The sequence below is a fragment of the Streptomyces sp. NPDC001407 genome, assembly GCF_042895325.1.
GTDB lineage: Bacteria > Actinomycetota > Actinomycetes > Streptomycetales > Streptomycetaceae > Streptomyces.
Genome location: NZ_JBIAWF010000010.1, coordinates 56825 through 112066 on the forward strand (window position 1 = coordinate 56825; position 55242 = coordinate 112066).

The following is a 55242-nucleotide window of genomic DNA, read 5'->3' on the forward strand; positions in this document are numbered from 1 at the left end:
GCGACTGTCCCGGCGAAGAGATGGGGTCGTTGCGGGACCCAGGCCACCTGGTCCCGCCAGCTTCCAGGGGAGAGCGATGACAGGTCCGTGCCACCCACGAGCACCCGCCCGGCAGCCGGGCGCGCGAATCCGAGCAGGACGTTCAGCAGCGTGGACTTCCCGGAGCCGCTGGGGCCCACGAGCGCGACCGTCTCCCCCGGCCGCACCTCGAACGACGTCTCGGCCAGGGAGGGTTCGGCCCGCCCCTCGTGCCGCACCACCAGCCGGTCGACCGTCAGGGTCGCGGTCCGGGCGTCGGGGGCGGGCCGGGTGCCGGCCGGGGCGGGCTCGGTCTCCAGCACCGCGAAGACCCGGTCGGCGGCCGCCAGGCCCTCCGCCGCCGCGTGGTACTGCGCGCCCACCTGCCGCAGCGGCAGATACGCCTCGGGCGCCAGGACCAGCACCATCAGGCCGGTCTCCAGATCGAGTTCGCCGTGCACGAGCCGCATGCCGATGCCCACCGCGACCAGGGCCACCGAGAGCGTGGCCAGCAGCTCCAGCGCGAAGGAGGAGAGGAAGGCGATGCGCAGCGTCCGCAGGGTGGCGCGCCGGTAGTCGGAGGTGATCGCGCGAATCGACTCGGCCTGCGCCTTGGCGCGGCCGAAGACCTTGAGGGTGGGCAGCCCGGCGACGACGTCGAGGAAGTGGCCGGAGAGCCGGGACAGCAGCCGCCACTGCTTGTCCATCCGGGACTGCGTCGCCCAGCCGATGAGGATCATGAAGAGGGGGATGAGCGGCAGCGTGAGGACGATGACCAGCGCGGAGAGCCAGTCCGCCGTGACGATACGCGCGAGCACGGCCACCGGCACGACGACCGCGAGGCCGAGCTGGGGCAGATAGCGGGCGAAGTAGTCGTCCAGCGCGTCGATCCCCCGCGTCGCGAGGGTCGCCAGCTCACCGGTCCGCCCCGCGGCCGGCCCCTCCGGCCCGAGCGCGGTGGCCCGTGTCAGCAGCCGCAGCCGCAGTTCGGACTTCACGGCCGCGCTCGCCCGGTGCGCGGTCAGCTCGGTGAGCCAGGTGACCGCCGCCCGGCCCAGGGCCACGGCGGCCAGCAGCGCCAGCCGGGTGGCCAGGTCACCGGTGGACCGGCCGTGCCGGAAGGCCTCGGTCACCACCTCGGCGATCAGCATCGCCTGGGCGATGACCAGGCCGGCCCCCGCCAGCCCGAGCACGACGGAGGCCATCAGGAAGCGGCGGGTCGCGGAGGCGTACTTGAGCAGTCGGGGGTCGACGGGCTTCATGCGCGTTCCGTCCTAGTGGCCGGCGGGTGCCGGGATGTGCTGGGTGCCGATCCGCTTGCGGAAGACCCAGTAGGTCCACGCCTGGTAGCCGATGATCAGGGGCGTCATGGGGACCGCGACCCACGTCATGATCTTCAGCGTGTACGGGCTGGAGGCGGCCTCGGCCGCGGTGAGGCTCCACGCCGGGTTGACCGAGGACGGCATGACATCGGGGAAGAGAGCGAGGAAGACCAGGGCGAAGACCGCCGCGACCGTCACCCCCGAGAAGGCGAACGACCAGCCCTCGCGCCCCGCGTGGTTCATCACCAGCGCCATGCCCAGGGCGACCACGGCGACGATCAAGGCGGCCAGGCTGCGCCCGTTGCCCGATTCGGCCTGGGTCCAGCCGAGGAAGGCCACGGCGAGCACGCCCGCGGTCATGCCGAACACCGTCGCGTAGGACCTGGCCCGGTGGCGGATCGCGCCCGCCGTCTTCAGGGCCGCGAAGACCGCGCCGTGGAAGGTGAAGAGCACGAGCGTGAGGACGCCGCCCAGGAGGGCGTACGGGCCGAAGAGGTCGAGGAGCGTGCCGTTGAAGTTCTTGTCCGAGCCGATCGGCACCCCGCGGACGATGTTGGCGAAGGTGAGCCCCCACAGGAAGGCGGGCAGCAGCGAGCACCAGAAGATCGCGTGCTCCCAGTTGCGCTGCCACCGCTCACCGGTCCGCTTGTGGCGGTACTCGAAGGCGACGCCGCGCACGATCAGGCAGACCAGGATGGCGAGGAAGGGCAGGTAGAAGCCGCTGAAGAGGGTGGCGTACCAGTCGGGGAAGGCGGCGAAGGTCGCGCCGGCCGCGGTGATCAGCCAGACCTCGTTGCCGTCCCAGACGGGCCCGATCGTGTTGATCAGCACCCGGCGCTCGGTGCGGTCCTTGGCCAGGATCTTGGTGAGGACGCCGATGCCGAAGTCGAAGCCCTCGAGGAAGAAGTAGCCGGTCCACAGGACGGCGATCAGCAGGAACCAGAAGTCGTGGAGGTGCATGGTTCGTTGTCCTTCGTTCCGCCGCCGCGTCAGTACGCGAAGGTCATCGGCTTGTCGGCGTCCTCGGACCGCTCCGCCCCGGATCCCCCGGACGGCAGGCGCAGCCTCGGGTCCTCCGTGGGCGGCTTCTCGTCCGTGTCGGGGCCCGCCTTGGCGTACTTCACGAGCAGCTTGACCTCGACCACCGCCAGCACGCCGTACAGCAGGGTGAAGACGCCCATGGAGGTGAGCACTTCGGCCTGGCTGACGCCGGGGGAGACGGCGTTGCCGGTCTTCATCAGCCCGTAGACGGCCCACGGCTGGCGGCCCATCTCGGTGAAGATCCAGCCGAAGGAGTTGGCGATGAGCGGGAAGCCCATGGTGAGCAGGCCGATGCGCCAGGACCAGGCGGTGAAGAAGGGGCTCATCTCACGGGTGCGCGTGAGCATCAGCCGCGGCACCTCGTTGTCGCCCGTGCGGAACTCCGGGTCGAGCCAGAATTTCTTCCGGGTGGTCCACAGGCCGATGAGCGCGGCGACGAAGGAGGTCATCCCGAAGCCGATCATCAGCCGGAAGCCCCAGAAGGTCATGAAGATGCTGGGGATGTAGTCGTCCGGCTTTCCGCCGTACCGCGCGGCCTCCTGCGCGGCGACGTCGTTGATGCCGGGGACCGCCTCGGAGAAGTTGCTGTGGGCGAGGAAGGAGAGGATGCCCGGGACCTCTATCTCCACGCTGTTGTGGCCCTTGCTGACATCGCCGACCGCGAAGACCGAGAAGGGCGCGGGCGCCTGGGTCTCCCACAGCGCCTCGGCGGCGGCCATCTTCATCGGCTGCTGCTCGAACATCACCTTGCCGAGGCTGTCACCGCTCAGGGCGGTGCCCAGGCCGGCGATGACCGCGACCACCAGGCCGACGCGCAGCGAGGCCCGCATGGCGCCGACCTGCGACCGCTGCTTCTCGCCGAGCTCCTCGCCCCGCAGCTGCTTGCGCTTGGCGCGCCACAGGTGGAAGGAGGCGATGCCGACGACGAACGCGCCACCGGTGAGGAACGCGGCGGTGAGCGTGTGGAAGACGACGACCAGGGTGGTGTTCTGGGTGAGTACGGCCCAGATGTCGGTGAGCCGCGCCTTCCCCGTCGCCTTGTCGATGGCATAGCCGATCGGGTGCTGCATCCAGGAGTTGGCCGCCAGGATGAAGTACGAGGAGAGCACCGTGCCGACGGCGACGATCCAGATGCACGCGCAGTGGATCTTCTTGGGCAGCTTGTCCCAGCCGAAGATCCACAGGCCGATGAAGGTGGACTCGAAGAAGAAGGCCAGCAGGGCCTCCATCGCGAGCGGCGCGCCGAAGACGTCACCGACGAAGCGCGAGTAGTCGGACCAGTTCATGCCGAACTGGAACTCCTGCACGATGCCAGTGACGACACCCATCGCGATGTTGATCAGGAAGAGCTTTCCCCAGAACTTCGTCGCGTGGAAGTACTTGTCCTTGCCGGTACGGACCCAGGCCGTCTCCAGCCCGGCGGTGATCGCCGCGAGACTGATCGTGAGCGGGACGAAGAGAAAGTGGTAGACGGTGGTGATGCCGAATTGCCAGCGCGCCAGCGTCTCCGGCGCCAAAGCGAGGTTCACGCGGTCTCTCCTTGCCTCTTGCGTCACCGACGCCTCACGCATCGGCGATATGCCCCTTTCGCCCCAACGAAAACGGGAGGTAAAGGGCATGCTTGTGAACGCGTTCACATTCACAAGCAATTATGACGCACAGGTTTTCGCGCTCGACAAGGGGGTCCCCTCAGCCGGGGACCCGATGCCCTTCGGCCAAATCCGGAACGCCGGCTTCGCCCCGCGGAACGGCCGGCGGCGGCCCGGGCGGTGAGCCCGCAACGACGGCGGGCCGGGGCGCGCGGTCCTCCCGCACACCCCGGCCCGCCCGAAGGCACCGCCTTCTACAGCTCCTTGCGGAACGCCCCCGCCACTTCGAGGAAGAGGTCGTTCGCCGCCGTCTCGCCGATCGTCGCGCGGATGCCCTCGCCCGGGAACGGCCGTACGACCACGCCCGCACGCTCGCACGCCGCCGCGAACTCCGCCGTGCGCTCCCCCAGCCGCAGCCACACGAAGTTGGCCTGCGTCTCCGGCACCGTCCAGCCCTGCCCGGTCAGCGCATCGACGACCCGGGCGCGCTCCTCCACCAGTGCCTGCACCCGCTCCCGCAGCGCGTCCTCGCTCCGCAGCGAGGCGATCGCCGCCTCCTGCGCGATGTGGCTCACGCCGAACGGGACGGCGGTCTTGCGCAGCGCCGCCGCGACGGGCTCGTGCGCGACGGCAAAGCCGATCCGCAGCCCGGCCAGCCCGTACGCCTTGGAGAAGGTGCGCAGCACGCAGACGTTCGGACGGTCCCGGTAAAGGTCGAGGCCGTCGGGGACGTCCGCGTCGCGGACGAACTCGATGTACGCCTCGTCGAGCACGACCAGCACATCGGCGGGCACCCGGTCCAGGAAGGACTCCAGCTCGGCCCGGCGCACCACGGTGCCGGTGGGGTTGTTGGGGTTGCAGACGAAGATCAGCCGGGTCCGGTCGGTGATCGCGGCCAGCATCGCGTCGAGGTCGTGGACCTCGTCGCCCGTCAGCGGGACCTGCACCGGCGTGGCGCCGGACACCTGGGTGATGATCGGGTACGCCTCGAACGACCGCCAGGCGTAGATCACCTCGTCGCCCGGCCCCGAGGTGGCCTGCACCAGCTGCTGCGCGACGCCCACCGAGCCGGTGCCGGTCGCCAGGTGCGTCACCGGCACCGAGAAACGGTCCGCGAGCTCGGCCGTCAGCGCCGTGCAGGCCATGTCGGGGTAGCGGTTGATGGTGCCCGCGGCCTCGACCGCCGTCTCCAGCACGCCGGGCAGCGGCGGATAGGGGTTCTCGTTGGAGGACAGCTTGTACGCGACGGGGCCACCCGCGGCGGCGGGCCGGCCCGGCTTGTAGGTGGGCACGCCGTCCAGGGCGGGGCGCAGCCTCGGGGTCTTCTCGGTCACCGCGGGTCCTCCTCGACATCCCGTGCGCTCGCACCCGCACGGGCAGGCCGCACACGAATAGCGGACATGAATACTGCACACCTTAAGAGGATTCACCGGGGCGGCGTCCAGAGCAGGGGGAGCGCTCCTGAAAGTCCTGCACGCCGGTGGCGGGCGCCGTGGCGCGCATCACCCATGCAGGTGAGTTGAGACCTCTTCGAGACCTCGGGTGATAACCGGAGGCGGATATGCCAGAGGCCAATGGTTCACCGTCGACCCGGACAACTCTCTGTGTTTCCATGGTCATTGGGCGGAATTGTGCTTGCAGAAACGTGCCTGTCAACAGGCAAATGGAGCCCCCTGCTCATGGACATTCCGAGCCCTACTATCGGCTCGCCATGACAGCAGCAGGGAAGCACCAGGTGAGCCGGGCCGAACCAGCCCGCAGGGGCAGCCGGCACGGACGGGCGGGCATCCGGGACGTGGCCGCCGCCGCCGGCGTCTCGATCACGACCGTCTCCGACGCGCTCAACGGCAAGGGCCGGCTACCGGACGCGACCCGCCGCCATGTCCGCGAGGTCGCCGACCGGCTGGGCTATCGCCCGTCCGCCGCGGCCCGCACCCTCCGCACGGGCAAGTCCGGGCTCATCGGCCTGACCGTGACCACGTACGGGGATGAACCTTTCACCTTCACTGAGTTCGCGTACTTCGCCGAGATGGCCAGGGCCGCCACCTCCGCCGCGCTGGCCCGCGGCTACGCCCTGGTCATCCTCCCCGCCACCTCACGCCACGACGTGTGGTCCAACGTCGCGCTCGACGGCACCGTCGTCGTCGACCCCTCCGACCACGACCCGGTCGTCTCCGAACTGGTCCGCCAGGGCATCCCGGTGGTCTCCGACGGCCGCCCCGCGGGCAGCCTCCCGGTCACCGCGTGGGTCGACAACGATCACGAGGCCGCCGTCGTCGGCATCCTCGACCACCTCGCCGCGGCCGGCGCCCGCCGGATCGGCCTGCTGACGGGCACCACCACCGACACGTACACCCGGCTCTCCACCCACGCCTACCTGCACTGGTGCGAGCGCGCGGGCCAGGACCCGGTCTACGAGAAGTACCCCGCCCACGACCCCTGCGCGGGCGCCGTCGCGGCCGACCGGCTGCTCGCCCGGCCCGACCGGCCGGACGCCGTCTACGGCCTCTTCGACCCCAACGGCACGGACCTGCTCGCCGCCGCCCGCCGCTACGGCCTGCGCGTCCCGGACGACCTCCTGCTCGTCTGCTGCAGCGAGTCCACCGTCTACGCCGCCACCGAGCCGCCCGTCACCACCCTGTCGCTCAAGCCCCGGCGCATCGGGACAGCGGTCGTCCAGCTCCTCATCGACGCCATCGAAGGGCTCGACAGCGGGCACCCGGTCGAGCAGGTGATACCGACCGAACTCATCGTCCGGACGTCCTCCCAGCGCCGCCGCCCGCGCACCACGGTCAGCCCGCCGCGCGGTCCCGCCCCGGACTGAGGGCCACCGCATGGGCCCCTCGGGGTCAACGCGCCGTCTCCTGGCCGCCACACCTTTGCCAAAACCGTGCGGAGGGGCGCAGGAGCGCGGAGACCCGGGGGCGAATGACTCAATTGGGGAGAAATGACCGCCGCGCGCACCCTCCCGCCCCGATTGACGGCCCCTGGTGCGTCACAAGGCGCGACGGTCATTCCTATGATGGGCGCACGACACCACGGACCGCCGTCGACCAGGCAAGGTCCACAAGGTGCACGGCGGCGCGATGGTGGAGGGGTCGATGACTCAGGGGGCCGGTCAGGGACCCGCGGCACGGACCACGGCGGCGATGCCGCCCTTCCCCGGGTATGCCGCGCCCCCTCCGCATGCCCCCATGCCTCCGTACGATCACGCGGCCCCGCCCGCGCAGCCGCCGGTGGACGCGCCGGAGGGCTACACCCCCACCGAGCGCGACCTGCCCGTGATCGGCCAGGCCGTCCCCGACGACGTGCCGACCGTCGCGCTGACGCCCCTCGCCGAGCACCACGCGGCCCCGCGGCCCGGCCTCGGCCCGCTCTACGTCGTGGGCGACGTCCACGGCTATCTCGACCAGCTGCACGCCGCGCTGGAGGCCCAGGGCCTCATCGACGCGAACGGCAGCTGGTGCGCGGGCAACGCCCGCCTGTGGTTCCTCGGCGACTTCACCGACCGCGGCCCGGACGGCGTCGGCGTGATCGACCTCGTGATGCGGCTGTCCGCCGAGGCCGCGGCCGCCGGCGGCTACTGCAAGGCCCTCATGGGCAACCACGAGCTGCTGATCATCGGCGCCAAGCGGTTCTCCGACACGCCGGTCAACTCCGGTGCGGGAACAGCCTCCTTCCAGGCGGCCTGGCTGCTCAACGGCGGCCAGCGCACCGACATGGAGCGCCTGGAGGACCACCACCTCCAGTGGATGTCGCGGCTCGACGCCATGGCGGAGGAGGACGGGCACCTGCTGGTGCACTCCGACACCACCGCCTATCTGGATTACGGCGACTCCATCGAGGCCGTCAACGACGCCGTCACCGAGGCGCTCCAGCGCAACGACCCCGACGAGTGCTGGGACCTCTTCCGGAAGTTCACCAAGCGGTTCGCCTTCCGCGACGAGGCCGGCCCGCTGGCCGTACGGGAGCTGCTGGACACCTACGGCGGCCGCCGGCTGGTGCACGGCCACAGCCCGATCCCGTATCTCCTGGGCGAGGTCGGCGCGGAGGACGCGGACGGCGAGGAGGGCGGCACGCCCGCCGTCGACGGTCCGCATCTCTATGCGGACGGGCTCGCACTGGCGATGGACGGAGGGGTCACGATGGCCGGAAAACTGCTGGTGGTGCAACTTCCGCTGGGTGGATGAGGGTTCAGGGGGTAGGTCCACGGGCAGGTAGGGAGTTCCACCGGCGCGGGGCAATTCCCGAAACACACTGTCACCGTGCGCCGGTACCGCTCTACCATCGGCTTATCCGTAGCAGGCTCTCCTCCGTTTCCGCCCACTGCCCGGTGTAAGCCGGCAAGAAGGCCCTACGGAGCATCGGGGGATGCACATGAACAGCGCTCCGCACCTGCTGGCCGAGGACCGCCCGGAATTCGAGCGGGTTCTCGACCAGGCGCTGCGTACCGCCGACCATGACCCGGAACTGGCCGCCGCGATAGGACAGCGGCTCAATGCAGAACAGTTGCGCACCATGGCGCTCAATGCCATGACCGCCATCTCGGCGTGCGCGACCACCGAATACCAGAACTACGTAAGGGCGCGCGACGCTCTGCGTGCGCTCTCCGCGAGCATGCACCCCCAAAACGTGAGCGCCGGGGGCGTGCACGGTGATGAAAGCGCCCCCGACGGATTCGGCGTCGCGGACAGCGAGGTCGTGGAATCCTCCGGCGCGGGCGCCGGAGCGGTCGTCGCCGTGCTGGCTCCCGTGCTCGCCGGGATCGCCGCCCTGATCTTCCTCCTCGTCGGCTACGTCCTGCGGACGGTCGGCTCCAACCCGTCTGTCGGCGAGCCAATGATCACCATCGGCTGGTGGTTCGCCGGGCTCACCGCCGCCGGTGCGTTCGTCGCCATGATCGGCATGGTGGTGACCGCCCTGCGCAACGGCGTCGGCGAGGGGACGGACGCCCGGGGAGCCGGGCTGAGCGAGGAGGCCGACCGGGCCGGGGAGGCATGGCGGCAGGCGCTGCTCCACCGCGGCATACTGCCCTTCCTCCGGGAAGCCCTGGCCAACGCCCCGCTCAACACGCCGTCTTCGTACGTCCCGAGGCAGCACGAGAACCACAGCCGCACCCCGACCCTTGGGTACTCGCGCCCCGGCTTCACCAGCCCCGACAGCGAGTCCTCCCCGCACGTCCGCCCGCGCTACACCAGCCCCGACTTCACCAGCCCGGACTACGGCGGCCCGGACAACCGTCCGGGCTGACCGCCGGCCCGCGGCACGGCACACGCGAGAGGCCCCGACACCGGCCGGGGCCTCTCGGACCGTGCGGCTGAACTCCTAGTCGGCGATCGGCAGATAGACGCGGTTGCCCGCCGCCGCGAACTCCTTGGACTTCTCCGCCATCCCCGCCTCGGGATCGACGGCGAGCTCCCCGCCGTGCTCACGGCGGATGTCCTGCGAGATCTTCATCGAGCAGAACTTGGGCCCGCACATCGAGCAGAAGTGCGCCGTCTTCGCGGGCTCCGCCGGCAGCGTCTCGTCGTGGAAGGCACGTGCCGTGTCCGGGTCGAGCGCCAGGTTGAACTGGTCCTCCCAGCGGAACTCGAAGCGGGCGTCGGACAGCGCGTCGTCCCACTCCTGCGCGCCCGGGTGCCCCTTGGCGAGGTCCGCCGCGTGCGCCGCGATCTTGTACGTGATCACACCGGTCTTGACGTCGTCGCGGTCCGGCAGGCCCAGGTGCTCCTTGGGCGTGACGTAGCAGAGCATCGCCGTGCCCCACCAGGCGATCATCGCCGCGCCGATGCCCGAGGTGATGTGGTCGTACGCGGGCGCGACGTCGGTCGTCAGCGGGCCGAGCGTGTAGAACGGCGCCTCCTCGCAGATCTCCTGCTGGAGGTCGATGTTCTCCTTGATCTTGTGCATCGGGACATGCCCCGGGCCCTCGATCATCGTCTGTACGTTGTGCCGCTTGGCGATCGTGTTGAGCTCGCCCAGCGTCCTCAACTCGGCGAACTGCGCCTCGTCGTTGGCGTCCGCGATCGAACCGGGGCGCAGGCCGTCGCCGAGGGAGTACGTCACGTCGTACGAGGCGAGGATCTCGCAGAGCTCCTCGAAGTTCTCGTAGAGGAACGACTCCTTGTGGTGCGCCAGGCACCAGGCGGCCATGATCGAGCCGCCGCGCGAGACGATGCCGGTCTTGCGGCGCGCCGTCAGCGGGACGTAGCGCAGCAGCACGCCCGCGTGGACGGTCATGTAGTCCACGCCCTGCTCGGCCTGCTCGATGACCGTGTCCTTGTAGATCTCCCAGGTGAGCTCTTCGGCCTTGCCGTCGACCTTCTCCAGGGCCTGGTAGAGCGGCACGGTGCCGATCGGCACGGGGGAGTTGCGCAGCACCCACTCGCGGGTGGTGTGGATGTTGCGGCCGGTCGAGAGGTCCATGACCGTGTCGGCGCCCCAGCGGGTCGCCCAGGTCATCTTCTCGACCTCCTCCTCGATCGAGGAGGTGACGGCGGAATTGCCGATGTTGGCGTTCACCTTGACCAGGAACTTCTTGCCGATGATCATCGGCTCGATCTCCGGGTGGTTCACATTGGCGGGGAGCACGGCCCGGCCGGCCGCGATCTCCTCGCGGACGGTCTCCGGGGAGACGTTCTCCCGGAGGGCCACGTACTCCATCTCCTCGGTGATCTCACCGCGCCGGGCGTACGCGAGCTGGGTCACCGCGGCGCCGGACCGGCCCCGGCGGGGCTGGCGCGGGCGGCCGGGGAAGACCGCGTCGAGGTTCTTCAGCCCCCCGCGCGGAGAGGTGTGCTTGAGGCCGTCGTCCTCGGGGCGCATCGGGCGCCCCGCGTACTCCTCGGTGTCACCGCGGCCGATGATCCAGCTCTCCCGCAGCGGCTGGAGGCCACGGCGGACGTCCGTCTCGACGGCCGGGTCGGTGTACGGGCCGGAGGTGTCGTACAGCCGTACGTCCTGCCCGTTGGTGAGATGCACCCGCCGCACCGGAACCCTGAGGTCCGGCCGCGAGCCGGTCACGTAGTCCTTGTGCCAGCCGATCGGACCGGTTTCGGACGTGCGTGCATCCTGCGAGGTCATGAGACCAGAACTCCCTACGCCGGCATTACCCGGTAACAGGTTCGGCGGTCGACGCAGCGATTCCCGTACGTGCCAGCCGTACGGAGGTCAGCGCCCTCTCAGCCCGGTGCTCCGAGCTCCCGCGATTGCAAAGGTGCCACCACGCTAGCGCTTCCCCCGTACGGAGGACCAGAGGGGGTTGCGATGATGCGTGACGTGACCCCCACGGAACCGCAGTCCCCCACCGACCTCCCCCGCCCCCTGCCTCACGGCCATCACTCCCATGCCTCCTCACATGGTCATTCCCACGGCCACTCGCACAGCCACGGCCCGCCCACGCCCGTCTCCGCGCACCTGCGCAAGGTGATCGCGGCCGTGCTCATCCCCTTCGCCGTCGCGGTGCTCGCGGGGCTGATCGTGATGTGGCCGGGCGGGGCGCCGCCCCACAAGCACTCCGGGCTCGGTCTCGACCAGCAGACGCGGTCGGGGCGAGTGGTGAAGATCGAGGAGATCGACTGCTCCAAGGCGGGCGCCACACCGCAGCAGCAGTCCCCGCAGCCGGGCGGCGGACCGCCCGCGGCGCAGGGGCCGTGCGAGAAGTCGGAGATCGAGGTGACCTCGGGCCCGGACAAGGGCCGCACTTTCACCGAGCTCGTGCAGCCGAGCGCCTCGCGGCACTACACGGTGGGCCAGGGAGTCGTCCTGGCGTACGCGCCGAAGGCGCCCAAGAACCTCCAGTACGCGGTCACCGACGTGGACCGGACGCTGCCCATGGCGCTGCTCGCCGGGCTGTTCGCGCTGGCCGTCGTGGTGGTCGGCCGGCTGCGCGGGGTCTTCGCGCTGGTCGCCCTGGTGGTCAGCTTCGGGGTGCTGACGCTGTTCATCCTCCCCGCGATCCTGCACGGTTCGGACCCGTTGCTGGTGGCTGTGGTCGGCGGCAGCGCGATCATGCTGATCGCGCTCTACATGTGTCATGGCCTCAACGCGCGGACGTCCGTGGCGGTCGTCGGCACGCTCACCTCCCTGATGCTCATCGGGCTGCTCGGCGCGCTGTTCACGCAGTGGGCGCACCTGACGGGTGACACCGACGACCAGACCGGCCTGGTGCACGGCCTCTACCCCGAGATCGAGATCCGCGGCCTGCTGCTCGCCGGGATCATCATCGGCTCCCTGGGCGTGCTCGACGACGTCACGGTGACGCAGACGTCGGCGGTGTGGGAGCTGAAGGAGGCGGATCCGAGCGCGAGTTGGCGCAAGCTCTACGGCTCGGGGATGCGCATCGGGCGCGACCACATCGCGTCGGTGGTCAACACCCTGGTGATGGCGTACGCGGGCGCGTCGCTGCCGCTGATGCTGCTGTTCTCGATCGCGGACAGCGGGATCGGGCGGGTCGCGACGAGCGAGATCGTCGCGGAGGAGATCGTGCGCACGCTGGTCGGCAGCATCGGGTTGGTGGCCTCGGTGCCGGTGACGACCGCGCTGGCGGCGCTCGTTGTCAGTGCCGACCGGCACAATACGAAGACGCGGGCGAAGAGCGGTCCGAGGGCGCGGGGGGCGTCCCGGGGCGGGAGGCGCCGCCGGGCGAAGTGATCGCGGGAGGGGGAGCCGGTGATCGGTGAGCAGGGCAGGGTGACGGGGACGGTCGGCCCGGGGCTGGTCGGCGAGGTGATCGTGCGGGTCAGGGGCGGTGCGGAGGCGTTCCTGGCGTACGCGGTGGAGGCGGGCGAGCGCCTGGAGCGGGGCACGGTGGTGGTGATCGTGGAGTATCAGCCGCCGCGCACGGTCTATGTGGCGGCCGCGTACGGCTGATCCGCCGGGGGTGCGCGGGGTTCGCGGGGTGCCAGGCGTCAAGAAAACGCCAAGACTCCCGGGCCTCTTCACCACCGGCCTGCGCGGGCGCACACTTTCGATCACAGGCTCCGCACCCAGGAGCCGTCAAAGGGGGGATGAGCGATGCTCATCGGCATCGTGGCGGGGGCCGTCGTCGTCGGCATGGCCGTCGTGATCGGGCTGTTCAAGCTGATGTGGCGGGTGGCGGAGCCCAATGAGGCGCTGGTCATCTCCGGTTCCAAGCACCGCACCGAGGGTCTGGAAGAAGGCATGGGCTTCCGGATCGTCACCGGGCGGGGCACGCTCGTTCTGCCCGGCGTGCAGGTGGTGCGGAAGCTGTCGCTGGATCTCAACGAGGCCGAGCTGAACGTGGATTGCGTCACCCAGCAGGGCATCCCGCTCAAGGTGCACGGCGTGGTGATATTCAAGGTGGGCGACGACTTCGTGTCGATCGCGAACGCCGCCCGCCGCTTCCTCGACCAGCAGAAGCACATGGGCGACCGGGTGCACAACGTCTTCGCGGGTCACCTGCGCTCGATCGTCGGCGGGTTGACGGTCGAGGACATGATCCGCGACCGCGAGCGGCTGACCGGCGAGACCCGGGCAGCCTCGGGCACCGAGATGGAGAAGCTGGGTCTGATCATCGACTCCTTGCAGATCCACGAGATCCAGGACCCCACGGGCTACATCAAGAACCTCTCCGCGCCGCACGCGGCCGCCGTGCACCGGGACGCCCGGATAGCCCAGGCCGAGGCCGACCGGCTGGCCACGGAGGCGGAGCAGCAGGCCGCCGCCCGGATGTCGGAGGCGACCCGCGACAGCGAGATCCTGCGGGCCGGCTATCAGGCCGAGCGGGACAGCGCAGCGGCCAAGGCCCGGCAGGCGGGCCCGCTGGCGGAGGCGGCGGCGCAGCAGGAGGTCGTGGTCCAGGAGACGCGGGTCGCCGAGCTCGCGGCGCAGCGCAAGGAGCAGCAGCTCCAGGCGGACGTCCGCAAGCCGGCGGACGCCGCGGCGTACGAGAAGCGGACGCTGGCCGAGGCGGAGCGTGACGCCCGGATCTCCGCGGCGCAGGCGAAGGCCCGGGAGACGGAGCTGGCGGCGGCCGCCGAGGCGACGCGGGTGAAGACGGCGGCGGGCGCGGAGGCGGAGGCCACCAAGGCGCGCGGTGCCGCGGCCGCCGCGGCGACCCGGGCGACCGGTGAGGCCGAGGCCGCGGCCGCGCAGGCCAGGGGTCTGGCGGCGGCCGAGGCGGCGAGGGCGCAGGGTCTGGCCGAGGCGGAGGCGATCAAGGCCAGGGCGGCTGCCCTGGCGGAGAACCAGGAGGCGGTGGTCGCCCAGCAACTGGCCGAGAACTGGCCGGAGATCGTGCGGGCCGGGGCGGAGGCCTTCGGAAACGTCGATCATATGGTGCTGTTGAACGGTGCGGACGGCATGTCCGACCTCTTCGCGAAGGCCCTGACGATGGGCGGCACGGGCCTGGGCCTGGCACGGCAGCTGCTCGCGAGCATGGGCACGGCACAGGGCCCGGGGGCGACCGGCCTCGGCGGCCCGGCGGCCGACGGCGCCGGCAACGACATGGGCAACGGCAACGGCACTACGGGCAGCCCGGCGGGCCGGGGTCCCGCGTCCGCGCCGCAGGGCGCGGCGCCCCGCGCGGAGCGGGTGCCGCTCCAGAAGGACGACGGAGCCGTTCCGGGCCGCTAACCAGCGTTCTGCCCCTCGGGGTTGCCGGCGAGGATGTTGTCGAGAGCGGCGGCGAGGTCGTACTCGAAGTCCGCGACCGAGCGCTCCTCGCCGAGGGGCGCGATGCGGTCGGTCCGGTCGAGGAACGCCACCAGGGGCGCCGCCCCGGCGCGGAACAGGGCCCCTTCGCAGCCCACTTGCAGTCTGATGAAGACGTCCGAGAGGTGCTCGGTGGAGGCGGGGGCGATGTGCACATCGCCCTCGCCGGACGGCTGGCTGAGCCCGTCGAGCAGCAGCTCCCGGGCGAATGCCCAGGTCACCGGGGCGTCCCCGGGCAGGTGAAAGGTGAATTTCACCGCATAAGGGTCACTACTGTCGTAGACCAGCCCGACCGGAATCCGGAAGGACAGCTCCTCGGAGACGAGGAAGGTCATGATTACTTCTGCCTGAACCGTTTCACGCATCGCCCAATGCCCCGATTCGTCGTTTTGGCCGGGATTGGCTCCTTATGGCCATAGACTCCGTCGTCCGACGGCATCCATGGATCACAGGGAGTGATATTTCAGATACCGATAGAGATCGAGAGTGAGCTTACGAGCTCTATGACTCTGGAGCGTAGCGACTCGACTACGGGGCGGAGTCGTTCCGGGCGTTTAACGGCGGAGAAATCGCCACATTCGTCAACACCGACCGTGGGCGACAGTCGGAAGGCGGTGCCGAGGGACGGTGCGGGTGACGTACTCCTGTCTCCCGCACACCGATGGGAGCCGTTACCAGTCGCTCTTGGACGACGAGGACGACGTGAACTTCCTGACGACGAAGATCAGGCCGCCGACGAGCGCCACCAGCAGCAGCGCCTTGAAGAGCAGCGCGATGACGAAACCGAGCGCGGTCATGATCAGGCCGCCGAACACCATCAGGACGAGGACCGGCACGGCGATCCACTTCACCCACCACGGGAGTCCTGCGAAAATCCCCTTCTCACCCATCGTCCGTCCCTGCTTTCCGCTTCGTGGAGCTCTGCGTGAAGCTCTTCATGGAGCTCTTCGTGGAGCCGGAGCGGAACTGCTCCGGCCTCGCTCTCGATGCTAGGACGGCCCGGTGGGCCGGCGGGGGCCCCGCAGCCCCCGTCCGTCCCTGAGCGACCCCCTACGGGATCCGGGGGGCGACCCTCAGCTCTCAGGCGGAGAGAAGACCACCAGGACCCTCAGATCCTCGCTGATGTGGTGGAAGCGGTGCGGCACGCCGGCGGGCACGTAGACCACGCTCCCCCGCGCCACGTCGGTCGTCTCGTTCCCCACCGTGATCGCCCCGCGCCCGCTCATGACCATGTAGACCTCGTCCTGCGCGTGCGGGGTCTGCGGGTCGGTGTCCCCCGCGTCCAGCGCGTAGAGGCCGACGGACATGTTCCGCTCGCGCAGGAACTGCAGATAGGCCCCCTCGTTGGCGGCCCGCTCCGCCTCGAGCTCGTCCAGCCGGAACGCCTTCATCTCTCGACCACCTCGTTACCGTCCCTCGCCGTCACTTCGCCGCGGGTCGCAGCGCGGGACCTCGGCAGCCGATCCCGTCTGCAACGATCTCACCATGAAGAATTTCGTAGTCAAGACGATCGCCAACGCGGCGGCCCTGGCGGTCGCGATCTGGCTGCTCAAGGGCATCACGCTGTCCGGTGAGAACACCGTGCGCAAGGTGCTCACGCTCATTCTCGTCGCGCTCGTCTTCGGCGTGGTCAACTTCATCGTCAAGCCGGTCGTGAAGCTGCTGTCGTTCCCGCTCTTCATCCTGACCCTCGGGCTCATCACGCTCGTGATCAACGCGCTGATGCTGCTGCTGACGTCCTGGCTCGCGGGCAAGCTCGGACTGGCCTTCCATGTGGCGGGCTTCTGGAGCGCCCTGGTCGGCGGCGTGATCATCTCGATCGTGGCGTGGGCGATGCACATGATCCTGCCGGACGAGAACGACTGACGGCCCTCCGGCGCCGCACGCGCCGGACCGCCGACGCAACGGGCGCGGCACGCGCGCGAGGCACCACCTGAGGGAGCACGGATGACAGGCGACGGCACCCGGGCCGTACGGGCAGGTCTGCCGGAACCGCGGCGATGCGAACCGGCGCTCCCCGGGCCCGTCTTCGCCGCCCACTACCATCTGCCGGGCGAGGCAGCCGGCCCGTACACCTACGGCCGCGAGGCCAACCCCACCTGGACCGCGCTGGAAGAGGCCATCGGCGCGCTGGAGGCCCCCGGCGGCGGGGCCGGGGCCGTGGTCTTCCCCTCGGGCATGGCGGCGATCTCGGCCGTGCTCCTGTCGCGGCTGCGCCCCGGTGACACCGCCGTGCTCCCCGGCGACGGCTATCAGCTGCTGCCCGCCCTGCGGGAGCGGCTGGAGGGCTTCGGCATCACCGTACGGACCGCGCCGACCGGCGGCGACGCCCAACTGGCCGCGCTGGAGGGCGCGCGGCTGCTGTGGCTCGAGACGCCGTCGAACCCCGGTCTCGACGTGTGCGACATCCGCCGCCTCGCCGAGGCCGCGCACCGCGAGGGCGCGCTCGTCGCCGTCGACAACACCCTCGCCACCCCGCTCGCCCAGCGCCCCCTGGAACTGGGCGCCGACTTCTCCGTGGCCAGCGGCACCAAGGCGCTCACCGGCCACGGTGACGTCCTGCTGGGCTACGTGGCCGCGCTCGCCCCCGGACTCACGGCGGGCGTACGGGCATGGCGCAAGGTCACCGGGGCGATCCCCGGGCCCATGGAGGCATGGCTGGCGCACCGTTCGCTGGCCACCCTCCACTTGCGCGTCGACCGGCAGGCCGCGAGCGCGCTCGCCCTGGCGAAGGCCCTGCGCGACCGCCCCGAGGTGACCGGCCTCCGCCACCCCGGCCTGCCCACGGACCCCGCGCACGAGCTCGCCGCGCGCCAGATGCACGGCGGGCGCTTCGGCTGCGTCGTCTCCTTCAGCCTCCCGGACCGCGCCCACGCGGAACGTTTCCTCGCCGCCCTGCGCCTTGTCGACGAAGCCACGAGCTTCGGCGGCGTCCGGTCCACGGCCGAGCGCCGCGGCCGCTGGGGCGGCGACGCCGTGCCGGAAGGCTTCATCCGCTTCTCCGTCGGGGTGGAGGACACCGACGACCTCGTCGACGACGTGCTGACCGCGCTGGACCGGGCCGCCCCGGCCTCGTGAACCAGGCCGCTGCCGAACCGCGTTGACCACGCACAGAAACCCGCGCAGAAAGACGGCTCAAGCCTCCCCCCTCAAGAACCGGCCCGACCCCGACTGACCTGGGGAAATACCGCCAATCAGCCGCCTGACCTGCGACTTAGCGCGTTTCAGAGCGTTTCCCACATCGCTGGATTTTGGGGGCCCGCACTCCCCAAACGCTCCCCCGTTCTCCCCAGATTCTCCCCAGGGGAGAACCCGTTCCGGACCCCGCTCGGCACCTCCTGAGCAGGGTCCGGAGCCCCGACGCCCCAGCCGTGCACAGGAGTTCGCGGATGGGGTACGGTGCCCGCAACAGGTTGCTTCGTGCCGAAAACGAAGCGACCCCCGGAGGTGCTGGACACACCACCCGGGGGTCTACACCACGAGGAATCAGAGGTTCCCCGGGATGCTTAGGCATGCTATCTCGCCTGCGCGCTTCTACTCGCAGGTACCCAACGAGATCATTCGCCACCCCCGCCTGTCGTCGGACGCAGTCCGGTTGCTGACCTGGGCGCTGTCGATGGCGGACGAGGCGCTGGAAGCGCTGTCGGACACCGCCAAGCGCGCGGGCATCGGAAAGTCGGCGTTCACCCGGGCCAAGCGTGAGCTTGCCGCCGAAGGCTTCTTGCACGAGTGGCGGCGACAGGGCGACGGGGGCCGCTGGTCCACCGTGCAGATGATCAGCAACGTGCCGTTGACGGCCACGGAGGCGGACCAGGCGCGGGACGGGCGGCCGAGTGACCAGTCTCCGGCCACCGGTGAGCCGAAGGGCCGGGCCGTCGGCCGTCTCCCTAAGAAGACTGTTGAGAACAACCCCAACCCTCCCTCCCCCGGCGTCGCCGGTCGGCCGACCCCCGCACAGGACGAGAGGCCCGAGGGAGGGCGGGAGGGCGATCAGCCATCCGCAGCACCCGCCCCGGCGTCGACGGCCACGGCACCCTCCACGGTGCCCGCGCCGCTGGTCGAGTGCGGCGGGCAAGCGCTGGCGGCGGTCTCGCACGGTGAGCCGCGGTTGCGCCTGTCCGGGCAGGACGTGCGGGTCCTGGCGCCTCTGGCCGGGGACTGGTTGCAGCGCGGCGCCACCGTCGCGGACATCCGTGAGGCACTGACCCAGTGGCTTCCCGATCAGGTGCATTCCCCGGCGGGGCTGGTCCGTGACCGGCTGACCCGTAAGCGCCCGGCCGCTCCGACGTTCGCTGAGCAGCGCGCCGCCGACCACCGGGCGGCCGAGGCGCAGTCCAGGCCGCGCGTCGCCGATATGCGGGAGTGCGGCGGCGATCACGATCAGCCGCGGTTGTTCCTGCCGGTTGACGGCGAGTCCTTGTGTCCGTCCTGCCGCTGCGACGAGGCCGGGGCCGGCGTGGCGGGGGCCGTCGAGGCGGCGTTGCGCGGCGGAGCGGCGATCCGTGGTCTGCTGCGTGCGCGCACGGCGGGGGCGGCGGCGTGAACCACTTCGGGCCTGTGGAGTGTTGGGACTGCGGCGGCACGGACGGGCCGTTCGTGCGGGTGCGGCTGGGTGAGTGGCTGTGTGAGGACTGCGACGACGCCGCGCGGGCGATCGCGGCTGGTCTGCGCGCGGACGGGGAGGCGGGGCAGTGAACGAGGAGCGGATGCCCTGGTACCTGTGGCTGGTCCTGGCGGGCGCGCTGGTGATGTCCGCCCCGGGTGAGTACCGGCTGGCGGTGGTCGCGGGCTGGTCACCGGAGGTGGCGTTGGTGATGCCGTTGGTGGTGTCGGTGTACGGGGCCGTGGCGGCGTACGTCGCGGACAAGACGCCGAAGCGGTCACCGGAACGCCGGGCCGCGGTCCTCGGCGCGGCCGGCGCCCTCGCACTGGCGCTGGCCTTCCAGATGACAGCCCATTTGATGGCCGCCGGATACATGAGCGAGTCGGCGTGGATGGTGGCCGCGGTGTCCGGCGTGCCGCCGCTCGTGGTCGCACACCTGATGCACATGCCCGCTGTCCGCCGTCCGGTGACCGCGAAAGTTCCGGCGGCCACCACGGCCGGGGCGGACAGCGCGGACGAGAGCACTCCGGCCACGGCCGAGGCGGCCACTGTGGATGCGGCGGAGGCGGACACGACCGCGGATATCCCAGCCTGCCGGGCACCCGGGGCACCAGCGGCCACGGACGCCTCGGCCACGGCCACGGCCACGGCCACGGTCGGCGACGGTGCGGACGGGCCGCCGGTCATGGCCGTACTCCCGGGGATGAGCGAGGTGGCCGATCCGTCGGCGCCGTCCGGGAAGCATGACCGCGGCCGCCCTCGGCGACGGCCGCGTGGCCGTGACCGCGGACCCGACCCGGACGAGGTGAAAAAGGTCGTGGCCGCGCTGGAGTCGAGCGGCGAACCGGTGACCGGGGACACGGTCGGGACGCACTTCGGGGTGTCCGCCCGGACCGGCCGCCGCTACCTGGGACTCACCGCGTAGGAACGCCTCCGCTCGCGCACCGGACCTGCGGTGCGCGAGCGGTGACCGGCGTGACCGTGGTCAGTGGCGCGCGGCCTGCTGGGCGGGCAGGGCGGCGGCGTCCCGGTCGCGGAGCTCCGCCAGCCTGCGCTGGTAGAGGGGACCGGCCGTGTACGCCGCGTTCGCAGGGGTGGGCGCTGACTGTTCGATGATGCGCTGCGCGGCGGCCTTGACCGCTGCTGCCCACGCCAGCACGTGCTGATGGGCGGTGCGGCCGCACTCGTCCGGTTCGCCCGGCAGGCACAGCGGGAGTGCCGGGCCGAGCTTGTTGGCCGCGTGCCGCAGGTATCCGGCGATGACGGCCCACTCGTCCTCGGTACGGTGAGCTGCACCGGTGGGGACGTCCCCCAACCATGCGCTGAAGTCGTCGCCGTGATCATCATGACCGGACATGTGCCACTCCTGGAATTGGTCAGCCCTCAGGCGGTGGGGCCGATCGTAGCCCTGCCCGGCGCGCTGTCCGCCTCCTTCGGGTCGCAGTGACCCACCGAAGGGACGCACGGGCCGCAGGGCCCGCAGCTCGGCAGGAACTGCGGGGGCGTGCACGACTGCGCCGGCTTCAGCCCGTGGGCGGCCGCGATCTCCGCGCGTGCCCGCGCCGTCCGAGGGCTGCCCCAGATCTCGGCGAGCGGGTTCTTCAGGACGTTGCCGAGGGTGATGAAGCGCCCCAGGACACAGGGCCACACCTGGCCCTCGGGCCCGATGGCGCACTGCCCGAGGGCACAGTGTCCGCAGAGGTCGTTCACGGTCGGTCCGGTGCCCTGTCCGGCCCGGCCGAACGCCCTGACGCGGTCGCCTCCCACCTGCCGGACCCCGAGGTCCGTCAGGTCCTTCAGCGCTTCGTGGACGCGCTGGTCCTGGTGCACCGCGACGATGCCCCCGCGGATGGGCAGGCCCAGGTCGACCGCCTTGTGGATGTTGGCCCGGGTCTTCTTGTGGGATCCGCGCAGGCCGGTGACCTTGTCGTGATCCTGCGGGGTGTCGGAGTAGTAGGACGTGGCGAGTTTGACGCCGCACTCCGTGAACGTCGACCACAGTTCGTCGCGGATGTGGGTCATGTTGGAGAACACTTCGATCTCCAGGCCCGCGCGGTGCGTGTACGTGATCAGTTCGGGCAGGTGCGGGTACAGCGTCGGTTCCCCGCCGATGAACTGCACATTGCGTGTGCCCATGGCTGCCAACTGGTCCACGACGCCGGTCCAGTCCTGGACGGTCATCGTTCCGTCTGTGCCCTGGGGAGAGGAGTCGGCGTAGCAGTGATCGCAGGCCAAGTTGCAGAAGCCCGTGACCTCCAGCCACGCGAAACCTAAGGGTTTTTGGGCAGCACTCATTACCGCCTCCTTGGGGAAGGGGAACTGCGATGGACCGCCGCGAGGTACCAAAGGGGCGCTCACAGGCGGGAGTTCCTGCCGGACCTGGCGGCCGGCCAGGAACGGGTTCAGGTGGAGTGACGATTGCGGCCCGCTCCGCCCCACCCCCATCTGAAGGGGTGGGGCGAGGCGGGAGTCTGGGCCCCGCCCGGCCGCCTCTGGCTTGCGCTACCCACGGCGGGGCGGGGGGTTGCCTGCCTCTCTGCCGACAGCCCGGGGGCCGTCACGGAGGTAGCAGAGGACAGGAATCAGGGGGAGGGTTGCCGGAACCGGGCAGGGAGGTCGACGGATCTCGCCGGGACGTGGTCGGGGTTCGGCGGTTTGATGAAGAGCGACACGCCGTGCCGGTCGCAACGGAAGAAATTGGGGTCCGCCGGGTGGCTCTCGATGTCCTCACCGCCGCCAGGGCACATGCGGCGGCGCGGCTCGCGCACGTTCGTGACGCACGGCGCCGCCGGTTCGAGCACGGGGGCGTAGTAGGCGCGCGTTGCGGCAGGCATGTCGGGGGTCGGCATGGCCGGCGGACCGCTGGAGAGCGGGACGGACACAACGGCCGTACTGACGAGCGGCCGTTGGGGAACTTCGCCAGTCACGTCTTCGCTTCCTCGTCCGCGCGTACCACGAAGGCGAACCCTTCGCTTAAAGGCCGGAAGGATCTGTGACCGGATCGCCCGGAGTGAGCCAAGCATGCGTCCAGCGCCTGTGTCTGTTCGTCGTGCCCCCGGGTCTTCCAATCGCAGCCGCAGCAGTTCGCGCCGTAGATGATGAGATCCGGGTGGACGGTGATCGTGTGGGATACGTACTTCATAGTGGTGCGGGTGGCCTTGTACCCCGGCGGAAGCTCCACGAGTTCGAGGGTGCGGCCGGTCATCGTGTGCCCCTTCCTTCTGCGGTCGGGCTGGGCTGATGAGCCCTGGCGGGTGCCGGGGTGTGCACGACCGTTCCGGATTGATTGGCCACGAACCGACGCCGCGTGGGCGGTTCGCTGTCGGCCGGGTGGTCCTCGTGCTCCTGCACGGTCTCACCGCCCTTCCTGGTGAGGACGATTCAGTTCAGTCATGGAGTTAACTAGCCGTCCTGTAGCTGTATTTGGACTTACGCCAGCCCCGGGCATCGCCGCTCACGCGGGCGTCTCTTCCTGGTGGCGCTCAAGGTCGCCAATGGCCGCCGGCCACTCGAACCCGCCGCCGACAGGCAGGAGCCAGACGTAATCGGGGGGCGGGTCGTCAGACATTCGGATGGGGTCGCCGATGCCGCGGATGATGCCGACCCGGTCCGTGGATGTGTCGCGGACGCGCACCTGAAGCGCAACCCAGTCGGGCGCCACAGGTGCGGTGCACCGGGGCGTCGCGCCGGAGCCGATCTCTGCTCCCCCGCCGTCGCGGCCTTCCTTGGAAGCACGTCTGCGGTGCGTCATCTGGACCATCCCATCTCATGATCCAACTACCGTGGCCTGGCGACCCCGAGAGTCGTTGTCAGGTGTCGGCCCAGGACGGACGCGCAGCATCCTGTTTCTGACGGCACGATGCATCCTCGGCGCCCTGCTGGCCCCTGGGCCGACGCAACGACCATCCATCCAGAGGTGCAGTGACCGGAAGGTTTCACATGGGTTTCAACCCTCTACGCGCCCTCTGGGACAGCAGTGTTGATCACGCTAACTTGTCACATCATCAGCAGAGGAGCGTTGCTGTGATCGACGTTAGGCCAGCCGTTCTACGTCATCCCCTCACTTACGTACGCGCCCAACTCGGCATGGGAAAAACCCAGTTCGCTACAACAATCCGCCGCCACGGGGAGACCCTCGGGTACCACCTGGGCACAACCCGCTCAACCATCTTCAAGTGGGAGAGGGAAGACCACGACCCCGAAATGCCCGCGCAACTGGTGATCGCCGACTACCTCCGCGTTCCACCGGCCATGGTCGGCAGGGCGCCGTGGCCCCGGTGGCTACCCGCTTGGGACGATCAACTCATTGCGGGGCCATGGGATCAGAGGTCTACGCTGGAGGTTCTGACGGCACTTTCTGGGAGTGAACCAGTGGACCGAAGGGGCTTTATCGGGATCAGTGGCGCTGCACTAGTCGGCATTGGTACACAGTGGGCAAATGCCGACCCAGTGCTTGCAGCAGCCACAAAGGGTGACACAATCACCGATCGCACGGTTGACCGCATGGCCCAGCGAATCGAATCCATTCGCGGCATGGAACAGGACACCGGCGGGGTGGACTTCATCGACGCGGCGCGCGGAGATCTGCGTCTGATCACAGGCATGATCACCAACAGTCGCTATACAGAGGAGATCGGGCAAAGGCTCTTCACCCTTGCAGCCGAAGTTGGTTGCCTCCTCGGCTGGATGAGCTACGACGCCGGGCTCGAAGCAGCCGCACAGAAGAACTATGCCGGCGCCCTGCGGGCAGCGAAGACGGCGGACGACGACATGCTCGGCGCCCATACGTTGTGCTTCATGGCAACGCAAGCCACGAACCACAAGGAGCAGCGCGCCGCCGTCGGGCTCATGGAGTCTGCGGCGAGCGTCAGCAACCGAGTGCCGGCGTTCATGAAATCCTCTCTGGCCGCCCACGAGACAACCGTCTATTGCAAGGCAGGGGACCATAAGAGGGCAGCTCATTCACTGAACCGCGCCTTTGCGGCGTTGGAGCGCAGCGGCAGCGACCGACCCGCCTACCTGCGTTGGTACGGTGAATCGCAGCTCCGCTCTACCGAGGGCCGCTTTCTGCTGGCAAGTGGACAAGCCTCGCGGGCAACTGACTCATTGGAGAAGTCGGTTACCCATGCCGCGCCCCGTGACCAGGCCGTCCGTTGCGGCACTCTGGCTCTTGCCTACCACCAGGCTGGTGACCTGGACGGCGCGCTTGACGCGACCGATCGCGCCCTCCGATTCATCGGTACGGGCATCCACACCCAACGAGGTGTCGAGCGGCTGCAAGAGGTCCGGAACGCACTCGCATCGCACCAATCGGAGCCCAAGGTCAAGGAAGCTCGCGCACGTATCGTGGCCCTGTCGGCGGCCTGACAGCCACTGGCCAATGGGTCGTTGATATGACGAACCGCCCCCGCTGTCGGCATGAAGCCGACAGCGGGGGCGTGTGCGTCAATGGGCGGTGGTTGCCTGCCAGAGGGTGATGGCGAGGCCGAGCACGGCGACGAGGGCGGCGATGCTCGGCAGGGGCCATCGTGAGCGTTCGAGGTTGCTGAGGCGGGTTTCGTGGTCGGCTAGCTGTCGTTCGCTCTGGTCGGAGCGCTGGACGAGGAGTGCTAGCGCTCCGTCGACCCGTGCGAATCCGGCCTCCATGGTGCCGCGGAGGCGTTCGAGTTCGAGGGCGACGGCGGCTGTGTCGTTCGGGGAGGGGTCGGTCACGCGCTGTCCTCGCGGGTGGGGCCGTGGACCTCGTCGGGGTGGGCGGTGCGGAGCCAGACGGGCAGGAGGGCCTGGACGCCCGGGATGGCCATGGTCCGGGTCAGGCCGGCGGCGAGGGCGAGGGCGCCGACGGCCCACGGGAGGGTCTCGGGGATACCAGCGGCGGAGACGATGGCGGGCAGGAGCGCGGCGAGGGTGACGGCGGTCTGGACGGTGGTGCGGATGGTGCGGCGGGTCGCGTCGGTCACGGTGATCTTTCGTTCAGCAGGTGGTGGTGGGGACGTTCAGGGCGCCCCATGTGGTCGGGTCGGGCCAGCCGTCGGCGGCGGGCCCGGTGAGGCCCTGGCGTTGCTGCCAGCGGGCGTATGCGTGGCGGTCGGCGGGCGCCCATTGCGGGCCGGGCGGGTAGTCGGCCACCCCTTCCTCGGCCAGCCGTTGGCCCATGGCCGCGACGACCGGTGAGTACGGGTAGGCGCGGAACCAGTCCGGCCCGGGGTACGGCTCCCGTTCTGGCGGGGGTTCGGGGTGTCCGGGCGGGACGGTGAGCAGCCGTTCGACCCGTGCGCGTAGGCCGTGCAGGGGCAGGCCGAGCCGTTCCACGGCCGGACCGATGATCTTGTCCGGGCCCCATCTGTGCGTGCGGCACAGGGCTGCTGTGGCGCGGGTGAGCGCGTCGAGCTGGGCTGGGGGCCACTGCGTGGTGCGGAGGCCGGGGTGGACGGCGGTGATCCGGTAGGCGTCCTGCCCGTCCGCTGCCGCGCGGGGCCGTCCGGGGGTGGTCAGGATGACGGTGCCGGACCGGCTGACCACGGCGTTCCACGAGGGCCCGGTGCAGCACCGGCCGGCCGGGTCGGAGGCGTCGTTCGCCGTCGGTTCGAGGACGATTCCGGATGGTGTCCACGTGGGGGTGGGCGTGTGCCAGGTGGCGAACAGTGCAAGGTCGAGGCGGGCCCCGCGCAGGGCGTTGACGATCTCCTCGGGGGACGGTGCGGTCATGGGCAGGTGCACTCTGGGGCGGGCAGGTCGGCACCGCGGGCGGTGGCGCGGTCGCGCAGGTGCTCCAGCGCCGTAACCGCCTGGAGGGGCACGACGCCGTTGCCGAGGGCTTTGAGCTGGGCGGAGCGGGACAGTCCGGGTACGGCGGTGACGTGTCCCGGGGGCAGGCCCATCATCCACTCGACCAGGCGGGGGTTCAGCCGTCCCATAGGGTCGGTTGCCCGGGGTGCGGGGCGTCCGACGACGGGAGCCCACCGGGCGACGGCGTCGGCGTAAGGGCCCCACTGCTGACCCGGTGCGCCGCCGAGGGCAGCGTCAGGTCCCCCTTGCTCCCCTTCTGGTTCGGACTGCCCTTGGTCCCGTCCGTCGCCCTCGGAGTAGGCAGCAGGGAGCACACTTCCGCAGCGAGCGATTTGCCGTGCGTCCCTGCCTCTTGCGACGGGGTGCGGCGGGTTTGCCGGTCCTCGTTCGGCGAGGCCCTCGGGGTGGGCAGCAGATCCCCGAGCACGGAGACGGCCGAGCGGAGATTCATCCCGCCCTGTCGGCCGATGTGTCCCGCACCGGCTGCCTCGGACGCGGACGGCGTCGGCAGGAGCGCTTGGGCAGTCGGGCACCGGGGCTGGCGCCCGCCCGGCCGGATCGGTACAGCCGGAACGGGCAGTGCGCCGACGGCTGTGGGGAGCTGTCCCTTCTGGCCCCCGCCCCGCCAGTCCCGGGCGGCCGGTGTCGGCAGGCCAGGTGACGAGGAAAAGCCTGTTCCGTTGGTGGGGGGCGCCCACGTCGGACGCTCGTAGACAGACCCATTCCGCATCGAACCCGATGGCGGCAAGGTCGGCGAGGACGTCGCCGAAGCCCAAACCAACGTGAGCTGCGACGTTTTCAAAGATCCCGACTCGGGGTCGTAGTACGCCAAGGGCGCGTGCAATGTGGGGCCAGATGTGCCGTGGATCGGCTACTCCTTGTCGATGGCCGGCGGTGCTGAACGGCTGGCACGGGTAGCCGCCGCACAGGACGTCCACGGGTTCGACGGCCGCCCAGTCAACAGCGGTGAGGTCACCGATGTTGGGCACGCCGGGGTGGTGGTGGTCGAGGATGCGGGCGGCGCCGTGGTCGATGTCGGAGACCCATGCGAGGGTGCCGCCGAACGCGTGCTGTACGGCCATGTCCAGGCCGCCGTAGCCGGAACACAGAGAGCCGATGCGCGTGGTGACTGCGATCGGGTGGGGAATGCTCAAATCTCCAGGTGGTTCAGAGGTGGAGTCACTGGTGGGCGGGGCGGGGGTTCAGCTGCGGGGGACCTTGAGCGCGGCCCACTGGCGGGGGCCGGGCCAGCCGTCGCGGTACTCCGGCGCATCGCCCAGCTTTTTCTGCCAGAGGGCGAAAGAGGCGCGGTCGGCGCCGGTCCACTGGGGGCCGGGGCCTTCTCGGTAGACCGAGCACCCTTCGGCCACGAGCCGTCGGCCCATAGCCGTGATGACCGGGGAGTCCGGGGCGCTGCGGAAGAACGCTTCGCCGGGGAACGGCTCGTAACCGCCGGCGGTCCCATGGCCGGGGTCGGGGGTGTGGTCACCGTTGGGGATGTCGTCTGCGGATGCTTCGTGGCCGAAGTAGGTGATGCCGCGCTGTCCGCGCCAGGAGGGATCGGCGACGACCACCCCTTCGGGGTAGTCGGGGATTCCGTAGCCGTGGATGTAAGGGCTGTGGCGGGGGCGGGACTTGAGGTAGACGCCATCACCCTCGGCGCTGCCGCCGTCGTTGGTGTTGCCCTCCACGGTGGTGATCTCGTCATCGGTGTACGCGATGACGATGCCGGTGTGGGAGCCGCCGCCGGGGCCGTAGTAGACGACGCCGCCGACCACCGGGTAGTCGGTGTAGCGGCCCTGGTCCTGGAACCACTCGACGCCCTCCGCGCAAGAGGCGGTCACAGGTGCGAGGTCGGCGGCGCCGGCTTCCTGGAAGCACCAGCTCACGAAAGAATGGCACCACGCTTCGCCCTGGGCCCATTCCAGACCGGGGACGGCGGGCGCGTACTTCTGGATGTTGTTCCAGTGGCCACCCGAGCGGCCTTCCTGGTACCCGACTTCATCGCGGGCCACATTGATCACATCGTGCGCAACAGACATACAGATAGCTCCTGTTGGGGCATAAAAAGACCCCGCGCCAAGGACAGCGCGAGGTGGGGAGAGGCGGCGGGAGATCAGGCGTCGAGGGCGAACCGGATGGCGTCCAAGTAGATCCACTTGACCGGCGACTGAATGTCGGCCTGGATTTCGCCTCCGGCCGTTTGGTCGCTCCGGGAGATCACATCCACCCGCGCGGACGACCCCTTTTCGAAGTTGAGCGAGGTCGCGCAGACGAAACTGCGGAGGTAGCGGGGCCGGGCCTCGGGCGGGAGAACGGCCAGCCGCCAGGACGGCGCCACGTTGAAGTCTTTGCCGTCCTTCCGCTCCACGCTGCCGCTGAGTTCGATGGTGCCGTTGACCAGGCGCCAACGCGGATTGCCGCCGTGCGCGACGACGTCGGAGGGAAGAGGGAGCGGTTGCCACGGGCCGGGCGAAAGGGGCGTCCAGACTCCCGCGCCGTAGATCTCCATCCGTCCCTCGCCCTGGAGGTAGGCGAGCGCGCCGGGCACCGGCCGCTCCACCGACGAAGTCCGGGCCACGGTGTTGGCGTACACCCGCGGGGTCAGGGCGTACACCCGTTCATCGGTGATGTCCCGGGGCGCGACCGCGCCGGCCTGCGGAGCCACGGCGACTCGGCAGAGCGGCACGTCGAAGAGGCCGTCTTGTCCTTGTGAGAGGGCGGGGGGCTGGGGCTGGGCGGCCGGGGTGCCCTGAAGGTAGGCGATGCTGATGCGCTGCCCTGTGCGGGTGAGGCGGACGGTGATCCGGTCCACGCGCGGCTGAGTACCCACGTTCGCAGCGACAACGACGTTGCGGTCCGCGTCCGAGAAGTAGTGGAATCCCTGGACGGTGGCATGGCCGGGGCTGATGGTGACGGTCATGTCCTGGCCCGATGAGGCGGCGGCGAGGGGGTCGGCCGGGTCGCTGGTCCGCGGGGCCCGGATTCCGTCGGTCTGCCACATCGAGGCCATCTGGGACCACTGCTCACTCGTGACGGTGGTACCGGCGCCGCTGTCGAAGGGGAAGAAGTATTCGGCCAACTGGGTCTCATTCGTGGTTAGTAGCGGGTGTTGAGCTGATGAACGGCCTGCCACAGGCGCCGTACCTGGGCGTACAAGGCGGGTGTCTGGGTGGCGGCCTCGGTGCCGACGGTGGCCTGTACGGCGCTGGCGTCCGCGGTGTCGGACAGGTGGATCTCCCGCACGGGATAGGTGAGGTCCGTGCCGGCGGTGGTGGTGACGGTGACGATGTCGCCCACGTGGTAGTCGCGGCCGTACTGGCACTGTTCGGTGTCGACCGGCGCCAGGGACAGTTCGGCCTGCGCCCCGCCCTGCTGGAGCGCGTTGGCGGCCGCCGTGCGGAGCGCTTTGAACTGCGGGTCGGACTCGTCCAGGCGCTCAGGGATGGCAGTGTCGCGCTGGTCCACGAACGTCTCCGAGGCCCGGGACCATTCGGTCTCGGCGTCGGGGGTGGTCCACTGCCAGAAGAACCGGGCGGCGCCTTGGCCTTGGGCGGCGACGATGGCGCGCGTCGTGCGCGGTGCGGTGAGCTGGTAGGCGTAGGAGTTCAGGTTGCCGAGCTCGGCGGAGAAGCGGACGGCTCCGCCCAGGTCGCGGGTGGTGGTGATCTGGAGGGCGAGGCGGGGTGTGGCGGGGTCGGGCTGGGTGATCCGGGCGGACAGGCCGGAGGTGGACGCGAGAGTCTGCACCGCGGACAGGAGGGTGTCGAAGCGGAGCGAGACCTTCGTTGCGGCGCCGAGGCCGGTCCGCGGGCCGGTGTCCAGGCCCGGGACACGGCGGTCGGGCAGCGCGTTCCCGCCGGCGTTGGCGGACACGAGGGCGGTGATGATGTCCCCTGCCGATCCGGTGGCCGTCCAGTAATCGGTTGCGTAGCGGCCGTTGCCGGAGTCGGGGGTGCGGGTGGGGTCGGGGAACGCGAGCCGGGCGCCCAGCACGGTGTTGTCGCAGACACCGGAATAGGTGACGGTGCCCGCCCCGGCCGACTGCGACCACTCGTGCCGGATGCCGGTCACGGGGCCGGTGAGAAGGGGTTCGGGGGCGTCGTCGGACCAGATCATCACCCCCGCCCCGCCGCTGGTGAACAGACGGACATGGGGATGGTCGGCGGGCAGGGCGAGCGTCCACGCGCCGATGTCGAGGTGGCGGACGATGACGTCCAGAGAGGTGTACGTATCGATCTGTCCTACGCGGCGCAAGGCGGCGTCGCGGACGTCGACGCGGTAGCGCCGCAATCAGGCTCCGAGGTGTCGTGGCTGGTAGGTGAGGGTGACCGTCGAGTCCTCGGAGGCCCCGGTGGCGGTGAGGGAGACCGAGTTCTCACCGGGGGCGAGCTGCCAGAGTGCGGCCGGGCCGGCCAGGCGGGGCCAGAGGTTCTCACCACGGGTGCCGTCGGTGTTCTCCAGGTAGACGGCCTTGATGCCGGGGCGGGTGTCGATCACGACCGTCCGGCCGGCGGGGACGCCGTAGGCGAGCGTGAGCGACTGGCCGGTGGTGCGGTTGGCCAGGCGGAGCGGGACAACGGGCTGGCCAGCGTCCTGCTGGCCGAGGGGGCCGGTGATCCTCCACACCGGCCACGCGTCCACATCAGAGGTGACCTGAACCGGTATGCCCTCGTCGCCGATCACGCTCGGGGCGATCCGCAGCGGGAAGAACGGGGAGGGGTGCGGCTCGGCGCCGGTTCCGGCGGGGTCGAGCCGGGACAGGGTCAGGTGGTCAACGTCCAGGGGGGTGCCGTCGGCCTGGATGACCGGCCGCACGGTCGCGGTTCCCGCGGGCATGGTCCCGGGGGCGGCCTCCCTCGGGTGATCGGTGCTGTCCGCCGGGGTGCCGCGGTCGTGGTCGCGGCCCTGGGCGTAGCCGGTGACTTCCACCCATCCCTCGGCGTCGGCGAACGGGCGCCGGGCCGCGGCGACGAACCGGACTCCTCCGGGGACCGGGGTGCCGTCGGCGGCCACACCCGAGAGGCCGACCGAGACGGATGTCTGCGCGTCGGCTGCTGCCTTGCTGCTGCGGCGCACCCAGGCGGTGAGCCGGTACAGGCTCGCGCCGTCGTAGGGGACCGCGGTCGTCGCCTCGGCGCGGATGTCCGCCGGGAGGCGGGTGTACTGGCCATCGGTAACCCGGGGGTCGTTGAGCACCACGCCGGGTGTGCCGGGGGATGTCCAGGCGGCGGGGTTGTTCATGGTGTCGGACAGCATGGGCGTCCAGGCCCCGGCGGGGTGGGACAGGAACGCCGGTGCCCCGTGGACGCGGAACGTCTCGGACCGTTCCGCCCCGTACCAGTACGGGTCGGGGGCGGTGAGCTGGAGTCCGTACCGGGTGAAGGCCAGGCCGGAGGCGTCGTTGCCCTCGTCTCCTTCCATGCCGCCGGTGTAGTGCACGCGGATGCTGCGGGCGGTGCCGTCGGCCTCTGCCACGCGGAGCACGCACGGCTCCCGCTCGGCGACGAGGGCGGCGACGAACGTGCGCTTGAGCGCCACCAGCTCGGGGCGGGTGGGTGCCCACAGCAGCAGCGGCAGCGTGATCCGGCGGGATGCGGCCCGCACCTTCACGAGCCGCCCGCCGTCCATCCCCGCGTACTCCGTGACCGTGGTCTGCACCGGCGGTGCGTCCAGGCCGGTGGGCCCGGGGAGGATCGCGATACACGCCCCCTGGTGGGACAGGTCCGCTGTCAGCAGGAACTCACGGCTGTCGGCGGTGAGGGTGACCCTCGGCGGGGTGTCGGCCTCCGCGTGCTCCGCTTCGGGCAGAATGCCGGTGGAGACGACGGCCGACGGCGAATTCAGCGCAGCCAGTAAGAGCACGCACCAACCCCCTTTCAATTCCAGGTGGTTGGTGTGTGCGCCGGATGGTCAGGCGTACAGGGCATCCGCGAAGCGGAGCGCGGATACGATCTGCTGCTCGGTGGGGACGCCGGGAACGGAGTGAAGGTGAATCACCGGCGCATTCCCCGGTGTGCCGCCGTTCACGGGGGCGGAGTTGATGCCCTTGGAGTCGGCGATCACGTCCCACTGAGCCGGGGTGAAAACGGGCTCAGGGCGACCCAGGCCGTTGTAGACGAGGGAGAGGCCCGGGGGCAGGTATCCGCCGGAGTCGTATCCGCCCGGCCGGTCCAGCGCGGACAGAGAACCGTACCTGTGGATTGCGTAGTTCAGGCCGGAATAGATGTTCGCCAGCGGGTTGACGGAAGTCCCGTACAGAAACGGACCGGTGTTGCGGAACGGACCGGCGTAGGCGTCAAACGTTGGCCCGATGACCTGCATCAGACCTACGCTCGGGGTGCCGTCCTGGGCGTTGATATCCCAGTCGTTGACGATGTTCGGATTGCCGCCGGATTCATCGTTCATGCGGCGGAGGACGGTGTCGAGCCATGACGCCGGCTGACCCAGCATTTGCAGGGCCTGGAGCACTTGCGGCGTCCAGCGGGTGACACCGCTTCCACCGGTATCACCGCCCATCTGGGGACTGCCCCCGGCGGAGAAGAACCCGGACACGAAATCAACGACCGTGTCCTTCAGCCCGGTTACGGGCGTCCGGAACACCTCGCCAATCATCTGCGACCACTTGGACGCGTCCAGGCCGTCCAGGTCACCGAAGACCGGTTTCAACAGCGCGTCCATGGCAGTGCCGGGGTGAGCCAGCATGTCCGCAGCGCCCTTCACGCCGCGCCATGCCTGGGTGGCCTTGTCGCTGGTCCAGTCCCACGCCTTGCCCGCGGCGTTCTTGCCCCAGTCGAGGGCGGAGCCGAGAACGCCGCCCTTGGCGAGCATCTGCGTGCGGGCGGCCCGGAGGAGTCCGAGCGACCGAGCCCGGTATTTCGGATCGGTCGGGATGACGTACTCGGGATAGCGGGGGTTGCCCTCGCCGACGATCGCCGTCGGCTTGTTGAATACCCCAGGGCGGACCGGGAGCGGACCGCCGGACTCAAGCAGCGGCAGCTTTTCCATCTTCAGCTTGTCGCCGATGCCAGGAATCCAGCCCGTCAAGGTGTTCCAGACGTCAAGGACGCCGTTGTTCCAGACGGTGCCTATCACGAAGTTGACCGGGTCGCGCGTGGCGTCCTCGATCTTTTTCCACGCAATCGCGATGGCGTCCTTGGCGTGTGCGAAAGCCCAGGAGATGTTGTCCAGACCGTCCTTCAGGGCGCCGAATGCGGGGCGCATCGCGTTTTCCCAGCCCCACGAAATGGCGTCGCCGATCGCGCGCCAGACCGGTTTGACGACGCTGTAGTACAGCCACGAGATTGCAGGGCCGAGAACGCTCTTCAGGAAGAGGGTGAACGCGTCGACGGCTGGTTTGATCACGTAGGCCCAGGCGACGGCGATGGCCGCGCCGATCAGCTCGAACGTGGGCCGTACCACGGCCTCGTAGAGCAGGACGATGACCGGCCACAGGACATTGCGGATGAACGACCAGAAGAGCTGGAGCGTCGGCCAGATCACGTCGAGCCAGACGGTTTTGATGACCTGGCCGATGAACTGGAACATCGGCCAGACGACACCCGTGGCGAAGTCCCGGACGACCGGGGCCAGGGTGTTCGCGATGACCGACCACAGGGCGAGAAGGACCGGCTGGAGAACTCCGGTCCAGACCGCCGAGACGACCAGGCCGATCATCTGGAACGCGGGGATAAACGCGTTCTGCCACAGCCACATGACGGCCGGGACAACCCGCAGCATGATGAAGTCGGCGAGCCAGGAGAACGCCGGTTTTACATACCCATCCCAAGTGGTTGAAACCTGAACAGATATCCAGGCAAAAAAAGGGGATAGCGTGTTGTTCCAGAGCCAGAGGAACGCCGGCGCCACCCGGCCCATGATGAGATCGGCGATCCAGCCGAATACCGGCTGGATGACGGTGAGCCACGCGGTAAGGCAGGCCGCTTTGATGGCGTCCCAGCACGCGGTTACGCCGTCGCGGAACCAGCCGAACCGCCGCCAGACATAGACAAGGGCGAGCCCCAGCGCGATCAGCGCGCCGACGACAAGGAGAATGACGTCCGCTGTCCAGCCGATGGGCGTCGCCTGGATCAGCAGCGCCATCGCGCTCGTCGCCGCGTTGACCAGCCACTCGGCGACCGCAACGGCCTTGAGGGCGAGGCTGATCGAGATCAGCGCGATGCCGATGGCCTCCAGGACGCCCGGCGGCACCAGGGCGATCAGGCGGGCGAGGTCACCGACGAAAAGGAGCGTGATCCCCGACATCGGCTGGAGCGCCGTCAGGAGATTGCCGGAAGCGGTCCCGAGACTGCGGAGAATACCCCCGACAACGGGTCCGTTCTCGCGGATGCGGGCGAGGAATGCCGCGAACCCCGGTGAATCCCGGAGGCGTTCACCCCATTCGGAGAACCGTTTCGCCTCGTTGACGAGACGCTCGGTGAATGCCTCGGTGTGAGGGAGGGCGGCGTCGAGCATGCCCGCGAAGCCCTTGAAGAAATAACCAACGGCCGTGCCGGTATTGCGGATTGCGGGGCCGATGGCCTGGGTCAGGTCGTCGCGGAAGCGGTCCCAGAAAGGGGTTTTGAAGTCGGCCGAGGTGGCGTCCATCAGGTCCCGGACACCGGATGCGGCGGAGTGGACCAGCGGCGTGAAACTCGGCAGGGAGGCCCGAGCGCCGTCGAGGCCGCGTGTGAAAAGCGGCATCACCTCCGGCTGAAGCGAGGCGGACCAGTCCGTGAACGCGCCCTTCAGGGCAACGAACGCATCGAACGTGGCGCGGGCCGAGGGCGACAGGGCGTCGAGGGCCTGCCGGTATTTCCGTGCGGCGGTGTCGGCCGCCGACGTCGCGCCGGCCGACTGCATGTGCGCGGCGGCCACCTGCCGCTCGGCGTTGGCGACCGCATCGGCCGCGGCCCGCTGGGCCTTGGCGACGCCCCGGACGGCATCGCCGACGCGGGTCTGTGCGTCGGCGACGGCGCGGGCCTGGTCGGCGACACGCTCGTGCGCCTGGGCAACACCGTCCTGGGCGCGCCGTACCCCGTCCGCGCCGTCGACGCCAGCCGCGTTCGCCCGGCGAGCGTCGGCCTCCAAGCGGCGGTGCGCGAGGGACTGTTCTTTGAGGCCCTGGACGGCCTGGTCGTAGGTGAGCTGGGCTTGGTCCCGCTCCAACTGCGACGCGGCCGGGTCGGCGCGGACCTTGGCCAGGTCTTGCCGGGCCTGTGTCAGGCGCAGTGTCGCCGCCCGCTCGGACAGGGCGGAGTCGGTGAGCTGGTTGTTCAGGTCCTCCAGCTGCCGGACGGCGTCGGCGCGGGCCTGGGTCAGGGCCTGCTGTGCGCGGCGTTCGTCGTCCTGGGCGCGGGCAAGCTGGGTTTCGGCGCGGGTGACGCCGTCCTCGGCCTGGGCAACTTGCCGCTGTGCGGCGGCGATCTGGTCGGCCCCGTTGCGCTGGGCTGCGGCCAGCGCCCGCACCGCGCCTTCCTGCTGGGCGGCGCGCTGGGTGGCCTGGACGGCGGCGCGGGCCCCGTTGTCGGTCGCCGACGAAGCAGCGTCCTCCGCAGCCTTCTTGGCCTGGAAAGCCTGCGCGATCCCGATGATCGCGGGGACGGCGACGGCGCCCAGGACCGCGAACCCGGTGGCGGCGACGACGGTGGCGGCGGCGAGGCCGGCGACCTGTCCCGCCACGATCTCCGCACTCGGAATGGCGGCCAGACCCGCCAGGGCCAGCGTCAGCCCCAGGGTCCCCAGGAGTGCCGGGGAGAAATCGAAGTCGATGCGCTTGCCGTCGAGGGCGTCGGCCTGCGCGCGGACGGCGGCCAGGGCGGCGGATGCCTGCGCGGCATCCACCCGGACATCAATGTCCGCATCAGAGGCGGCCAGGACGGTAAGGCGGGCCTGTACGGCGTCGATCTGCGCGAGGGCCGCCCCGGCGTCGACATCGATGCCGACACGGGCCGTGGCAAGGGTGGTGAGCTGGGCCCGGAGGGAGGTGAGTTCGGCGCGGGCCGGGGTGGTGTCCGCGTCGATGTTGATCTCGGGCAGCGCGGCCTGCGCGGCCTGGACCTGCGCCCGCAGCCGGCCGCCGAACGACCCGTCGGTCTCCAGGCGGACGACGCCGGGGCGGGCAGTGATGCGGTCGATGTCCTCGCGGACCTGGGCGAGGTGCGCGCGGGCGGCGGCGGTGTCCGCCCGGACCGTGACGTCCGGGTGCGCGGCACCCAGCCGCGTCAGCTCGGCTTCGAGCGATTCGGCCTCGGCGCGGGCGGCCGCCGCGTCGATGTCGACCCCGATGGTCTTCCCGGCCAGGGCCTCCATGCGGACCCGGAGGGCCTGGAGGTCGGCGTCGGCCTCGTCGGTGTCCGCACCGACCTGGAGCTTCGGCAGCGTCCTGAACGCCGCCTCCAGCCGGGTCTTCAGCGACCGGGCGAACGCCCCGCCGCTCTGGTCGCCCTCGCGGGTGGCGGACTGGCGGGCGCGGGTGCCGCCCTGGCGGACGGCGTCGGGGATGGCGTTGCGGATGGCCGGGGCGAGGGCGGCGGCGATGTCCCGGCCGAGGGTGGTACCGATCTGCGCGCCGCCGCCGACACCGGCGGTCATGGCCTGCGTGAACGCACGCCCCGCGATCCGGCCGGCGTCCTGCCCGGCGGTTGTGGCGGGCTGGGCCAGCGCGGTCTTCAGTCGCTCGGTGATCCCCTGGACGTTGGGGATGACCTGGACTTCTACGGACCCCAGGACGATCGCCACGGCGGCCTCCTTACATACGGAGTGGCCGCCGCGGGCGACGGGGGTTACGGGGGCGGTGCGGGGGTGCCGTTAATGATCTTGAACAAGGTGTCCGCCGCCGCGGGGGTGATGCGCGGGCGGTCGGGCGTGCGGGGGACGCCGGGGCGCGGCACGGGCGCCGGAGGGGCGGGTTTCTTGCCGCCGCTGGTGTTCACCAGGGCGTAGTAGTGGGAGAGCCTGTTAACGGCGTCGATGGCCTGCGCCAGCAGGAGATCAGTCTGTGACCAGCGGCCCCGGGACGGGTCGGCGCCCTCGGCCTGGGCGTCCAGGTCCGCCGGTGGTGCCGCGTTGCGCAGCGCGGTCATGGTCGCCGACTCGGGCGGCAAATGCTCGATCAGCACGCGGACTTGTCGCCAGGTGAGACGGCCCCGGTACAGGTCGAGGAGATCCGTACCGGGGTAGTAGCGGCGAAGGTCGGCTTCTACCGCTTCCGCGTGATCTTCGAGGACCCGTTGCGTCCACTGGACTTTCCCAGCGCCTCCCCGCCGGCCTCGGCGACCTGCGCGACCCACGCGCCGATCTCGTCCTGCGTCGGGTCACCGTCGTACCAGGCATCCACGTCGTCCGGGTGAAGAACACCCTCGGCGAAGCGGTCGAGATCACCGGAGTTCAGGGCGCGCAGGGTCGAGGCGCGCCAGCGCTGCGAGGGCAGCGCACGGACCGGGTATCCGGCCAGCTCCACCGTCACGTAGTCGGCGGAGACGTCGGTCTCCTGCCCGGCCGTCGGACGGTCGGCGGCGGAGGGGGAGGCGGTGGTGGAGGTCATGGGGGCGGGGCGTCCTTAGGGGGTTGTGCCGGGCGTGCGGAGGAGAAGATCGGCAGGGGTGGGGCGGGCGGGGGTCAGCTCTTCGGGGTCGAAGTCGCGGGCGGGGTCACCGGTGCCTTTGTGGTGAAGAGGTGGTAGACGGTGTTGTTCGCGGCGTCCGGGTAGGCGGTCACCTTGATGTCGTAACCCGCCATGTCCTCCGACTTGTAGGTGACGTCGGACCGGTCGGTGATCTCACCGGAGGGCACGTAAAACCCCTCCATGCTGTCGCCGTCGGCGACGAGGAAGAACCACGAACGGCGATCCGGGCTGGGCGAGGCGGATTCGGCGAACTTCGACACCCCGTCGGCACCCGGGGTCAGGTCCGCCACCGGAAGGCGGAACATCAGGCTCTTGACGATCGGGGAGTTGGTTTCCCACATCGTCAGGCCGAACGTCCGCACGCTCTTCGTGATCTGGGTGCGGAACGCGGAGGTCACGCCCCATGGCGTGAATTCCTTGTGGTCCTCGTCAATGCCGTACTTCAGGCCGTCGTCGGAGATCGCGCCGAGCCCGGTCCAGGGGGAGGGAGGTGTGCCCAGAGCTGTGGGGCCGGGGGTGCCGAGCGGGGCGACCCAGCCGCCGCCGTTCGCGCCGACCATGGCCAGGTCGGCGGCGCGGGTGATCTGAAGCAAGGGGAAGGAACTCCGTTCACAGGAACCCGTCATCGGACGGGGCAGACCAAGCGGTAGGCAAGGCCATAAGGTTTGGGCGGATGCTGTGATTTCAAGGGGAGGGCGCACACCGTGATGTATGCAGAAGGTCTGTCGGGACAGGTCGCATTCGACGGCCAGTTCGTGACGATCACCCGCCGGGGATTCCGTGCCCGCGTACTCGTCGGCAAGGGAGAGAAGCGAATACCTCTGCACCAGGTGAGCGCAGTGCAGTGGAAGCCAGCGGGTCCGGTGGTCAACGGGTTCGTTCAGTTCTCCCTGGCCGGCGGCAACGAGCGCCAGTCGGCTTTCGGCACACAAACCCGTGACGCCGCCAGGGATGAGAACTCGATCGTCTTCACCCATAAGCAGCAGCCCGCATTCGACCACCTTCGGACGGCTGTCGAGGCGGCTCTTGCCGCAATGGCAGGCGGCATGCCATCAGTTGCATCGCCCGCCGCCGATGTTGTGACGCAACTCGACACACTGGCCCGGTTGCTGGCATCCGGCGCACTGACCCAGCAGGAGTTCGACCAGCAGAAGAGACGTCTGCTCAATTCCTGACCTCGGGCGGTCAGGCGGCGTGGAGACGGACAGCGTAGGTCGCACCGATCCGGATCACCCCGGGGTTCTCCCACGGGCGCCAAGACGGTGCGGACACCGTAGAGGCGGCGGTGAACACTGCCGCTGGCGTCCGGACCACGGACCCGGGCAAGGAACCCACTAGTACGGCACGGGTGCGGGTGGCCAGGGCGACGGCGTCAGCCCGGGTGGCCGCGAAAGCGTCGACGTCGACGAGGGCGTGATCGAGGCGGAACCCGTCATCGCGCCCCCCGATCCGGTGCAGGCGCACCAGCGGAACGGCGTCGGCCAGGTCGGCGGGGGTGTCGGTGCACACCCGCACACCCAGGTGCGGGGCGAGCCACGCGACCAACGCCGCTTCGGCGTCCGGCCACATCACGGGGCCCGCACGCTGGTCGCGGCCCGCAAGAGGGTGTGGTGGGCGGGGGTGCCGTCGCCGCCGTACTCCACGAACCGGGCATGCTTCGCGGTGTTGATCACGACGGCGCCGGTACGGTCGTGCCGCACGCCCATCCGGCGTCGCGCCCACGCCTCGAACGACGTCTTGTAGGCGCCGGTGTTCACAGGAGCGGTGGCCTCGGCAATCGTCTTGATCTCCTCGGCCCGCGTGAGCAGATGGGCGGCGAGCATCGAAGAGTTGAGCAGTTGGCGGACTCCGGCCCGGTTGATTTTCACCTTCGGCGGCACGACCACATGCCTCCTCTCTCTACAGGTGGAGGACCGGGGTCATCCGGTGACGCGGCGGGCGGTGATCTGCACGCCGGCGGTGGTGCCGGTGAGCGGTGAGCGGTAGAGCTCCACGGGGCCGTGGACGGTGTAGGCCAGGCCGCGGACGCGGAGGCGGTCGGTGGGGCGGACGTCGGCGGTCGGCGGGGCGTAGATCACCAGATGTACGGTGACGGTGTCCCGGTCACCCAGGATTTCCCCGCCGGGCCCTGCTCCGGCGCCGGAACTCCCCGGGGCGACCGTGCACCCGGGCACCGGGTGCTCGACCTCGGGGCCGTCCACGTCATTGCCGTAGACGTCCCGCACGGGCGGGCCGGGGCGCAGGACGGTGACCGTCTCGCCGAACATGGGGATCGGCGCGGCGGTCATTGTCCGTACCACCACGGCAGATCCCACGACGGCGGACGGGGCGGCGGTGCCCCCGCGCCCGGTGGTGTGGGGTCGACGGTGAACGCGCCGCCGCGGCCTGCCATCAGTTTCAGTGAACGGCGTTCGTCGCGGGTCATGTACAGGCCGGCCTGCGACTGCGGGCGCTGGACGCTGTACGGGCCGACCGTCTCCGCCACGATCCCTTGGGGGTTGGCGTAGGCGCGGGCGGCCACGGACAGCACGACGGCGCCGGCGCCATCGGGGAGCGGGCTGACCACAGCCCGGCACAGAGACTCGGCCTGGGCGATGATCAGCGCCGCACGCTCTTCCTGGACGTCCTGGCCGAGGAAGTCGGCGAGCTGTTGCGCCGACACCAGGGGCGCCATCCCTCACCCCCGGTTGCTCGATGCCCAGAGGACGGGGGCGGGCGGTGGTTACGCGGCCAGGGCGAACTTGTCCTGTGTCGGCGGCGTCTTCCTGGGGGCGACGGGCGGTGCGGTGTACGTCACGAACGCGGACGTGTCGCCGACCGCGAACCCGTAGTGCGCCTCGCACAGCATCAGGATCAGGTTTTCCTGGAACGCCGAGTGGATGTGGCCGTCCGCGTCGACGTAGGTGCCGACGTCGGTGGTCTTGATGGTGATGTCCATGCCGACGCCGTAGACGGCCTGGTCGAAGTCACCGGCGACGGCTCGCAGGCCGGTGTCCGTGGTGGTGGACTGGCGGTTGAGTTTGCCGCCGATGCCGCGGTTGTAGGCGATGGGGTAGCCGATCAGGCTGCCGCGGGTGACGGTGCCCTGCCCGGCCGGGTCGGGTACGAAGATCGGGCGCCCGGTGGTGTCCGTGGACAGCAGCAGTTCGGGCTTCAGGAGCGGGTCGGCCACGAACCCGGTGGTGTCGTAGCCCGATTCGGCAACGGACTTCAGGCCGGTGACCACGTCGGCGTAGAGGCCGCCTTTGGACTGCGCGGTGGTGCCGAGCGCCACCGTGTTGGGGGTAGCCGCCAGGTAGTCCGCGAAAGGGCCCTTCCCGCCGGTCATGGTCTTGCCGTGGATCGCGGCGTAGTCGAAGGCGCGGCCGAGGGCGGTGGGAAGGTCGCGCTGGAGCTGCGCGAAGAGGCCGGCCGGGTTCGTCATGGCGACCTCGGCGGAGACCGGGACCAGGACGGCGACCTTCTTGCCGCGCATCGTCCGCACGGAAAGCGAACTGGAACCGAGCGGCTTGGTGCCCGCCTCATCAACCCAGTCGGCCAGCGGAACATCACCGGATACGGGGATGGCGGTTCCGGCGGTAAGGGAGAGCGGGACGCGGCGCGCGAGCTGCATAACCGCCGAGGACTCCACGGCCTGGTCGAAAATCGGGCCGGTGATCTCCGGCGGAAGCAGTGTCGAGGGGACGCCGCGGGTCTGTATCGGGGTGACGGTGGAGATAGCGCAAGTTCCTTAGCGGTGGAGGGTGTTGTGGAGAATCCCGGTGAACAGGGCGGCGGGGTCGGCGGCGGTGTGCTGGCCGGATGAGCCCTGGGTGGGGTCGGGCTGCATCAGGCGGCGGCCGGCGGCGGGGGCGATGTCAACGAGTAGTTCGTCGGCGTCGGCCTCCAACTCCTCCCGGGTGGTGCCGACGAGGCGGGCGGCCTGCCGCTCGGTGAGGCCACGCGAGTGCGCGACCTGGGCGCGGACCAGTTCGGCGCGGGTCTGATCGGCCTGCCGCTCGGCGGCCTCCGCGCGCTCGGTGAGCCGCTGGGCCTCGGTCTTGCCCGCTTCCTGGAGCTGGTGCAGCTCGGCGGCGGCGGGCTCCAGCTCGGCGACGCGCGCGGCGTGGCCGGCCAGCTCGGCGGCGAGTCGTTCGATCTCCGCACGGGCGGCGGCGGGGTCCTCCCACGAGCGCGGTCTATCGTCCTGCGGGGCAGTGCCGTCCGGTGCGAAGGTGGGGTCGGGATGACTCATGGGGCCTCCGGGCAAGAGAAAGCCCCGCCATCACGCGCGACGGGGCTGGGGTGGGTCTGAATCGGAGAGATGGGCACAGGATCGGTCCCGCGTCACCATTGCGTCACGGCTTTTGCGTTTGCCTTCGTGAGCTCCAGGCATGTCGACATGATCCGTACTTGAGCGGGCTATCACAGTGGGTGCCCTCGGCGGCAGAACCGGCCTGGCGCATCGGGGCCCGTTCGATCAGAAGGTGGGGCCCGCTCGCACTGCCAATTCACGTGAGGGATACACGAATTGAATTGTCCGAACGGGTGTGCGGGGCGGTTTGGGTGGGCACTTCCTACGCTCCTCATCATCACCCTTATGGGAGTTACCGCTTGCAGCGGCACATCGCATATCAAAACCTCGGGAGCCACCCCCGACCATCCTGGAGGGACGGCTCTGTTAAGCAGTCCCGTGCCTGGCGGCTCGGAACCCGCTGACGTGCCAGGAGTAGTTGGCTATCTCGCCGTCGACCCGACGAGCGTCACGTATCTGCAATGGCAGGCCGACTCAACAGGGAGCCTGAAGGGCACCGAAAATTCAGCCACCGTGACGGGTGCTCCACCAGACTCGTCTGTCAAGACCGGCACCACTTCGTGCTACGGCCAGATCAGCGGCACCTCAGTGACGATCGATATCGGCCTGCACACTGATCACGGTGTCCTGTCCGGTGCCAGCCTGACGTTGAACGTCGCCCAACCTGATGGCAGCATCCGCCCGATTGCATACCGGCGAGCGACCCCGAGCGATTACAACGGGGCGCTGGCAACACTCAATTCCACGATGCAGCACACCGACGCCCGGGCCCAGAACGTGAGCGATCAAGCCAAGGCGATAAGTAAGCTGACATCCGACTACCAGGCTCTAGGGCAGCAGAAGTCCAGGTTCAAGGGTGACTTGTCCAGCCTCAACAGCGACCTTGGCACTGCCACCTACGACCTGAGCAGCGAGCACGCCGACGAAAAGAAGGCAATCACCGAGGCGCACAACGGCACCGACAACAACACCATGTGCAGCGACGCAAATAGCGTCGAGGGTGATGCCAACGGTGTTGAGGGCGACGCTAACGGACTCAGCGGAGACCTGAACTCCACGAAGGATGATCTGGCCTCGGCCCGAAGTAGCATCTCCACACTTGCGAGCGACCTACAAGCAGTCCAGCAAGGCGATCCCGGCTTCTCCGGGACTGCCGACGCTCCAGCCCCCGGCGCGGTGTCGCAGGCCATTGCCGATGCCCGTAAAGCGATCTCGCAAGCCGTCCGCACGGCCAACAGCGGTATCGACCAGATGAATGACGTTGTCGCGACGGCCCATACATACGCCGTCGACGCGGCGAACGCTGGGAACTGCAACCCGCCGAACGCGGCGGCGTCAGCGATTGATCACATCACCTAACCTCGCGCTCGCCCCCGGCGGAACTTCGCGTCAAATGTCCCGCGGAAGGCATTGAGGGCGTCACCACCGTAAGCGCCGCGCGTGGCGGTGTTGTAGAGCGTTTCCCACTCGGCGGCCTCGGGTGTCGGCTCCCACGTCTGGCCCTTGAAGACGGGTTCGGCGTGGCAGTCGCACCGGTCGTGGTACGGGTCGCCGCCGGTTGTGGTCTCGGCGGTGTGCTGGTCGGCGTAGACAGGTCCGCGGATGATCAGGACCGCGCAGAAGGAACAGCACGGTCCTTCGGTGACGCGGGCCCATCCGAGGGCGGCTGGGTCTTTGCGGGCGGCGCGTTCGATGGTCCGGCGGCCGGGAAGAGCGGCAAGGCGTTGCGCGGAGGCTGCTTCCCGGCCCCGGGCCTGCCGCCGAAGTGCCGGTTCGTCGCGGGCCTGTTGGGCGTCGGCCTCGGTCCCGCCGTCGGCGAGGGCTTTGGCGGCGGCGCGGTCGGCTGCCTTGCGGGCCTGGTTGGCCGACCAGCGGCGGGAGGCGGCGATCTGGTCCAGGGGCGGGGGCTCGGCCACGGGGACGGTGAAAGGAGTGTGGTGGCCGGCGGTGCGGCGGGCCTGGTCGTAGTAGTCCGCGGCCAGCGACGCCGACGCCGACCCGTACTTACGGACCAGGCCCGCGACGACGGCCGTCCACGCCTGTTCGGTCCCGGGTCCGGCGGGGGCCGCTTCGTACCGGCGCCACCCGGTCTCGAACTCGGCGTTCATCAGCCGGAGCAGCGCGGCTTGGCGGCGCCGGTGGACCAGGGCCAGCGCCCGCAAGGACGTCACGCCGCATCCCGGCCGACGACGTCCTCCGGGGCCGCGCCGAAGGTGGTGGCGAGGCTGTCGAGGACGTCACGGCCTGCGGTGCGGAGGCGTTCGGCGGCGATGCGTTCGCGCTGGGCGCGGTCGATACCGGCCCGCTCCAACGTCACCTCCGAGGCTGCGGGCAGCACCCCGGCGGAGACCAGTTTCGTGGTGGCGTCGGCCTGGGCGGCAACCGTCGGGGTGGAGGCGTCCCGCCACTGGACATCGACCACCGGCACCGGCCCGGTGACGCCCGTCAGCTTCAGGGCGAGCCGCATAGCGCGCGACCACGGACCGGAGAACGACCGCTGACGCCGCTCCGCCTTCTTGATCAGCCGGGCTTCCGCGCTGCGGATCGCCTCGGCGGAGGCGGGGTTGTCGGTGGTGTAGCCGAGCATGTGGGCGGGCAGCGCGGTCACGCCGGCGACGAGGCGGGCGTAGGTGTTCACGATCCGGTCGTAGACGGCCGGGTCGTAGGCGGGGAACTGCCCGACCTCGGGGGTGTTGCCGTCCTCGTCGCGCTCCAGCGCGAGGTAGCGGCCGATGTAGGTCTCCCACGCGCTCCGCTGGGCGCCGTCGGGCCCCTGGAACGAGGACTCCGAGGCGCCGAGGATGTACCGCTGTGGTGCGGCGAAAAATTCGCGGGCGACCTCTTGGCCGAGGAGTGTCCGGCACGCGGCGTCGGTGAGGGCGCGTACCTCCTCGGTGATCTCCGAGGAGCCGCGCCGGTCGGCGACCCGTTGCCGGTTTGCCAGCCGCACCACCGGCACCACGCCGAGGCTGTGGGGCTGCCGGTCGGTCACCGTCCAGCCGTTCCCCGAGCCTGCCAGGTAGATGGTCTGGTCGGGGAGGTAGAGGGTGGCGGAGCGCTGCGAACCGGCGGTGATCAGACGCAGTGCGGAACGGATCGTGCGTGTGCGGACGTCGTAGTCCACGCTCATGTGCTGCGGCGACTCGACCGACACCAGAGGGCCGCCGTACTCGTCGACGCCGACCGCCAGGTACGACCGGCCGTAGACCAGCGCGTCATGATGCGCCAACTGCGACTCGTCGGCGAGGTCGTTGGCCTGCCAGATGTAGGAGAGATCCTGTTCGGCCGCGGGGTCGTCGGGGCACCGGAGGCTGTCGACGTCAAGCCGCTCGTCCAGGGCGTCCACGACGATGCGCGGCCACCCTGTTGCGGTCCGGATGGCCTGGAGCTGGGGCGGTATGGCAATCCCGAGGTTCGCGGTGCGGGAGAGCCCGGCGTAGTAGTCATCCAGCGTCCGTAGACGCCACATGTCCTCGGTTGCCGTCCCGGACAGCAGGGACAGCGCGCCGGCTTCCGCGTCCGAGAGGGTGAGGGTGGGCAGGGCAGGGGTGGACAACGTGCGTGTTCTCCTCCATCTATCCGAGGACGATCACGCGTCCCTTGCCGCGCGCCCGGGGGCGCTTGCCGTACTTGCTGCTGTTGATGACGAGGCGGCGCAGCATCCGCGCGCCGACCATGCACACCGCCAGGTCCACCTTCCGGGGTGATTCGCGGTGTTCCTTGCCGATGGTGACGCCCCACTGGTTCACGCGCCGTCGCGCGTTGCCGACGTGTGTGCGCATGATCCGGTGGCCGTCGTGGGTGATCTGGCGTTCCAGGATGTCCACGCGGGCGCGCATCACCGCGTGGGTGAATTCCTCCTGACGGCGGCGGTCGCCCATGTCCCACTCGACCGCATGGCGGCGCGTGCCGGTGATGGTGGCGTGGACGAGGAGACGGGCGCCGTAGCGCTCGGCCCATCCATCGATGTAGTGCGCCCAGTAGCGGCCGCCGTCCTCGTCCTCACCGGTACCGGGGTCGGCGAAGAACGCCAGCACCCGGTAGGTGGCGAACACGCGGTCCACGGTGGCGTCGACGTCCTCCCGCGGAACGTTCCACACCTCCACCTGCGGCGGGCGCTGCCACACCCCCGCGGTGCTCACGTGCCCGTCGGAGACGCGGCACAGAACGAGGCCGGTGGCGTCGTGGGATTTCGAGCCGTCGAAGAACATGACGATCTCGTCCCCGTCGGAAAGGGAGAGGTCGGGGCGGGCGCAGGCATCCCATTCATAGGGCGCCATCCACGCGTCCTCGGCCGCGGTGATCTGGTTGTACCAGAACCGCCGGGAGCGGGACGCGGGGTTCCTCACGTCGAGAATGGAGGCCACGATGCGATCGATGTCCAGCCATGTCGCATCCCCGCGCACGGCCCGGATGACTGCGGGCGCCCACGCGGCGTTCAGCTTCGCGTCGGGCGGTGCTTCGAGGGAGTCGTAGAGGAGTCCGGTGTCGACGGCGCGGCCGGCCTGCGCGGCCTCCCACGCCTCCCGGGTACGCTCCGCGACGCTGTCCTCGCCCGGTTCGTAGGCGTTGGTGATCGCGAGCGTTCTCGCGCTGCCGTCGGCCGACTTGGTGGCGTTGCGCTCGATGACGGCTGCCATGGCATGGCCCGAGTTGTTGGCGAGCCAGTGATGCGGTTCGTTGATCAAGCTCCAGGATGCCCTGGAGCCCTCCAAAGCGCGCGGCGAGGAGGTAACGGCCTCGATCCGGGCACGGCCCCGGTGGGCGTAAATGACCTCCTTGCCCAGGTCGATGCCGTACTCCTCCATCGCCCGGGAAGTGAAGAGTCCCGGGAAGAGGACCATGGTGTTCCTGGTCTGCGACTGGTTGACGGCGGCCAGTTGAACCCACGGCTCAGGGTGCGGCTGCCCCAACGGCTGCCCCTCCGGAACCCCCGAGGGATGCCCAGGACCGGCGACTTGGCCGGACGGTCGGCAGGGGCCTACGAACTCAACTGCCGCGTACGTCGCGCCGAGCGGGTCTTTGCCGTGGCCCTTGAGCCGCTGGAAGACCGCATCCCGGTACAGGAACCGCCCGGTGACCGGGTCGATTGCGTAGTACCAGAGGGTGAACCGGGCCTGTTCGGGGGTGTAGCGCCAGGGGCGGTCGGTGGAGTGCTGGAGGTACTGCGCAGTCCATGACAGGACGTGCCAGCCCAACGAGAACTCCGGGAGGACGAACCGTCCGTCGGTGCCACGGCGCCAGGTCGGGCCGATGGCCACCGGTTCGATGACGTCGGGCGGTGAGTCCTCGTCGGGGGCCGGAGCGGAGGGGGGCAGGGGTCGTCACCCCCGCCCATGCGCGAGTCAGGAGCCGAGCGCTGCCCGGTAGTCCGCGATGGCGGTCACCCCCGCCGGCGTCTCCGCCTCGGCAGGGGCCCGCTCCAGTTCGATCCGCACACGGCGGCGGGCGCCCTCAGTGGTCAGCAGCTCCGTCATAGCGCTGTTGACGGCGGCGAAGAGCTGGGCGGAGAAGCGGGCACCGGCGTCGAGATTCCGGGACATGGCCTCGGCGACGTACCGGGCGGTTGCCACGTCCGAGGGCTCGTAGAACTGCGACTGACCCGACAGGGCAAGCGACGAGTACCAGTCCCGGGCGATCGGGTGCCACGTGCCCTCGGGCTCCGGCCACGGCGCGGTGCCGTCGGCGGAGGGAGCGTTCACCACGTCGGGACCGTCGGGAATGTTGCGCCGTCGGCGTTCCGAAGAACGCTTCGGCACGGGGCCGCGGGTACCCACGGGAGCCTCCCTCCTCCACTGGTCAAGGCGAGTTCGCGACCTGGAAACCCGTACAGAACCGGGAGTGCATTGCCCATCGCCCGGGGAGAGAACCGGGGAGGGGGACACCCCCCAGGGGGCCGGCCGACCAGGGCCAACCAGGACCGTTACAGAAGGTGATCAAGGCGGCCAGGGTGGGGGTCGTCAGGGCGGCGCCGGCCGGGCCGGAGGGCACGGCCGGCGGCTCCCTCGGCTGCGCTCTTCTGAGCGTGGCACGGGCCGCAGACGCCCTGTAGAGCCCGGTCGCGGTGGTCGTCGGTCATGGCCTGGATGTGGTCGACCTGCGTCGACCGGCGCACGCCACAGAGGCGGCACACCGGATCACGGGCCAAGATACGTTGCCGGATGATTACCCAGTCGCCGGGCAAGCGGGCCTGTCGGTCGCTTGTCGTCCAAGCCGTAACGATCACCTCGGCAGCATCATCTGTCACTTGGGAATAACCGCGTAAAGCACCCGACCGAGCATCAGGCCCTCATGTGGGTCATGGCTTGAAATCCTGTGCCGCGAACGGGAGTTCGATGATTAGCTAACTCCCGCTCACGCATGATCCGTGGGTGGGTAATTGCGCAGGCACATCTGCGCCCCCCGTAAACGATCAGGAGGAAGATCATGTTGCGGTCGAAGAAGGCGCTTCGAGCGTCTCTGGCGCTGGCGGTTGCCTCGATAGCGCTCGCAGTGCCGTCCCAGGCGGCCACTGGCCAAGCGGCCAACGCGCAGGGGAAGCCGGGCGCATCGGAGGAATATAACTTATCGATTTACAACCGCACCCACGACAATATTGGCACTTACCCCTGTGTGGCCCACGAGTGGAATTTCCCCAACTGGCCCATAGCCTCCATAGCCAGCAACTGTAACCGGCGTGTGTGGCTTCACAGGAACATCGACAAGTCCGACAGTCCGATGTGCGTCCCGCCTGCCGACCAGGCGTGGGTCACCGACATCCCCGAAGCCTTCCAGCACCCTGCGATCTTGGAAGTGGGCAAGGCAGCCTGGTGCTAGCGGCTTGTGCGGCTTCGTGAATCAGGCCGGAGTGTCCGCGCCCACCCGCTTCCCTCACTGGTATGCGAGTGGTGCGCGGACCTCTGAGCGCAACGTCCCGCTCCAGAGCGAGCCCGAACGAGTACACGCGTGGGAGGGCTGCAAAGTGACGGCCCGGCCCGAAGGGGCAGCTTTCATCTCTTACACGGTGCGCGTGTCCTGGCTACGCTCGCAGACATGGATGACAGGGAGATAAGGCGCGAACAGCTGGAAGGCGTGTGCGATGCCGTAAGGGCGTGGTCGCGCGTATGTGGCGAGGAGCGTCCGAAAAATGTACGGGTGGTGTACACGACGCACAAGGCTGCTACCGAACTGCTTCATCCCGGCGTGACGGCCGGTGACCATCCGTGCTACTTCGTCACGCTTGAGGGCAAGTTCGATCTACCTACGGAGTTGGATGCTCCACGGCGCACTGGCGTATGGGCCGCCTTGTACATCAATCCTGAGACCCTGCAAGTGAGTTCGTTAACCGTGCGGCCAAGTGAGTACATCCCCGATCCCTTGCCGCTGGAACGGCTGGGAATCGTCTATGCGGTCGGGGCTGACTAGCCGGTGGCCTGGCTCAGTTGCCACCCTGCGCCATTGGTACGGGCTGCCCCACCCGCGTCGGGGCACCGTCACTGGTGCCGGGGTGGTCAATCCCCCGTCGCCGCCTGCGTGGGCCGGTCGGGGGGTCCGTGCGGAGGGGTTCGAACCCTCTCTGCCAGCCGGTTCGGTCACCCCCGCCGGGGTGAGCTACTGGGGCCGGAGTGCTTGCCGCACACCACACACGGAAGCTGTTGGAGTAGGAGGGGCTGCACGATCTTGCGACCCCGTTCGGCTCACCCCCGCGAGGGCGGGGGCCGGTTACTGATGGGCGGTGCAGCCCCCGGTGGTCCCGGCCGGAGTCGAACCGGCTTGCCCGCCTGGAGGCGCGGGCGCTCACTCCGTCGTGAGCTGCGGGACCCGACGGCCGCAAAGGGCCTTCCACGGGCGGATGTTCACTCGGGTGTGCCGCGCCTGGTGAGGTAGGCGCGGACCTCGCGCAGGTCGACCAGGGCGCGGCCGGCGCGGTCGTATCCGGTCCGCTGGACGTGACCTCGGCGTATCCACTGGCGGACAGCGGCCGGGGTCACGCGGACGTAATGGGCGGCGGCGACGGTGTCGCAGATAAAGGGAGTTGGGGACACGTGCGTCTGCCTCCCGCCCAGGTACGGCGAAAGCCCCACCGGCCAGGGGGGAGGGGCCGGTGGGGCTTTCGGGTCTGTTCACCCCGGTATGCGGACATACGGGGGGTGCTGCAATCGAGTGTGACACGGTCCGGGGAAAACCCCAAAGACCCCTGCTGCTCAGACGGCCAGGGCCAGGGCTGCGCCCAGGTCCAGGGCGTCCCAGGTGGTCCGGCACCACCGGCAGGTGACGGTGGCCGCGCCCGGGGTGTAGCGCAGGACGGCGCCGCATGCCTGGGTGGCGTCGTCGGGCGAGGGCGCGGGGCAGTGCCCGATGCGCCGGGCGCGGGTGGCGGGGTCGAGGAGTCCGGTGGCATCGCTGTGCACCTCGCCGATCTCCCGCGCGAAATCATCGACGGCGGGGTGGTGTTCGACGGCCCAGGGCACGTTCGCGCGGAGGGCAGTGGCGGCCTCGGTGAGCGGGTCGGAGCGGTAGGTGGGCGCCGTCCATTGGAGGTGGTCGTGCCAGTCGGCTAGCCAGCTGTCGAGGGCGGCCGTGGCGGCGGTGATGCGGTCGAGGACGTCGAGGCGGAGGGGTGCCGGCGGCTCGGTGCTGGCGCTGACGCGGAGCCCGTAGGGTGCGCGGCCGGAACCCGGGGCCAGCAGCCCGTGAAGATCACGTATGAGGTCCGGGAGCTGGTCGAGTTGGTCGGTGATGCGCCGTTCGCAGGGGCGGCACGCGTACCGGTGCCATTCGTCGGCCCACAGGACGCGGTGGCAGACGGTGCACGCGGGGCGGTCTGTGCTGGTCATGGTGCGCTTTCGTGTCGGCGGGGCGGTGGTCAGCCTGCGGCCTGGGCTACGGCGTGTTCGGGGGTGATGTCGCCGACGCACAGGGCCTGGAGGGCGGCGGCAATCTCCCCTTGCCGACGCGGAGTGCACAGGAGCGTGTCGACAATGTGGGCTGCGGTGGCGAGCCGTTCGTAAAGGTCGTCAAGTCGGTCGTCGGTGATGGTGTCCGCGGTGTCCCGGATCATGCTGCGGAGCCTTCCGTGGACGTCGCCCGGCGGGAGGCGAGCCGACGGGAGGTGGGGCGGTAGTCCTGCTCCGCCTCGGTGCGCCCGCCCCAGATGCCCGGTTCGCGGTGGTCGCGGGCCCACGCGGCGCATTCGGTGCGCATGACGCAGCCGGAGCAGAGGTGTTTGGCCGCTTCGACGCGATAAGCGTGCTCGTCCGGCTGCTCCTGCCCGTCGGGCGGAAAGAAGAGGTCGGGGGCGGCCGTGCAGGGAAGGCGGTAGTCCTCGGTCCGCGGGACGTAGGGCGGGGGCGTGATCTGGATAGGGAGCACGTGGCTTTCCGAAGTGGTCGGCGGGCGGAAGCGGGCCCGGGGCATCGAACGGCTGCACGGCCCTGTGCGGGGCGCTTGCGGGCATCTGCCAGCCGGAAAGCCCCGGCGGGCGGGCTGTGCCGCGAGAGGGCCCGTTGTGGCCGCTGGCGGCCTGGGTGGGGCGTAGGGCGAGGTCGGCGGGTTGCGTGTGGTGGTCGAGATCGTGGTGGTGGCCATCAGCGGGGTTCCTTCGGAACGTGGCGGCCGGTGGAGGCGAGGAGCTCGGCAAGGGGGCGGCGTCGGGTGGTGGGGTCGGCGGCGCGGATGCGCTGGGCGCGGACGGCGGCGAGGTAGGCGGCGACGTCGTCGGGGTCGGCGTCGGGGATCTCCGGGGACTGGCCGGGGCCGTGGATGTGGCGGGACCGGCCGGCCCGCATCTGGCGCACCTTGGCGGTGATCTCGCCGACGGCCACGAAGGCTTTGCCGGAGTCCACGAGGGCGACGACGGCGGCGCGGGCGTCGGTGAGGCTGTAGGGGGCGAGGACGTCGTGCCACGCGTCGGGGGTGTACTCGTCGAATCGCTGCTGCGGGCAGATCGCGCGGACGTAGCGGGTCAGGGCAACGGTCTCTTCGGGGGTCACGCGATCAGCGCTTTCTGTGTGTCGTGGTCGGCGGGGTTCTCGGCGGCCGAGCGGGAGCGGGCGCGCTCCAGGGCGCGGGCGAACATGTCGTCCGTCGACCGCTGCTGGTGGTCGGCGGCGCGAACGGGCGCGGGTGCGGCGGGGGCGTCGGCGGGGATGTCGGGCAGGGCGTCCCACACCTTGATCAGGTAGCGGACGGTGCGCGGCGGGTCGCTGGGGTTCCAGGCGCGGCAAGCGGCGTCGACAAGCCGTGCCGCGGGCACCCGCTCCAGGTGCCGCCGGAGGGCGTCGCGGTCGCCGCTGTCGGTCCGCCAGCCGACAACACAGCCAGCGGCGGTGAGCATGTCGGCCAGCGTCCGGGCGAACTCAGGCACCCCCGTTCCTGTTGGCGCTGTTGTGATCGGTGCGGTGCGCTGCGGGGGGTGGAAGGGGGAAGGTTCTCTCCCGTCAGGGAGAGAACTCGGGTCGGGTCGGGTCGGGTCAACGTGCGCGCCCGCGAGGCGTGCGGCGTGACGACCGCCCCTGACCTGCGGTTCGTCCGGGAAACGCGGGGGCGAATCGCCGTCGTTCCGGGGACGTTCCGGATCCGGAACGGGGGCGGAACGGCGGCGATTCGAGGCCGGATCGGCACCGTTCCGGGCGGCCCGTGCGTCCCGCTGGCGGCCGGCGGCGCGCTCGCGGTCGGCGTCGATCCGGGCCCGGGAGGGGTTGGAGGCGAGGAAGTCGTGGACAAGGAAGTCCCCGGCATCCGGCTGAGGGCAGCGTGCGCACTCATGCCCGGGGGCGTGCAGCAGCCCGACAGCGGCCAATTTGCGTATCTGCGGCGCGGTCCCGTACTCCCGCACGACCGCACCCGGTACGACGCCGTCCGTCAGGTGCTGTCCCGCATACGAGATCACCCGCGCCAGCAGTCCGGCGGCCGCGTTGCCCGCCCTGACGATCTTCGGATGCGAGTGGAACCCGTCGTCCAGCTTCGCCCACATGATCTTTCCCTCCCCTGGTGACGATGACTGCGCCGGCCCGGTGGACCGGGCCGGCTGGTGGGCGCGCTTACGCGGCGGCCTCCGCCTCCTCCGCCTCGTCGGGGAGGCGGTAGACGGCGATGCGGTGCCCGTGCGTGTCCGGCGACGTGGACGGCACGGTCCGGCCGGTGTTGGTGATCGAGCGGGAGGCGGCGAGGCCACGCACCGCCGCGCCGAGCACCCCGTGAGGCAGGTCGGGAAGCTGGTCGCGGAAGTCGTTCGCGGAGAACTCGACCCGCACCTGGGCGTAGTCGAGGATGAGCGCCTGGACCAGGGCGAGCTGATCGGCACCGGCCGCCGAACGGATGCGCTCCAGGAGGCTGTTGGTGCGCCGCTCGGCACGAACCTGGGCCACGCGGACGGCCATCCGCGCGGCCGCACCGCCCGAGCGGCGGCCGGGCATGGTGCGGACAAGGGAGGTCATGCGGCGTCCTCTGCCTTCATGTAGGTGCGGTTGGGGATGAGCGAGCGGGTGGTGCCGTCCGGCCGCACGCTGCGCGTGGCGACCGTCCGGCCGGCCGCCGCGCAACGGCGGGCCGTACCCATGGCGGCCAGGACCGCGGCAGCGTGCGCCACTTTCCGCTCCTCCGCCCGCTGGACGTCCAGGACCGCGGCCCGGTACGACTCGGCAATCCCAGGGTCGATGTCCGCCACCACGTCCTCCACCCCGTCAGGGAGCCCCTGCACGGTGCGGTAGGTGGCCACGTGCCCGTCGAGCGGCGGCGGCTCACCGCTGGCCAGGCTCCGGAGGAACTCCGCGGCCTGGTCCCGGAGCAACGCCGCCTCCGCCCCGTCATACGCAATGACGTACTCCCGGTACTCCTGCCCGGCCACGAGGACCGCCAGCGTCGCCGAGCCAAGACCCAACGTGTCCAGCTGCCACAGCACCTGGCACCTGTAGTGCGCCGGGACCTCATCCGTCCCCGGTTCGCCAAAGCCCTCTGCACTGCGGCTGGTCTTGATCTCCAGCAGCGACACCGGCCCCCCGTCGGCGGGGGTGACGATCCGGTCCGGGGTAGCACGCTGCCACTCCCGCCCACGGTGCGCCCACGTACCCGTCGCGTGGACCACGAGGTCCGGGTGCGCCTCCGCGAACGCGTCAGCGATCACGGGTTCCAGGCGGGTACCCCACGCCATGGCCGCTGTCGGCGCGGCGGTCTCGGGCGGGGTTGTGCCTGCCTTGCGGTGCCACAGAGAGAACGGCGAGCGCCAGGGCGAGAGCCCTACGACCGCGACCGCGTCGGTGGCAGTGATGACCAGGCCCGACCGGACGTGCTCCCACTCCAGGGTGCCCGGGGTGAACACGCCCAGCAAGCGGGCGGCGGGGATCTCGGGTGCGTTCACCGGGAATCACCGCCACGGTGACGGCCGCGCCGGCGGCTGCCGGGTACACCGTCGGTGTGGACCAGCCACGCCGCCGCCGCGCCGACCACCAGCAGGAACCCCACGGCAATCCATGCGCTCATGCCGCGCACCGCTCATTGATGCGGCGTCCGGACCGGTCGCGCTTCGGCCGGGGAACCCTGTTGAGGGGGTTCAGCTCCGGGTTGGAACGGGAGTCGGCCGCTTCGCACGCGTCCAGGTACGAGTCCAGTTCGCGCAGCCGGTAGACCACGTGCCCGCCCATACGGAATGACGCGGGCCCGATGCGGCGATGCCTCCAGGTCCGGAGAGTCGGGACAGCCAGGCCCAGATATGCGGCGGCCTGCTTGGTGGACAGCACGGCAGGCGGAAGCGCGTCCCCCCGGGGCGCAGACGAATCCGATATGACGCCAGTGATCACGAGAAACCCCCTCGTTAAAGGGAACGCATGATCACGCCCCCACATCGGCAAAGTTAGCCAAGGAAGGACAACGAAACAAGCGATAAATGGCTATCGATTGACTTTGATGACCTCGGGGCGTTTCATTGCGTTTCAGCGCGTTGCACAACGAACAAGGGGGGAAGTAACTTGACCGCGAGGCAAACCAGCCAACGAACGGGCAAGGATCTTGAACGAGCTAACGCGCGACTGGAAGCGGCTCGGCGTCGCGATCCGGCGAGAGCGGGAACGTCAGGGTCTGAGCCAGGCCGAACTGGCCGAGCGCGCGGGCGTATCCGTGGGCAGCGTGAAGAACGCCGAGACCGGCCCCGCCCCGAAGCGCCGCAGACCCTACACCCTCGCCCTGATCGAAACCGCCCTGGGATGGGAATCCGGCGCTGTCGACTCCATCCTGGAAGGCCAGACCCGCCCGGCCCCTCCGGCAGTTCAGCCGGTCGTGCGCGTCGACACTGCACACGCCGGGCAAGCACT

The 55242-nt window shown here is 70.1% G+C and carries 62 protein-coding genes, 1 pseudogene and 1 riboswitch (2 of these 64 only partly in view); of the genes and pseudogenes, 17 read left to right on the forward strand and 46 right to left on the reverse strand.

The features are described 5' to 3' along the window. From cydD to hisC, 4 genes are all read right to left on the reverse strand, one after another. On the reverse strand, positions 1-1280 hold the start of the coding sequence (cydD, locus tag ACFY1P_RS15830; RefSeq protein WP_390750883.1) for a thiol reductant ABC exporter subunit CydD. Its footprint begins 2308 nt before the window's first position; the window shows 1280 of its 3588 coding nt (coding positions 1-1280); its start codon is at positions 1278-1280; the stop codon falls past the left edge of the window. 12 nt (positions 1281-1292) lie between these two features. Continuing rightward, the gene (gene cydB, locus ACFY1P_RS15835) at positions 1293-2300 is read right to left on the reverse strand and encodes a cytochrome d ubiquinol oxidase subunit II (protein ID WP_361519318.1); all 1008 of its coding nucleotides are present in this window, start codon (positions 2298-2300) and stop codon (positions 1293-1295) included. 29 nt (positions 2301-2329) lie between these two features. Continuing rightward, positions 2330-3910 carry a cytochrome ubiquinol oxidase subunit I gene (locus ACFY1P_RS15840; RefSeq protein ID WP_361519320.1) on the reverse strand — a complete coding sequence of 527 codons (1581 nt, stop codon included), beginning with the start codon at positions 3908-3910 and terminating at the stop codon, positions 2330-2332. Positions 3911-4224: 314 nt separating this feature from the next. Further along, positions 4225-5304 carry a histidinol-phosphate transaminase gene (gene hisC, locus ACFY1P_RS15845; protein ID WP_361519323.1) on the reverse strand — a complete coding sequence of 360 codons (1080 nt, stop codon included), beginning with the start codon at positions 5302-5304 and terminating at the stop codon, positions 4225-4227. A gap of 377 nt (positions 5305-5681) precedes the next feature. Between hisC and ACFY1P_RS15850 the strand changes: the two genes are divergently transcribed. The 3 genes from ACFY1P_RS15850 (at position 5682) to ACFY1P_RS15860 (ending at position 9220) form a co-directional block, all read left to right on the forward strand. After that, positions 5682-6794 (forward strand): LacI family DNA-binding transcriptional regulator, encoded by a 1113-nt coding sequence (locus ACFY1P_RS15850; protein WP_361519325.1) that lies wholly within the window; start codon positions 5682-5684, stop codon positions 6792-6794. Positions 6795-7071: 277 nt separating this feature from the next. Beyond that, positions 7072-8160, forward strand: a complete 1089-nt coding sequence (locus tag ACFY1P_RS15855) for a metallophosphoesterase (RefSeq protein ID WP_361519328.1) — start codon at positions 7072-7074, stop codon at positions 8158-8160. 181 nt (positions 8161-8341) lie between these two features. Beyond that, complete coding sequence (locus ACFY1P_RS15860) at positions 8342-9220, forward strand: hypothetical protein (protein WP_361519330.1); 879 nt, start codon at positions 8342-8344, stop codon at positions 9218-9220. Positions 9221-9295: 75 nt separating this feature from the next. Here ACFY1P_RS15860 and thiC read toward each other — a convergent pair whose 3' ends face one another. Next, positions 9296-11053: a phosphomethylpyrimidine synthase ThiC gene (gene thiC / locus ACFY1P_RS15865; protein ID WP_390750884.1), complete on the reverse strand. Its 1758-nt coding sequence runs from the start codon at positions 11051-11053 to the stop codon at positions 9296-9298. Next, positions 11047-11186, reverse strand: a riboswitch (TPP riboswitch). It overlaps the preceding gene by 7 nt. A 53-nt stretch (positions 11187-11239) precedes the next feature. Here thiC and ACFY1P_RS15870 point away from each other — a divergent pair. The 3 genes from ACFY1P_RS15870 to ACFY1P_RS15880 all read left to right on the forward strand — a co-directional run bounded on the left by ACFY1P_RS15870 (position 11240) and on the right by ACFY1P_RS15880 (position 14566). After that, the gene (locus ACFY1P_RS15870; RefSeq protein WP_390750980.1) at positions 11240-12622 is read left to right on the forward strand and encodes a YibE/F family protein; all 1383 of its coding nucleotides are present in this window, start codon (positions 11240-11242) and stop codon (positions 12620-12622) included. An 18-nt stretch (positions 12623-12640) separates the two neighbouring features. Further along, complete coding sequence (locus tag ACFY1P_RS15875) at positions 12641-12841, forward strand: hypothetical protein (protein WP_361519339.1); 201 nt, start codon at positions 12641-12643, stop codon at positions 12839-12841. Positions 12842-12985: 144 nt separating this feature from the next. Continuing rightward, the gene (locus tag ACFY1P_RS15880; protein WP_390750885.1) at positions 12986-14566 is read left to right on the forward strand and encodes an SPFH domain-containing protein; all 1581 of its coding nucleotides are present in this window, start codon (positions 12986-12988) and stop codon (positions 14564-14566) included. On the opposite strand, the gene ACFY1P_RS15885 is transcribed toward ACFY1P_RS15880, so the two are convergent. From ACFY1P_RS15885 to ACFY1P_RS15895, 3 genes are all read right to left on the reverse strand, one after another. Next, positions 14563-15009: an SsgA family sporulation/cell division regulator gene (locus ACFY1P_RS15885; RefSeq protein ID WP_361519345.1), complete on the reverse strand. Its 447-nt coding sequence runs from the start codon at positions 15007-15009 to the stop codon at positions 14563-14565. The two genes, ACFY1P_RS15880 and ACFY1P_RS15885, sit on opposite strands and share 4 nt — an antisense overlap. 306 nt (positions 15010-15315) lie before the next feature. Continuing rightward, a complete protein-coding gene (locus ACFY1P_RS15890; protein ID WP_361519348.1) occupies positions 15316-15534 on the reverse strand; it encodes a DUF5326 family protein in 219 nt (72 codons plus the stop codon). 183 nt (positions 15535-15717) lie between these two features. Continuing rightward, positions 15718-16035 (reverse strand): cupin domain-containing protein, encoded by a 318-nt coding sequence (locus tag ACFY1P_RS15895; protein WP_361519351.1) that lies wholly within the window; start codon positions 16033-16035, stop codon positions 15718-15720. A 94-nt stretch (positions 16036-16129) separates the two neighbouring features. Here ACFY1P_RS15895 and ACFY1P_RS15900 point away from each other — a divergent pair, with 94 nt between their 5' ends. The 5 genes from ACFY1P_RS15900 to ACFY1P_RS15920 all read left to right on the forward strand — a co-directional run bounded on the left by ACFY1P_RS15900 (position 16130) and on the right by ACFY1P_RS15920 (position 20172). Continuing rightward, positions 16130-16510: a phage holin family protein gene (locus ACFY1P_RS15900; RefSeq protein ID WP_361519354.1), complete on the forward strand. Its 381-nt coding sequence runs from the start codon at positions 16130-16132 to the stop codon at positions 16508-16510. An 81-nt stretch (positions 16511-16591) separates the two neighbouring features. Next, positions 16592-17722, forward strand: coding sequence for a cystathionine gamma-lyase (locus ACFY1P_RS15905; protein ID WP_390750886.1), 1131 nt, complete (start codon positions 16592-16594; stop codon positions 17720-17722). A gap of 424 nt (positions 17723-18146) precedes the next feature. Continuing rightward, a complete protein-coding gene (locus tag ACFY1P_RS15910) occupies positions 18147-19187 on the forward strand; it encodes a hypothetical protein (RefSeq protein WP_390750887.1) in 1041 nt (346 codons plus the stop codon). Then, complete coding sequence (locus ACFY1P_RS15915) at positions 19184-19339, forward strand: hypothetical protein (protein ID WP_390750888.1); 156 nt, start codon at positions 19184-19186, stop codon at positions 19337-19339. Before ACFY1P_RS15910 ends, ACFY1P_RS15915 begins: the two co-directional genes overlap by 4 nt. Beyond that, the gene (locus ACFY1P_RS15920) at positions 19336-20172 is read left to right on the forward strand and encodes a hypothetical protein (protein WP_390750889.1); all 837 of its coding nucleotides are present in this window, start codon (positions 19336-19338) and stop codon (positions 20170-20172) included. The genes ACFY1P_RS15915 and ACFY1P_RS15920 overlap by 4 nt, the downstream gene beginning before the upstream one ends. A gap of 60 nt (positions 20173-20232) precedes the next feature. Here ACFY1P_RS15920 and ACFY1P_RS15925 read toward each other — a convergent pair whose 3' ends face one another. From ACFY1P_RS15925 to ACFY1P_RS15945, 5 genes are all read right to left on the reverse strand, one after another. After that, positions 20233-20604 carry a hypothetical protein gene (locus ACFY1P_RS15925; RefSeq protein WP_390750890.1) on the reverse strand — a complete coding sequence of 124 codons (372 nt, stop codon included), beginning with the start codon at positions 20602-20604 and terminating at the stop codon, positions 20233-20235. Between the two features lie 26 nt (positions 20605-20630). Then, the gene (locus tag ACFY1P_RS15930) at positions 20631-21542 is read right to left on the reverse strand and encodes a radical SAM protein (protein WP_390750891.1); all 912 of its coding nucleotides are present in this window, start codon (positions 21540-21542) and stop codon (positions 20631-20633) included. Positions 21543-21829: 287 nt separating this feature from the next. Further along, positions 21830-22174: a hypothetical protein gene (locus ACFY1P_RS15935; protein ID WP_390750892.1), complete on the reverse strand. Its 345-nt coding sequence runs from the start codon at positions 22172-22174 to the stop codon at positions 21830-21832. After that, positions 22171-22452 carry a hypothetical protein gene (locus tag ACFY1P_RS15940; RefSeq protein WP_390750893.1) on the reverse strand — a complete coding sequence of 94 codons (282 nt, stop codon included), beginning with the start codon at positions 22450-22452 and terminating at the stop codon, positions 22171-22173. The genes ACFY1P_RS15935 and ACFY1P_RS15940 overlap by 4 nt, the downstream gene beginning before the upstream one ends. Positions 22453-22701: 249 nt before the next feature. After that, on the reverse strand, positions 22702-23007 hold the full coding sequence (locus ACFY1P_RS15945) for a hypothetical protein (protein WP_390750894.1): 306 nt from the start codon (positions 23005-23007) through the stop codon (positions 22702-22704). Positions 23008-23750: 743 nt separating this feature from the next. Here ACFY1P_RS15945 and ACFY1P_RS15950 point away from each other — a divergent pair. Further along, a complete protein-coding gene (locus ACFY1P_RS15950) occupies positions 23751-24614 on the forward strand; it encodes a transcriptional regulator (protein WP_390750895.1) in 864 nt (287 codons plus the stop codon). A 78-nt stretch (positions 24615-24692) separates the two neighbouring features. On the opposite strand, the gene ACFY1P_RS15955 is transcribed toward ACFY1P_RS15950, so the two are convergent. The 13 genes and pseudogenes from ACFY1P_RS15955 to ACFY1P_RS16015 all read right to left on the reverse strand — a co-directional run bounded on the left by ACFY1P_RS15955 (position 24693) and on the right by ACFY1P_RS16015 (position 38255). Next, the gene (locus ACFY1P_RS15955; RefSeq protein WP_390750896.1) at positions 24693-24959 is read right to left on the reverse strand and encodes a hypothetical protein; all 267 of its coding nucleotides are present in this window, start codon (positions 24957-24959) and stop codon (positions 24693-24695) included. Beyond that, positions 24956-25207: a hypothetical protein gene (locus ACFY1P_RS15960; RefSeq protein WP_390750897.1), complete on the reverse strand. Its 252-nt coding sequence runs from the start codon at positions 25205-25207 to the stop codon at positions 24956-24958. The genes ACFY1P_RS15955 and ACFY1P_RS15960 overlap by 4 nt, the downstream gene beginning before the upstream one ends. 13 nt (positions 25208-25220) lie before the next feature. Continuing rightward, a complete protein-coding gene (locus ACFY1P_RS15965) occupies positions 25221-25955 on the reverse strand; it encodes a peptidoglycan-binding protein (protein ID WP_390750898.1) in 735 nt (244 codons plus the stop codon). Beyond that, complete coding sequence (locus tag ACFY1P_RS15970; protein ID WP_390750985.1) at positions 25952-26164, reverse strand: hypothetical protein; 213 nt, start codon at positions 26162-26164, stop codon at positions 25952-25954. Before ACFY1P_RS15970 ends, ACFY1P_RS15965 begins: the two co-directional genes overlap by 4 nt. 537 nt (positions 26165-26701) lie before the next feature. Beyond that, a pseudogene (locus tag ACFY1P_RS15975) lies at positions 26702-27190 on the reverse strand (DNA cytosine methyltransferase); the annotation flags it as partial. 48 nt (positions 27191-27238) lie between these two features. After that, the gene (locus ACFY1P_RS15980; RefSeq protein ID WP_390750899.1) at positions 27239-28078 is read right to left on the reverse strand and encodes a peptidoglycan-binding protein; all 840 of its coding nucleotides are present in this window, start codon (positions 28076-28078) and stop codon (positions 27239-27241) included. Between the two features lie 74 nt (positions 28079-28152). Continuing rightward, on the reverse strand, positions 28153-29118 hold the full coding sequence (locus ACFY1P_RS15985) for a hypothetical protein (protein ID WP_390750900.1): 966 nt from the start codon (positions 29116-29118) through the stop codon (positions 28153-28155). A gap of 17 nt (positions 29119-29135) precedes the next feature. Continuing rightward, on the reverse strand, positions 29136-30329 hold the full coding sequence (locus tag ACFY1P_RS15990) for a siphovirus ReqiPepy6 Gp37-like family protein (protein ID WP_390750901.1): 1194 nt from the start codon (positions 30327-30329) through the stop codon (positions 29136-29138). Further along, entirely contained in the window at positions 30330-31901 is a 1572-nt protein-coding gene (locus tag ACFY1P_RS15995; protein ID WP_390750902.1) for a hypothetical protein, read from the reverse strand. It abuts the gene before it with no gap. Between the two features lie 48 nt (positions 31902-31949). Beyond that, the gene (locus tag ACFY1P_RS16000) at positions 31950-36347 is read right to left on the reverse strand and encodes a hypothetical protein (RefSeq protein ID WP_390750903.1); all 4398 of its coding nucleotides are present in this window, start codon (positions 36345-36347) and stop codon (positions 31950-31952) included. A gap of 473 nt (positions 36348-36820) precedes the next feature. Further along, entirely contained in the window at positions 36821-37156 is a 336-nt protein-coding gene (locus ACFY1P_RS16005; RefSeq protein ID WP_390750904.1) for a hypothetical protein, read from the reverse strand. A gap of 80 nt (positions 37157-37236) precedes the next feature. After that, positions 37237-37581, reverse strand: coding sequence for a hypothetical protein (locus tag ACFY1P_RS16010; protein WP_390750905.1), 345 nt, complete (start codon positions 37579-37581; stop codon positions 37237-37239). 74 nt (positions 37582-37655) lie between these two features. Continuing rightward, the gene (locus ACFY1P_RS16015) at positions 37656-38255 is read right to left on the reverse strand and encodes a phage tail protein (RefSeq protein WP_390750906.1); all 600 of its coding nucleotides are present in this window, start codon (positions 38253-38255) and stop codon (positions 37656-37658) included. 114 nt (positions 38256-38369) lie between these two features. Here ACFY1P_RS16015 and ACFY1P_RS16020 point away from each other — a divergent pair, with 114 nt between their 5' ends. After that, positions 38370-38837 carry a DUF4429 domain-containing protein gene (locus ACFY1P_RS16020; protein WP_361519545.1) on the forward strand — a complete coding sequence of 156 codons (468 nt, stop codon included), beginning with the start codon at positions 38370-38372 and terminating at the stop codon, positions 38835-38837. 10 nt (positions 38838-38847) lie between these two features. Here ACFY1P_RS16020 and ACFY1P_RS16025 read toward each other — a convergent pair whose 3' ends face one another. Genes ACFY1P_RS16025 through ACFY1P_RS16050 form a run of 6 tightly spaced genes read right to left on the reverse strand, consistent with a single transcriptional unit; the run spans position 38848 to position 41896 of the window. Continuing rightward, positions 38848-39234 carry a hypothetical protein gene (locus tag ACFY1P_RS16025; RefSeq protein WP_390750907.1) on the reverse strand — a complete coding sequence of 129 codons (387 nt, stop codon included), beginning with the start codon at positions 39232-39234 and terminating at the stop codon, positions 38848-38850. Next, positions 39231-39542, reverse strand: a complete 312-nt coding sequence (locus tag ACFY1P_RS16030) for an HK97 gp10 family phage protein (protein ID WP_361519415.1) — start codon at positions 39540-39542, stop codon at positions 39231-39233. Before ACFY1P_RS16030 ends, ACFY1P_RS16025 begins: the two co-directional genes overlap by 4 nt. Before the next feature lie 39 nt (positions 39543-39581). Next, on the reverse strand, positions 39582-39950 hold the full coding sequence (locus ACFY1P_RS16035; RefSeq protein ID WP_390750908.1) for a hypothetical protein: 369 nt from the start codon (positions 39948-39950) through the stop codon (positions 39582-39584). Then, positions 39947-40324: a hypothetical protein gene (locus tag ACFY1P_RS16040; RefSeq protein WP_361519421.1), complete on the reverse strand. Its 378-nt coding sequence runs from the start codon at positions 40322-40324 to the stop codon at positions 39947-39949. Before ACFY1P_RS16040 ends, ACFY1P_RS16035 begins: the two co-directional genes overlap by 4 nt. A gap of 60 nt (positions 40325-40384) precedes the next feature. Beyond that, complete coding sequence (locus ACFY1P_RS16045) at positions 40385-41380, reverse strand: phage major capsid protein (protein WP_390750981.1); 996 nt, start codon at positions 41378-41380, stop codon at positions 40385-40387. A 12-nt stretch (positions 41381-41392) separates the two neighbouring features. Further along, a complete protein-coding gene (locus ACFY1P_RS16050; RefSeq protein ID WP_390750909.1) occupies positions 41393-41896 on the reverse strand; it encodes a hypothetical protein in 504 nt (167 codons plus the stop codon). Between the two features lie 465 nt (positions 41897-42361). On the opposite strand from ACFY1P_RS16050, the gene ACFY1P_RS16055 reads away from it, so the two are divergent. Then, positions 42362-43315: a hypothetical protein gene (locus ACFY1P_RS16055; protein WP_390750910.1), complete on the forward strand. Its 954-nt coding sequence runs from the start codon at positions 42362-42364 to the stop codon at positions 43313-43315. Here the strand turns inward: ACFY1P_RS16055 and ACFY1P_RS16060 are convergent. The 4 genes from ACFY1P_RS16060 to ACFY1P_RS16075 form a co-directional block, all read right to left on the reverse strand. Then, entirely contained in the window at positions 43312-44127 is an 816-nt protein-coding gene (locus tag ACFY1P_RS16060; protein WP_390750911.1) for a hypothetical protein, read from the reverse strand. The genes ACFY1P_RS16055 and ACFY1P_RS16060 overlap by 4 nt on opposite strands. Further along, positions 44124-45512 carry a phage portal protein gene (locus ACFY1P_RS16065; RefSeq protein ID WP_390750912.1) on the reverse strand — a complete coding sequence of 463 codons (1389 nt, stop codon included), beginning with the start codon at positions 45510-45512 and terminating at the stop codon, positions 44124-44126. Before ACFY1P_RS16065 ends, ACFY1P_RS16060 begins: the two co-directional genes overlap by 4 nt. Before the next feature lie 19 nt (positions 45513-45531). Then, positions 45532-47217 carry a terminase gene (locus ACFY1P_RS16070; RefSeq protein WP_361519431.1) on the reverse strand — a complete coding sequence of 562 codons (1686 nt, stop codon included), beginning with the start codon at positions 47215-47217 and terminating at the stop codon, positions 45532-45534. Between the two features lie 84 nt (positions 47218-47301). Continuing rightward, positions 47302-47661 carry a hypothetical protein gene (locus ACFY1P_RS16075; protein WP_390750913.1) on the reverse strand — a complete coding sequence of 120 codons (360 nt, stop codon included), beginning with the start codon at positions 47659-47661 and terminating at the stop codon, positions 47302-47304. Positions 47662-48382: 721 nt separating this feature from the next. On the opposite strand from ACFY1P_RS16075, the gene ACFY1P_RS16080 reads away from it, so the two are divergent. Then, positions 48383-48772, forward strand: coding sequence for a hypothetical protein (locus ACFY1P_RS16080; protein ID WP_390750914.1), 390 nt, complete (start codon positions 48383-48385; stop codon positions 48770-48772). A 216-nt stretch (positions 48773-48988) separates the two neighbouring features. After that, positions 48989-49360, forward strand: a complete 372-nt coding sequence (locus ACFY1P_RS16085; RefSeq protein ID WP_390750915.1) for a hypothetical protein — start codon at positions 48989-48991, stop codon at positions 49358-49360. Between the two features lie 431 nt (positions 49361-49791). Here the strand turns inward: ACFY1P_RS16085 and ACFY1P_RS16090 are convergent, their stop codons facing one another. The 10 genes from ACFY1P_RS16090 to ACFY1P_RS16135 all read right to left on the reverse strand — a co-directional run bounded on the left by ACFY1P_RS16090 (position 49792) and on the right by ACFY1P_RS16135 (position 54777). Then, positions 49792-49980: a hypothetical protein gene (locus ACFY1P_RS16090; RefSeq protein WP_390750916.1), complete on the reverse strand. Its 189-nt coding sequence runs from the start codon at positions 49978-49980 to the stop codon at positions 49792-49794. A gap of 159 nt (positions 49981-50139) precedes the next feature. Further along, on the reverse strand, positions 50140-50772 hold the full coding sequence (locus tag ACFY1P_RS16095; protein WP_390750917.1) for a hypothetical protein: 633 nt from the start codon (positions 50770-50772) through the stop codon (positions 50140-50142). Between the two features lie 29 nt (positions 50773-50801). Continuing rightward, a complete protein-coding gene (locus ACFY1P_RS16100; RefSeq protein WP_361519446.1) occupies positions 50802-50996 on the reverse strand; it encodes a hypothetical protein in 195 nt (64 codons plus the stop codon). Continuing rightward, positions 50993-51307, reverse strand: a complete 315-nt coding sequence (locus ACFY1P_RS16105) for a WhiB family transcriptional regulator (protein ID WP_390750918.1) — start codon at positions 51305-51307, stop codon at positions 50993-50995. The genes ACFY1P_RS16100 and ACFY1P_RS16105 overlap by 4 nt, the downstream gene beginning before the upstream one ends. A gap of 215 nt (positions 51308-51522) precedes the next feature. Then, on the reverse strand, positions 51523-51927 hold the full coding sequence (locus ACFY1P_RS16110) for a hypothetical protein (RefSeq protein ID WP_390750919.1): 405 nt from the start codon (positions 51925-51927) through the stop codon (positions 51523-51525). Then, positions 51924-52301, reverse strand: a complete 378-nt coding sequence (locus ACFY1P_RS16115) for a hypothetical protein (RefSeq protein ID WP_390750920.1) — start codon at positions 52299-52301, stop codon at positions 51924-51926. The genes ACFY1P_RS16110 and ACFY1P_RS16115 overlap by 4 nt, the downstream gene beginning before the upstream one ends. Positions 52302-52977: 676 nt before the next feature. Next, on the reverse strand, positions 52978-53373 hold the full coding sequence (locus ACFY1P_RS16120; protein WP_390750921.1) for a hypothetical protein: 396 nt from the start codon (positions 53371-53373) through the stop codon (positions 52978-52980). Then, positions 53370-54293, reverse strand: coding sequence for a YqaJ viral recombinase family protein (locus ACFY1P_RS16125; protein WP_390750922.1), 924 nt, complete (start codon positions 54291-54293; stop codon positions 53370-53372). The genes ACFY1P_RS16120 and ACFY1P_RS16125 overlap by 4 nt, the downstream gene beginning before the upstream one ends. Continuing rightward, positions 54290-54415 carry a hypothetical protein gene (locus ACFY1P_RS16130; protein WP_390750923.1) on the reverse strand — a complete coding sequence of 42 codons (126 nt, stop codon included), beginning with the start codon at positions 54413-54415 and terminating at the stop codon, positions 54290-54292. Before ACFY1P_RS16130 ends, ACFY1P_RS16125 begins: the two co-directional genes overlap by 4 nt. Continuing rightward, positions 54412-54777: a helix-turn-helix transcriptional regulator gene (locus tag ACFY1P_RS16135; protein ID WP_390750924.1), complete on the reverse strand. Its 366-nt coding sequence runs from the start codon at positions 54775-54777 to the stop codon at positions 54412-54414. The genes ACFY1P_RS16130 and ACFY1P_RS16135 overlap by 4 nt, the downstream gene beginning before the upstream one ends. 163 nt (positions 54778-54940) lie before the next feature. Here ACFY1P_RS16135 and ACFY1P_RS16140 point away from each other — a divergent pair, with 163 nt between their 5' ends. Further along, positions 54941-55242, forward strand: partial view of a helix-turn-helix domain-containing protein gene (locus ACFY1P_RS16140; protein WP_390750925.1) — the 5' portion only. Its footprint extends 256 nt past the window's final position; the window shows 302 of its 558 coding nt (coding positions 1-302); it begins with the start codon at positions 54941-54943; the stop codon falls past the right edge of the window.

Bases quoted from the DNA above. Each gene is read 5' to 3' on its own strand.
- ACFY1P_RS15980 (WP_390750899.1), bottom strand. From the start codon at position 28,078: ATGTCTGTTGCGCACGATGTGATCAATGTGGCCCGCGATGAAGTCGGG.
- ACFY1P_RS15945 (WP_390750894.1), bottom strand. From the start codon at position 23,007: ATGGTCCAGATGACGCACCGCAGACGTGCTTCCAAGGAAGGCCGCGAC.
- cydB (WP_361519318.1), bottom strand. From the start codon at position 2,300: ATGCACCTCCACGACTTCTGGTTCCTGCTGATCGCCGTCCTGTGGACC.
- ACFY1P_RS15885 (WP_361519345.1), bottom strand. From the start codon at position 15,009: ATGCGTGAAACGGTTCAGGCAGAAGTAATCATGACCTTCCTCGTCTCC.
- ACFY1P_RS15890 (WP_361519348.1), bottom strand. From the start codon at position 15,534: ATGGGTGAGAAGGGGATTTTCGCAGGACTCCCGTGGTGGGTGAAGTGG.
- ACFY1P_RS15940 (WP_390750893.1), bottom strand. From the start codon at position 22,452: ATGACCGGCCGCACCCTCGAACTCGTGGAGCTTCCGCCGGGGTACAAG.
- ACFY1P_RS15910 (WP_390750887.1), top strand. From the start codon at position 18,147: ATGCTTAGGCATGCTATCTCGCCTGCGCGCTTCTACTCGCAGGTACCC.
- ACFY1P_RS15905 (WP_390750886.1), top strand. From the start codon at position 16,592: ATGACAGGCGACGGCACCCGGGCCGTACGGGCAGGTCTGCCGGAACCG.
- ACFY1P_RS16100 (WP_361519446.1), bottom strand. From the start codon at position 50,996: ATGATCCGGGACACCGCGGACACCATCACCGACGACCGACTTGACGAC.
- ACFY1P_RS16130 (WP_390750923.1), bottom strand. From the start codon at position 54,415: ATGAGCGCATGGATTGCCGTGGGGTTCCTGCTGGTGGTCGGCGCGGCG.
- ACFY1P_RS15950 (WP_390750895.1), top strand. From the start codon at position 23,751: ATGGCCCAGCGAATCGAATCCATTCGCGGCATGGAACAGGACACCGGC.
- ACFY1P_RS15930 (WP_390750891.1), bottom strand. From the start codon at position 21,542: ATGAGTGCTGCCCAAAAACCCTTAGGTTTCGCGTGGCTGGAGGTCACG.
- ACFY1P_RS15860 (WP_361519330.1), top strand. From the start codon at position 8,342: ATGCACATGAACAGCGCTCCGCACCTGCTGGCCGAGGACCGCCCGGAA.
- ACFY1P_RS16135 (WP_390750924.1), bottom strand. From the start codon at position 54,777: ATGTGGGGGCGTGATCATGCGTTCCCTTTAACGAGGGGGTTTCTCGTG.
- ACFY1P_RS16010 (WP_390750905.1), bottom strand. From the start codon at position 37,581: ATGACCTCCACCACCGCCTCCCCCTCCGCCGCCGACCGTCCGACGGCC.
- ACFY1P_RS15850 (WP_361519325.1), top strand. From the start codon at position 5,682: ATGACAGCAGCAGGGAAGCACCAGGTGAGCCGGGCCGAACCAGCCCGC.
- ACFY1P_RS16095 (WP_390750917.1), bottom strand. From the start codon at position 50,772: ATGACCAGCACAGACCGCCCCGCGTGCACCGTCTGCCACCGCGTCCTG.
- ACFY1P_RS15925 (WP_390750890.1), bottom strand. From the start codon at position 20,604: ATGTCCGGTCATGATGATCACGGCGACGACTTCAGCGCATGGTTGGGG.
- ACFY1P_RS15870 (WP_390750980.1), top strand. From the start codon at position 11,240: ATGCGTGACGTGACCCCCACGGAACCGCAGTCCCCCACCGACCTCCCC.
- ACFY1P_RS16120 (WP_390750921.1), bottom strand. From the start codon at position 53,373: ATGACCTCCCTTGTCCGCACCATGCCCGGCCGCCGCTCGGGCGGTGCG.
- ACFY1P_RS16050 (WP_390750909.1), bottom strand. From the start codon at position 41,896: ATGAGTCATCCCGACCCCACCTTCGCACCGGACGGCACTGCCCCGCAG.
- ACFY1P_RS16000 (WP_390750903.1), bottom strand. From the start codon at position 36,347: ATGGAGGCCCTGGCCGGGAAGACCATCGGGGTCGACATCGACGCGGCG.
- ACFY1P_RS16080 (WP_390750914.1), top strand. From the start codon at position 48,383: ATGTTGCGGTCGAAGAAGGCGCTTCGAGCGTCTCTGGCGCTGGCGGTT.
- ACFY1P_RS16085 (WP_390750915.1), top strand. From the start codon at position 48,989: ATGGATGACAGGGAGATAAGGCGCGAACAGCTGGAAGGCGTGTGCGAT.
- ACFY1P_RS15970 (WP_390750985.1), bottom strand. From the start codon at position 26,164: ATGGGACGGCTGAACCCCCGCCTGGTCGAGTGGATGATGGGCCTGCCC.
- ACFY1P_RS15895 (WP_361519351.1), bottom strand. From the start codon at position 16,035: ATGAAGGCGTTCCGGCTGGACGAGCTCGAGGCGGAGCGGGCCGCCAAC.
- ACFY1P_RS15900 (WP_361519354.1), top strand. From the start codon at position 16,130: ATGAAGAATTTCGTAGTCAAGACGATCGCCAACGCGGCGGCCCTGGCG.
- ACFY1P_RS16020 (WP_361519545.1), top strand. From the start codon at position 38,370: ATGTATGCAGAAGGTCTGTCGGGACAGGTCGCATTCGACGGCCAGTTC.
- ACFY1P_RS16035 (WP_390750908.1), bottom strand. From the start codon at position 39,950: ATGACCGCCGCGCCGATCCCCATGTTCGGCGAGACGGTCACCGTCCTG.
- ACFY1P_RS15880 (WP_390750885.1), top strand. From the start codon at position 12,986: ATGCTCATCGGCATCGTGGCGGGGGCCGTCGTCGTCGGCATGGCCGTC.
- ACFY1P_RS15855 (WP_361519328.1), top strand. From the start codon at position 7,072: ATGACTCAGGGGGCCGGTCAGGGACCCGCGGCACGGACCACGGCGGCG.
- thiC (WP_390750884.1), bottom strand. From the start codon at position 11,053: ATGACCTCGCAGGATGCACGCACGTCCGAAACCGGTCCGATCGGCTGG.
- ACFY1P_RS15965 (WP_390750898.1), bottom strand. From the start codon at position 25,955: ATGACCGCACCGTCCCCCGAGGAGATCGTCAACGCCCTGCGCGGGGCC.